Raw genomic sequence first — 57,316 nt, forward strand, 5'->3', positions numbered from 1 at the left:
ACGATGGTGACCTTGAGCCACTTCGCCGCCCGGGCGGTGCCTTGACCGGCTGGCGCCGCCCGTCGGTGCGCAGCTGGCTGACCGCGCTGCCGCGGTCGGTGGTGACGCGTACGGCCGTGGGAGCGGCGCGCAGCCCGTCTCCGGGCAGTGGGGTGAGCGAGAGCGTCGCGGGGACGTCCACGGGCCGGCTGAACGCCACCTTGACCCACTGGCCGACCGGGTTGCCCGCGCTGCCCTCAGCCCAGGCGGTGTCGGGGTCGCCGTCGAAGGCGTTCACCGGGTCGTACTGGGGCAGGTGGAAGAGCCAGCTGCCGCTGGAGGACGCGGTGACCGAACGGGCCCCGCGCAGCACGGCGGTCGTCTGGTGCTCGATGCCCTGGACGGGCAGGATCTGGCGCGGCGGGCGACCGGGGTCCTGCACGCTGTCCGGGCCGTTCCGCTCGCGCGCCGTGTACGTGTAGGACGTGTTGGTGTTGACCAGCCCGAAGCGGGTGTCGGCGCGGCGCAGGCCGTCACCGTTGAGCTGGAGCGCGGGGGTGTCGACACCCGGGTGCGCGTCGCCGGTCAGCACCGTCGGCCGGTCGCGCAGCGTGGGGTCGGCGGCGAACTGCAGCAGTGATTCGGGGCCGCCGCTGAGCCGAGCCGTGTCGGCGGCGGCCCGGGCGGTGACCCTTCCCGGGCGGGCGGTGCCCACCGGCTCGTAGATCTCCACCGCGCGCTGCCTCGGGTACAGGCCCTGCACCTGGACCGGGGTGTCGGCGGCGATCCGGCCCGCGGTGGTCAGCGGCCCGAAGGCCGCCACCTTGCGGTAACCGGACGCCACGAGGGTGCGCCGGACGGTCTGCGGGGGGACGTACCCGATCTGGTCGGGGTCCAGGTCGTTGCGTACCACGACGTTGTACAGCCCGGCCCGGCTCAGGAAGCCGCGCAGCCCGGGCACTTCGGAGCCGGTCATCAGCGCCTGCTCCACGGCGTCCATCGCGCGCCGCGAGCCCTTCGTCCCGAAGGGGACGAAGTCGCGCTGCGCCCAGGGGGACTCGGCGAGCACGTCCAGGGGCTGGTCGATGGGCGAGCCCCAGGTGTACAGGCCGTGCGCGGTGGCCGGGACGACCAGCGCCCGGTTGTCGGGACTGTGGTCCGACAGCCAGTCGGCGGTGCGCTGCCAGTAGGCGGGCAGTTGCCGGAAGGCGCCGGGCTGCAGGACCGTGCCGTTCAGGTAGGGCAGCGCGAGGGCCGGTAACAGCAGGAACGCGACGACCAGCGGGACGTACCGGCCGCCGGGCACCTCACGGCCGGCGCGCGGCCGGGAGGGCAGGCCCGTGACGTGGGCCAGCCCGTAGGCCAGTGCCAGGGCGAGGCCGGGCGCGAACTTGTAGACGTTGCGGAACGGCTGGAGCGGGCCGTCCAGCCACGTCCGCACCACCTCGTGCGCCGGGCCGCCGAGGGCGCCCCCGTACCCGGCCAGCGCGACCGCCGCGACGATCAGCACCGTCAGCAGCAGCCAGCGCCGCTCGGGCAGGTCCCTGCGGGCCAGCCCGGCCAGGCCCAGCGCGGCGGCGAGCGCGGTGCCGACGACCGTGAACACGCCCGCCACCAGAGTCCAGCCGGCCGGCAGCCAGGGCTTGCCGAAGTTCAGGTACGCGACCCAGTTGCCGGCGCCGCGCAGCAGTTCGGTGGCCGACATGGTGCCCGTCGTGGCGTCGGCCTGCTCCACGTACGGCATGAAGTTCTCGCCGTGCACGCCCAGGAGGAGCAGCGGGAGCGACCACCACAGGGTGACCAGCACGACGCCCGGCAGCCACCAAGCGAGCAGCTTCCACCGCCGCCGGCCCGTACGGGTGAGCACGTACAGCAGCGCGGGCACCAGCGCGGCGATCGTGCAGGCCGCGTTGACGCCGCCCATGAAGGGCACCAGCAGCGCCGAACGGGCCGCTGCCAGACGCGCGCTGCGCCGCGGGTCGGCCAGCGGCAGCAGCACCCACGGGAGGACGGCACCGGGCAGTGCTGCGGCGGAGGTGGAGCCGATGACGATGGTGAAGGCGGGCCACAGCGCGTACGTGGCGGCACCCAGCAACCGGGAGGCCGGGCTGCCCGTGCCCAGCCGCTCGGCCAGCCGCAGCGCGCCCCAGAAGGCCGCGGTCACCACGAAGGAGAGCCACAGCCGTTCGGCGATCCAGACGGGCAGGTGCACCAGGTCGGCCAGCGCGTAGTACGGAAGCATCGGGAACGCGTAACCGATGTACTGGTCGGCGAGCCCCCCGAAGCCGGCCCGGTCGTGCCACAGGGACCCGAGGTCGGCGAGGAACTTCCACGGGGCCAGCGCCACGCCGAGCTTGGTCTCGAAGGTCATCCGGCCCGGCGACGGCGCAAGGAAGGCGACGAAGGCCGCGGCCCAGAAGGCCAGCAGCCAGCTGCGCCCCCGTGGCCGCCCCGGTGGCGGGCCCCCGGGGGCGGACGTCGGGGTGTCCCCGGGGACGGGCGAGCCCGGAGAGCGCGAGGTGGCGAGCGTCTGGGTCATGGCAACCGCCGGAGTATGAGAAGGAGGTTCCAGGTGGCGACCTCGCGCACGCCGGGCAGGCGGGCGACGGCACCGGCCAGGAACGGCGCGTAGCGGGAGCGGGCGGCGAGCACCTCCACGTCCCGGCGCGCCCGTACCTGGCGCAGCGTGGGCCCCACGTGGAGCGCGAAGAGGTTCTCGCCGAGGGTGTGCTTGGGGCTGCGTCCGGTGCGCCGCCGGTAGCGGTCGCGGGCCCGGCGCGCCCCCAGGTAGTGCCAGGGCGCCGTCTCATGGCCGCCCCAGGGGGACAGCCAGTTGGTGAAGGCGACGTAGATCAGTCCGCCGGGGCGGGTGACCCGCACCATCTCGCTGAGGAAGGTGTGCGGGTCGGCGACGTGCTCCAGGACGTTGGAGGAGAAGCAGACGTCGGCCGCGCCGTCCGCGAGCGGCAGCAGGTAGCCGTCGGCGACCACCGCGCCCTCGGGCGGCGCGCCGCGCGCGTACAGTTCGGCCGGATCGGGTTCGAGGAGCACCGCGAGCGCGCCGCGGCGGCGGAACTCCTCGGTGAAATGGCCGGCCCCGCCGCCGACGTCGGCCACCACCGCGCCCGCCAGCGGGGCGTAACGTTCCAGCTGGTCGGCCGCGTCCCGGGCGAGCAGGCCGTAACAGCCTTCGGGGTCGGTCTGCTCGTGCAGGAACGCACGGAAGAGGGCGAGGGACCTGCGCACCGAAGGATCGCGCACCGCGTGCCTCACCTCCCCGGTGCCGTGCGCACGGCCTCCGCGGCCACCGCACGGAAGCCGCGGACCGTGCCGCTCCAGCGGAAGCGCGCGGCGCGCAGCTCGGCCGCGCGGCCCATCGTGTGCCGCCGCTGCCCACTGAGGGCGAGCGCGCACCAGTGGGCGGCGAAGGCGCTCTCCCCTCGTGCGAGCAGCCCCGTCACCCCGTCGTGCACCGAGTCGCGCAGCCCCGGGATGTCGAAGCCGACGGCCGGGGTGCGCCGGGCGGCGGCCTCCATGACCACCAGGCCCCACCCTTCGATGAGCGAGGGGTGCAGCAGCAGCCAGGACCGGCACAGCAGCTCGTGCTTCTCCCGCTCGCTCACATGGCCCGTGAAGCGGACGCCGGGCCCCGCCAGGTCCTCCAGGCGGCGCCGCTCGGGCCCGTCCCCGACGATGACCAGCCGGCCGCCGGTGACGGGCCGTACGCGCTCCCACAGCCGCAGGAGCAGGCCGATCCGCTTGTACTCGACGAGTCTGCCCATGGCCAGGAACAGCGGTTCGGGAGATTTCGGCAGCAGCGGGCCCGGTTCCTCGACGCCGTTGTGGACCAGCCGGATGCGGTCCCCGGGTACGCCCAGGTCACGGAGCGCCCCCGCGGTGGAGTCGGAGACGGCAACCATCAGGTTGCCGCGGTGGGTGCCGGCCAGTGCCCACCGCTCCAGGCTGCGGCCCAGGCGCGCAGCGGGGGCCGGGAAGCGCAGCCCCCACAGGTCGGTGTGGACGTGGTTGACCAGGCAGAGGGTCGGGCCGCGGTGCCAGAGGGGCGCCAGGTAGGGCATCCCGTTGCACACCTCCACCAGCAGGTCGCAGTCGCCGACCTGACGGGCGAACTGCCCGCGTGCCCGCAGGAAGTGACTCGCGTCGCCGCCCGCCGAGACGACCCGGTACTCGCGGTGTGCGGCGGGCCCGCCGCACAGCAGCGTGACCTGGTGGCCCAGCGCGGTGAGCCCTTCGGCGAGCCGGTCGACGAGCAGCTCGGAGCCGCCCGCCGCGGGGTTCCCGAGGTCGCGGCGGGCGAGGAAGACGATGCGGCGGGGAGAGGGCTGTGCGGCCGTACGGGACGGTCTGCGGGCGTGCGGGCGCAGTGGCTCGGGCCGGGTGCGTACGGGCTCCGGGGCGGGGGCGTGCGGCAGCGGTGGCAGGTGCTGGGGCATCTGCGCTCCAACTCGTCTCAGGGTGCGGTACCTAGGGTGGGGGACGTACTGCGTACTGAGCCGTGCGGAACGAGCCGACCGGAAACCGCCGGTGGCCCGTGGGGTCGTCAGTGTTCGCCGCGCGCCTCTCCTTGGCCACTCACCGGAGTGACAAATTCCGGCCCCGCGGCGTCCGGTTGTTCGTCCCCGCGCACAGCATCGGGGCGCGGCCGCCGCCCGATCGCCACCAGGACCGCGCCCGCCACGGCCAGGAGGCCGCCCGCGCCGGCCGTCCACGGGGGCGCCGTCTCACCGGCCAGCCGCAGCCTCCCGGCGTCGGCACGCGCCAGCGCCACCTGGGCGCGGCGCGTCGCGGGCGTGAAGCGCAGCCGCCGGCCGTCCAGCAGCGTGACCACGTCCCGCTGCCCGCCGGGCGGCCGCAGCGTCCTGCGCGGCGAGATCACCGCGTCGATGATCCGGCCGGTGCGCCGGTCCACGACGAGCTCGATGCCGGCGTTGGCGTACCACTCCTCGGCCTGGATCTGCGGCTGCTTCGGCCGGCCCACGAGCTTGCCCGGCACCTGCCGGGTGCCCGTCCTGGCCGGCGGGACCGACCCGGCGAACACGTAGCCCTGATATCCCGCGACCCAGCGCGTACCCATGAAGCGCAGCGGCACCGCTGCCTGCAGTGTGTCGTCCCACCAGCGGTAGACCCGCCGCTGCACATCGAAGGGGAACTTCAGGTACGCCTCGCCCTCGTACTGCGTGGGGGACTCCCCGCAGCAGTGCACCGGCGCGTTGGTCCGCCGGTCGGTGACCCAGCGCCCGGTGGTCCAGAGCAGCGCCTTACGGGGGTCCCGCAGCCGCAGCGTCCGGGGGCTGTCGACGGTGGTGGACACGTCCCACACGGCCTGCCCGCTGCGCTCGCTCGCCGCCACGTTGCCGAGCACGTGCCGGGTGATGGTGATCCGGCCCTTTCTGGTCTCCAGGTCCTGCGTCTCGAAGTAGCGGCCGGGGCCGGTCAGGACGGTGGTGACGTCGACGTCCACGGGGGTGCGCGCGGCCCTCGGCGTCACGTACCAGGCCAGCATCGCCGCCAGTACCAGCAGGAACACGCCGCTGCCGAGCAGGAACAGGGACAGGGGCGAAGCAGTCTTCCGCATACGGGCACTCCTGTGGTCGGGCAGGGCGGGGCAGTGCACGTGGAGCGACGCCGGCGGCCCGGAACCCGGGGCCGGCGGGAGGCAGCGCTGTACGGAGACGGGGCACGGGCCCGGGCGGGACACGGTAGCGGCGGTCCCGAGGGGACGCGCGGCGGTGTACGGAGGCGGGCCGAACGCCAGCCGGAAGTGGGCCTAAAGCCTCCCGGGGGCGGTTCCCGGCCATCGGCCCGGGAACCGTAGGGGAGTGCTTGACAGGCCGTCAACTCCCTTTCACAGTAGGCACACCGCGACTGCCGTCCGACCGGTGCGGGCGCCGCGCCCGCCCCACGACGAAGGGTCCGCCGCGCCATGCCGAGACTGCTCGCCGCAGCCCTGACCTGCCTCGCCGCCGCCGCGCTGGCCGTCGGCGCCGGCCTGGGCGCCGTCGCCGCGCTGAACGCCACCCCGGAGCAGCCGAACGTCCCGCTGGTCACCTTCGACCGGACCGGTGAGTAGGCGGCCCGTGACCACCGTGGGGCCGGCCTGGCGGGAGGTGCCGCGCCTCCGTGTCCACCGCTTCACCACCCTGGCCATGGACCGGGTCCCCGCGCTCGCCGAAGAGATCCTGCACGAGATCCGCAGGGAGTTCCCGCAGCTGCCGGTCGTCCTGGACGAACGGGGCGAGCCCAAGGCGCTGGTGGGCATCCGCCGGGCGCTGGAGCACTTCGTCACGCACGTGGCGACCGGCGGCGAGTGCCCGCACGGCCCGCCACAGGACTTCCAGGACTTCGGCCGGGACGAGGGACTGCACGGCCGCAGTCTGGACGCCCTGCAGGCCGTCTACCGGCTCGGCGTACGGCTGGCCTGGCGGCGGCTCGCGGAGATCGGCCAGCAGGCGGAGATACCCGCCCCCGCGATGTACGAACTGGCCGAATCCGGCTTCGCGTACCTGGACGGACTGGTCGCGCAGTCCGTACGCGGCCACGCCGAGGCCGCGGCGCGGCAGGCCGGCGAGCGGCTGCGGCTCCAGCGGCGGCTGCTGGCGGAGATCCTGCGCGGCGGCCCGGCGGTCGCCGAGCACGCCGCACGGATCGGCTGGCCACTGCCCGAACGCGTCGCGGTCGCCGTCCTGGCGCGCCCCGCACGGGAGGCCGTGGCGCCTGCCGTCGGGCCCGGCGTCCTGCTGGACATGGAACGCGAGCGGCCGTGCGCGGTCCTGCCGGACCCGGAAGCGCCGGGCCGCCGGGATCTGCTGGCGCGGGCAGCGGCCGGCTGGTCGGGCGCGGTCGGGCCGCCCGTACCACTGGAGGCGGCCGCCGCCTCCCTGCACTGGGCGGAGGCCGCGCTCGCCCTCGTGGAACGCGGACTGCTGCCTCCGGGGGAGCTGCTGCACTGCACCGAGCACACCGAAGCGCTCGTCCTGCTGCCCCCCGAAGAGCTGATCGCCGACCTCACGCGGCGCAGCCTCGCGCCCCTGGAGAGCTGCGGCCCGGGCCACGCACGGAGGCTCGCGGACACCCTGCTCGCCTGGCTGGAGACGCGCGGCGGCGCCCCCGAGGTGGCCGCCCGGCTCGGCGTCCACCCGCAGACCGTCCGCTACCGGCTGCGGCAGCTGCGCGACCTGTGGGGCGAGGACCTGGACGACCCGGACCGCCGCTTCGCGCTGGAACTGGTGCTGCGGGCACGGCGCTTACGGGAGCGGGCGGCGGAGGCGTCGGCCGGCGGGCGCCGGGCCGGCTGACGCCGTCGGTCAGCTGAAGTCGAGGTCGCCGGTGCGGGTCCGCTTGAGCTCGAAGAACTTGTCGTAACCGGCGAGCAGCCGGGCGCCGTCGAAGACCCGTACCGCCTCCTCGCCGCGCGGGATCGCGGACAGGACCGGGCCGAAGAAGGCCACGCCGTCGATGTGGATCGTGGGCGTGCCCACCTCGTAGCCGACCGGGTCCATGCCCTCGTGGTGGCTCTTCCGCAGCGCCTCGTCGTACGCGGTGCTGTGCGCCGCCTCGGCCAGCTCGGCCGGGAGGCCCGTCTCGGCCAGCGCCTCCGCGATCACCGCGTCCAGCTCCTCGCCGCGGCCTTCGTGGTGAATGCGGGTGCCGAGCGCGGTGTACAGGTCGCGCAGCACCTCCTCGCCGCGCTCCTGGGCGGCGGCGATGCAGACGCGTACCGGGCCCCAGCCCCGCTGCAGCAGCTCTTTGTACTGCTCGGGCAGGTCTTCGCGGCCCTCGTTGAGGACGGCCAGGCTCATGACCCGGAAGCGCAGGTCGAGGTCGCGGTGGCGCTCCACCTCCAGGATCCAGCGGGAGGAGATCCAGGCGAAGGGGCAGAGCGGATCGAAGTAGAAATCGACGGCAGACCGGCTGTTTTCGGTACTCATGGCCTCAGGCTAGAGGCGCGGTGCCTTCTCCGTCGGCAGTGCCGGCGCCGGCCGTGGTGTCCGCGCCGTCCGCGTCACCGGCCTCCTCCGTGTCCAGGCCCAGCATGCGGCGCAGCAGCTCCTTGAGCACCGCTCGCTCGGCGGTCGTCAGGCCGCTCAGGGGCTCGCGGGCGAAGCCCAGCGCGCCGCGCAGTTCGCGGGCCGTGGCCCGGCCCTCCTCGGTCGGAGCCGCGAGCTTCACGCGGCGGTCGGCCGGGTCCGGACGGCGCTCGACGAGCCCCCGGGACTCCAGGCGGTCCACGATCCCCGTGACGTTCGACGGCTCGCATTTCAGGCACTGCGCGATGCGGCGCATGGGCAGCGGCTCCTGCGCGAGCAGGCTCAGCACCCGGGCCTGGGCACCCGTGAGGGCATACGCGGCGGCCGCCTGCTCGTACTCCTCGTGGTACCGGGCCACGACGGTGCCGATCAGGTCCACGACCTCGAGGGTCAACGGGTCGGTGCGAGGCGTCATACCCACGAGGATACCCGGTTGCTTGACAACCTGAAATATTCAGGAGCATGGTTGTTTCAGCACATGAAGCATTTCCCGCATCAGGAGGCTCCGGGCATGTCCGCAACCCCCACGACCAGCCGCGAATGGCACCTCGTCGCCCGCCCGCAGGGCTGGCCGACCCCCGCCGACTTCGCCCTGCGCGAGGCTGAGGTCCCCGAGCCCGGCGAGGGCCAGATCCTCGTCCGCAACCGCTACTTCTCCGTCGACCCGTACATGCGCGGCCGCATGAGCACGGCGAAGTCGTACGTCGAGCCGTTCGAGCTGGACAAGCCGATGCAGGGCGGCGCGGTCGGCGAGGTCCTCGCCTCCAACGCCGAGGGCTTCGCCGTCGGCGACCAGGCGCTGCACTTCGCCGGCTGGCGCGAGTACGCCGTGGTCAACGCCAGGACCGCGGTGAAGGTCGACCCCGACGCCGCGCCGCTGAGCACCTACCTCGGTGTGCTGGGCATGCCGGGTCTGACGGCGTACGCCGGCCTGCTGCGCGTCGCGGACTTCAAGGAGGGCGACGCGGTCTTCGTCTCCGGTGCCGCGGGCGCGGTCGGCGGCCAGGTCGGCCAGATCGCCAAGCTCAAGGGCGCGTCCCGGGTGATCGGCTCGGCCGGCTCGGACGAGAAGGTCAAGGTCCTGCTGGAGGAGTACGGCTTCGACGCGGCCTTCAACTACAAGAACGGCCCGGTGAAGGACCAGCTCAAGGAGGCCGCGCCGGACGGCATCGACGTCTACTTCGACAACGTGGGCGGGGACCACCTGGAGGCGGCCATCGCGTCGATGAACCTCCACGGCCGGATCGCCGTCTGCGGCATGATCTCCCAGTACAACGCCACCGAGCCGACCCCGGCCCCGCGCAACCTCGCCCAGATCATCGCCAAGCGCTTCCGGATGGAGGGCCTGCTCGTCGGCGACCACTACGACCTGCAGCCGAAGTTCGTCGAGGAGGTCTCGGCCTGGGTGCGGTCCGGCGAGCTGAAGTACCGCGAGACGTTCGTGGAGGGCATCGAGAACGGCGTCGAGGCGTTCCTCGGCCTGCTCCGCGGCGAGAACACCGGCAAGATGGTCGTCAGCCTGCCGGCCTGACCTGCGTCGTCGGCCGGGCCGTAACCGGGGCCCGGCCGTACGCGTACGGGGGCCGGTCGTACGGGGCGGCCGAACGGGGCCGGCCGCGTACGGGTGGTCGGCTGCGCCCGAGCTGCTGGTCGCGCCCGGGGCCGTGGTCCGTCGGCCGCACCTAGGGGTGTGGCCCGCTGACCCCACCCGGGGGCGTGGTGCGCCGCCCCAGCCGGGGCGCGGCCCCCTGACCGCACCCGGTGGCCGTGGTGCCCCGACCGTGCCGAGGCGTGGTGCATGGGTCGTACCGAGGGGAGCGTGGTGTGCCGGCCGCACCGGGGGTGTGGCCCGTTGGCCGCGCCCAAGGTCGTGGCCCGCTGACCCCACCCGGGGGCGTGGTGCGCCGCCCCAGCCGGGGCGCGGCCCCCTGACCGCACTCGGTGGTCGTGGTGCCCCGACCGTGCCAGGGGCACGGTGCGTCGGCCGTGCCGAGGGGGCCGTGATGCGCTGGCCGCAGTCGGGGCCGTGGTGCCCCGACCTGCCGGGGCCATGGTGTGCTGGCCGCACCCGGCCGTGGTTCCCGGACTGCCCCAAGGGGCGTGGTGCGCGCGCCGTACCGGGCCCGGTGTGCGAGGTCGGCCGGCTGTTGGGATGCCGGTCAAGGCCCCTTGCCCGTGTGGATCTTGCGGGCGACCGCTAGGCTCGGGGCAAGCCGTCGCGATCGTGGGCGCGAGTCGCGGCGTACGTACGAGAGGAATCCGTATGTCCATCCAGCCCGTCGACGTCGTCTACACCGCGGTCGCCACGGCGGAGAACGGTCGTGACGGCCGTGTCGCCTCCGACGACGGCAAGCTCGACGTCGTCGTCAACCCGCCCAAGGAGCAGGGCGGCAGCGGCGCCGGCACCAACCCGGAGCAGCTGTTCGCCGCCGGGTACAGCGCCTGCTTCCAGGGTGCGCTGAGCGTCGTGGCCCGCCAGGAGAAGGCGGATGTCTCCGGCTCGCGGGTGACCGCCAAGGTCGGCATCGGCAAGACCCCGGCCGGCGGCTTCGGCCTCAAGGTCGAGATCTCGGCCTCGATCCCGAACGTCGACGCGGACACCGCCAAGGCGCTGGTGGAGAAGGCGCACCAGGTCTGCCCGTACTCCAACGCCACCCGCGGCAACATCGAGGTCACCCTGACCGTCGCCTGAGGCGCTGCCGCCCGGCGCATCGCCTGACGCGTCATGCCTGAAGGGCCGTCCCCTGCGAAGGGGGCGGCCCTTCGGCGTGTTCGGAGGGAGAGGGGGTGGGGCGCCGGAGGCGCGTATGGGGGAGGGGGCGAGGGGTGGGCGTGCCGAAGCCCGGAGTCCGAAGCCCGAAGCCCGAAGCCCGGAGTCCGAAGCCCGAAGCCCGAAGCCCGGAGTGTGCCGCCGGTGGCGTGCGAAACCGGGGGTGAGCGCCCCCGCGAGTGTGTCGCGCATGGGGGCGGTGTGACGCAGGCTACTTGTGCGATGTCTTGACGGGAGGCCCGTGTAATCGATTACGTAGGCGCCGCACAGAAGCGCGTAATCGATTTCATCGCGGCGGCCTCGGCGGCCTCGGCGGCCTCGACGGCCTCGACGGCCTCGACGGTCTCGGTGGTCGCGGTGAGTCCCGCCGCCCCGCGCGGTGGCGGCGGACGCAACGGCAGAACGGATGGCAAGGGCGCCATGGCGAACATCAAGGACGTGGCCGAGCGGGCCGGCGTGTCCGTCGCCACCGTCTCGCGCGTACTCAACGGCCACTCGCCGGTCGCGGCCACCCGTGACCGCGTGCTCGCCGCCGTCGCCGAGCTGGGCTACCGGCCCAACAACGTCGCGCGCGCCCTGCGCACCGCCCGTACCGGCGCGCTCGGGCTGATCATCAGCGACCTCACCAACCCGTTCTTCACCGAGCTGGCCGACGCGGTGGAGGACGAGGCCCGCAGCCTCGGCTACAGCCTGGTGATCGGCAACGCCGGCGAGAACCCGCAGCAGCAGGACGACCACATCCGTACGCTCATCGACCGGCGGATCGACGGTCTGATGGTCACCTCGGCCGGCACCGGCTCGCCCGTACTGCGCGAGGTCGCCGCGGCCGGCACCCCGCTGGTGCTGCTGGACCGCGCCGTGGACGGGCTCGACGTGCCGTGCGTACGGGCCGACGGCCGAAGCGCGCTCGCCGACCTCGCCGCCCACTTCGCCGCGCTCGGCCGCCGCCGCCCCGCGATCATCGTCGCGCCGGCCGGCACGCGTACCGGCGAGGACCGGCTGCGGTTCTTCCGGGAGGCGCTGCGCGCGCACGGCCTCGAACTGCCCGACGAGCGCGTCGGCTGCACCCCTGACCTCCAGCACACCGGCGGCCGCCGGGTCATGCGCGGCTTCCTGGACCTGCCGGAGCGGCCGGACGCGGTGCTCGCCACGGACAACCTGATGGCGCTCGGCGCGATGGACGAGATCCGGGCGCGCGGGCTGCGGGTGCCGGACGACGTGGCGCTGGTGGTCTACGACGACGTGCCGTGGTTCGCGCACACCGACCCGCCGCTGACCGCCATCGCGCAGCCCACCCGCGAGCTGGGCCGGGCCGCCGTGCACACGCTGCTGGACCGGATCGAGGGCAGGCCCGCCGAATCGGTCCTGCTCCCCGCCCGCCTCGTACCCCGCCGTTCCTGCGGAGAGCCGGACACGGCAGACCACCCCGCGCCCGGCGGCGGCAGCGACACCCACAGCACCACCCACACCCACAGCACCGCCCACACGAGCAGCACCACCCACATGAACAGCACCACCCACAACGAGAGGGGCAGCGCATGACCGGCGTCAATGACGACGTACCGGGCGGCCGCGAACTGCTGCGCGTGGAGGGGGTGACGAAGTCGTTCCCCGGAGTGCGGGCCCTGGACGGCGTGGACATGAGTCTGCGCGCCGGCGAAGTGCACGTGCTCCTCGGCGAGAACGGCGCGGGCAAGAGCACCCTGATCAAGATGCTCTCCGGCGCGCACCGCCCGGACAGCGGACGCATCCTGGCCGACGCCGGACCGCGCGACCCGCACGCCGGCGGATCGGACGGTACGCGCACAGGCGAGCCCACCCGCACGCCCGACGGCGGCCCCGGCGGCACGCACAACGGCACCCCGCCCGCCCTCCGCGCAGTGCAGATACGTTCCGCACAGGACGCGGAGCGGCTCGGTATCGCCACCATCTACCAGGAGTTCAACCTGGTCCCCGGCCTGACCGTCGCCGAGAACATCTTCCTCGGCCGGCAGCCGCGCACCGCGTTCGGACTGGTCGACAAGAAGGCGATGCGGGCCCGCGCGGCCGAACTGCTGAAGCGGGTACGGCTGGACGTCTCCCCGAACACGCCCGTCGCCGAACTGGGCATCGCCCGGCTCCAGATGGTCGAGATCGCCAAGGCGCTGAGCCTGAAGGCACGCATTCTGATCATGGACGAGCCGACCGCCGTGCTCACCTCGGAAGAGGTGGAGACGCTGTTCGGGCTCGTCCGCGAGCTGCGCGAGTCCGGCGTCGGGATCATCTTCATCACCCACCACCTGGAGGAGATCGGCGCGCTCGGCGACCGGGTCACCGTGCTGCGCGACGGCCGCTCGGTGGCCGAGGTCCCCGCGTCCACCGGCGAGGACGAGCTGATCCGGCTGATGGTGGGCCGGGACATCGCCGAGCAGTACCCGCGCAAGCGCCCCGAGGAGCCGGGCGCGCCGCTGCTCCGGGTCAGCGGGCTGACGCGCAACGGGCCCACCGGCGGGCCGGTGTTCCAGGACATCGGCTTCGAGGTGCGGGCCGGGGAGGTGGTCGGCCTCGCGGGGCTGGTCGGCGCGGGCCGGACGGAGGTCGCCCGGGCGATCTTCGGCGTGGACGCGTACGACGCCGGGACGGTCGAGATCGACGGTACGGAGCTGGCACGCGGCGACGTGCGTGCCGCCATGCGTGCCGGGCTCGGGCTGGTGCCCGAGGACCGCAAGGGCCAGGGGCTGGTCCTGGACGCGTCGCTGCAGGACAACCTCACGCTCGCCCGGCTGGACCGCGACACCCGCGGCGGCCTGGTGGACCGAGGTGCGCAGCGGCGTGAAGCGGCCCGGGTGGCGGGCCAGTTGAAGGTGCGGATGAGCGGGCTGGGCCAGAGCGCCCGCACGCTCTCCGGCGGCAACCAGCAGAAGATCGTCATCGGCAAGTGGCTGCTGACCGACACCCGGCTGCTGATCCTCGACGAGCCGACGCGCGGCATCGACGTCGGCGCGAAGGTCGAGATCTACCAGCTCATCAACGAGCTGACGGCGGCCGGCAAGGCGGTCCTGATGATCTCCAGCGACCTGCCGGAGGTGCTGGGGATGAGCGACCGGGTGCTGGTGATGTCCCAGGGCCGGCTGGCCGGTGAGCTGCCGGCCGCCGAGGCCACCCAGGACGCGGTGATGGAGCTGGCGCTCCAGCCGGCGCCCGGAAGCACGAACAATGACGAGAGCGCGAGCGCGATGGAGGGCTCCGATGTCCGCTGAGGTGAAGACGGGAGCCGCCGCCGAGGCGGTGGGCGGGGCACCGGCCCGGGACGGCTTCGGGCCGTGGTTCTCCCGTGCGGTACTGCGCAACGGGCCGCTGGGCGGCCTGATCGCGCTGGTCGTGGTGATGGCGGTGCTGTCCAGGGACTTCCTGAACGGGCAGAACCTGCTCAATGTCGGTGTCCAGGCGTCCGTCACGGCGATCCTGGCGTTCGGCGTCACGTTCGTGATCGTCTCGGCCGGGATCGACCTGTCCGTCGGCTCGGTCGCCGCCCTGTCGGCGACGGTGGTGGCCTGGGCGGCCACCACCGAGGGGCTGCCGGTGATCGTCGCCGTGCTGCTCGGCCTCGCGGTCGGTGCCGCCGCCGGTCTGCTGTCCGGCGCGCTCGTCGCGTACGGCAAGCTGCCCGCCTTCATCGCGACGCTCGCGATGCTGTCCGTCGGGCGCGGCCTGGCGCTGGTGATATCCGGCGGTTCGCCGATCGCGTTCCCCGCGTCGGTGAGCCGGCTCGGCGACACCCTCGGCGGCTGGCTGCCGGTGCCCGTCCTCGTGATGATCGTGATGGGGCTGATCGCGGCCCTGGTGCTGGCGCGTACGTACACCGGGCGCGCGATGTTCGCCATCGGCGGCAACGAGGAGGCGGCCCGGCTCTCCGGCATCCACGTCAAGCGCCGCAAGCTGGTCATCTACGCGCTGTCCGGGCTGTTCGCCGCGGTGGCCGGCATCGTGCTGGCGGCCCGGCTCACCTCGGCCCAGCCGCAGGCCGCCACCGGTTACGAACTGGACGCCATCGCGGCCGTCGTGATCGGCGGCGCCAGCCTCTCCGGCGGCTCCGGCAAGGCCTCCGGCACGCTCATCGGCGCGCTGATCCTCGCGGTGCTGCGCAACGGGCTGAACCTGCTGAGCGTCTCGGCGTTCTGGCAGCAGGTCGCCACCGGCCTGGTCATCGCCCTCGCGGTGCTGCTGGACACGCTGCGGCGGCGGAGCGCGCGGTGAGGGGGCGGGCCATGAGGGGACGCGTCGTCAACAGGCGTACGGGAGCGCTCGGGGTGGTGGGTGCCGTACTGGCGGCGCTCGCGCTCAGCGGCTGCGACCGTGGCGGGAACACGGACCTCGGCCTCGCGCTGTCCACCATGAACAACCCGTTCTTCGTGGGCATCAAGGAGGGCGCGCAGGCCGAGGCCGAGGCGCGCGGGCTGAAGGTCAACATCACCGACGCGCAGAACGACCCCACCCAGCAGATCAACCAGATGGAGACGTTCACCAGCCAGAACGTCAAGGCCGCGATCATCAACCCGGTCGACTCCGACGCCGCCGTACCGGCCGTCGGCGTCGCCAACCGCGCGGACGTCCCCGTCATCTCGCTCGACCGCGGCGTCAACGGCGGCACGGTCGGCTCGACCATCGCCTCCGACAACGTCGCGGGCGGCCGGCTCGCCGCGAAGACCCTCGCCGAGGCGCTCGGCGGCAAGGGCAAGGTGGCGTTCCTGGAAGGCCAGGCGGGCACCTCGGCGGCGCGCGAGCGCGCCCAGGGCTTCGAGGAAGGCATCAAGAAGTACCCCGGCGTCGAGGTCGTCGCCAAGCAGCCCGCCGACTTCGACCGCACCAAGGGCATGGACGTGATGTCCAACATGCTCCAGGCCCACCGCGACCTCGACGGCGTGTTCGCCGCCAACGACGAGATGGCGCTCGGCGCGGCCAAGGCGCTGGGCGCCAGGTCCGGCTCGGCGGTGAAGGTCGTGGCCTTCGACGGCACGCCGGACGGCATCAAGGCCGTACGCAGTGGGACCCTGACGGCGACGGTCGCGCAGCAGCCGAAGCTGCTCGGCAAGCAGGCCGTCGACTGGGCGCTCAAGGCCGCCCGGCACCAGCCGCTGCCGAAGCAGATCAAGGTGCCGGTGGTGCTGGTGACGAAGGCCAACGCGGCGCGGTACGACCAGTGAGCAAGAACAGCGCGGCGCGGTACGACCGGTGACCGCGGCACGGCAGCAGGACCCGGGCGGCGGCACACCGCGGCCCGGCAGTGAACGAAGAATGGATACGGCGGACGTGGACGCACACAACGACGACCACAGCGAGGGTCACGGCCACAACGACGGCCACGGCTACGACGTACTGGTGGTGGGCTCGGCCAACGCCGACCTGACGGTCCGGGTGGACCGGCGGCCGGACGCGGGCGAGACCGTGCTCGGTACGGACCTGGTCGAGTCGGCGGGCGGCAAGGGCGCCAACCAGGCCGCCGCCGCTGCCCGGCTCGGCGGCCGGGTGGCGCTGCTGGCCCGGATCGGCGGCGACTCCTACGGCGAGCTGCTGATGGACGCCCAGCGCGCGGCCGGTACGGACGTCACGCACGTCATCGTCGACCCGGAGGCCCGCACCGGCACCGCGATGATCATCGTGGGCGCGGACGGCGACAACAGCATCGTCGTCTCGCTCGGTGCCAACGCGGCGCTCGGCCCCGAGGACATCGCCGCGGCCCGCGAGGTGATCGCGGGCGCCGCCGTGGTCTCCCTCCAGCTCGAGATCCCGATGGAGTCCGTGGCGGCCACGTCCGCCGTGGCACGCGAGGCCGGCACCCGCGTCGTCCTCAACCCCTCCCCGGCGCCCGAGCGCCTCGCCCCCGAGCTGCTCGCCGCCGCCGACCCGCTGGTGGTCAACGAGCACGAGGCACGCCGGATCTCCGGCGCGGCGGACGGCGGACCGGCCGACTGGGCCCGCGCGCTGCGCGAACTCGGCGCCCGCTCGGTCGTCGTCACCCTCGGCGGCGACGGCGCGTACGTCCTGGACGCGGACGGGGAAGCGGCCGTACCGGGCGTCAAGGTGACGGCCGTGGACACCACCGGCGCGGGCGACGCCTTCACCGGTGCCCTCGCCACCCGCCTCGCGCGCGGCGAGTCCCTGGCCACGGCAGCGCGCTACGCCGTGCGCGTCGGCGCCGCCGCCGTCACCAAGCCCGGCGCCCAGCCCTCCTACCCGACGCCGGACGAACTCCCGGCAGGCTGAGCCGGTCCGCTCAGGGCCGTACCGCCGCCAGCTCCGCCGCCACCGCGACCTCCGTACCGGCGAGGCCCACCGAGGAGAACAGGGTGATCCGGCCGGCGGCGGCGCGGCCCGGCGCCTCGCCCGCCAGCACGGCGCCCAGCTCGACCGCGGCGGCCGGGTCGATGAGGTGGTCCGGGCCGTACGCCGCCGTCTGCGCCCGCGAGTCCGTGACGACCACGTCCGCGCGGGCGATCAGCTCCGGCGGCAGCTCGGACCCCGTACGCATCTTGGTGCCGAGGGTGGATATCAGGGTGCCGGGCGCGATCCAGTCCGCCTCCAGGACGGGGGAGCGGCTGGAGGTCGCGGTGATCACGACGTCCCGGTCGCGCACCGCGGCCTCGGCGGTCGGGGCCGCCACCGCCGGAATGCCCAGCTCGGCGCTGACCCGCGCCACGAAAGCGCGCACCCGCTCCGGGCGGCGCGCGAACACCGCCACCTCGGCCGGCCGGCGCACGGCCGCCAGCGCCCACAGCTGCGCGTACGCCTGGGTGCCCGCGCCGATCACGCCCAGCCGGGCCGCGTCGGGCCGGGCCAGCGCGTCGACCGCCACCGCGCCGATCGCGCCCGTGCGCCGCGGACCCAGCTCCCGGCCGTGCACCACGGCGAGCAGCGCGCCCGACGCGCTGTCCCAGACGGCGACCAGCTGCTCGCCGCCACGGGTGTCGTAGGCGCGGAAGCCGTGCCGGGCGGCGGACGCCTCGGCGCCCGCGGTGAACACCAGGTCCCGGTCGCCCACCGGGGCCGCCAGCCGGGCCGGTGCCGCCAGCTCCTTGCGGTGGTGGGCGAGGAGCGCACGGCGCACCGCCGCCACCGCCGTCCCCGCGTCCAGCCGCGCCCGCACCTCCTCGTCACCGATCAGCAGCGGCGTGCCGTCCCGTGTCATGCGCTCAGCTCCTTCGGGCCGTACAGGCAGTGGTCCGCACCGGTCATCACTGCCCAGTACCGGTCGCCGTACGACCAGTGCCACCACTCCGTGGGGTAGTTGACCAGGCCCGCACCGGAGAGCGCGGCGCCCAGTATCCGGCGGTGGGCGCGGGCCTCCGGGCTCAGTCCGGGCGCGTGGGTGAAGCAGGCGCCGCGGCTCTCCTCCGGGTCGGCGTTCAGCCGCGTCCCCATGTCCAGCTCCGTGCCGCCGGCCGTGGTCAGCAGCAGGTCCACCGCGCCGCCCGCGCTGTGCGGCGCGATCTCCGGCGGGGAGACGTACCGGCTCGCGGCGTCCCGGAGGCGCGCGGGCGGCCACTCCGGATGCGCGGCCCGCAACTCATCGGCGTACTCCTCGAAGTAGCGGCGCTGCAGGGCCGGCGGGCGGTACCCCTCCGCCACCCGCAGCCGCAGGCCGTCGGGCAGCGCCTCCTGCGCGCGCAGCAGCCGCTCCACCACGCCGGCCCGCAGGTGCGCGAAGGCGCCCGCCGGGTCCTCGCGGACATCGGAGACCAGCAGCTCCGGCGCCGCCGTCCGCACGTCGACCAGCGGCTCACCGCACTCCACGACCGGCACCGCCGCCACCGCCGGGTCCGACATCAGCGTGATCCGCTCCCGCAGGTCGGCGCAGGCGAGGCCGGGCCGGTCGGCCGCGTCCGCGAGCCGGCCGGCGTCCGGGGACCACGCGCCGCTCAGTCCGCAGGCGGGGCCCGGGCTGCCGGGGCCCAGGCCGTTGGCCAGCACCACGTGCATGCCGTACTCCCGGGCGCCCTTGGCGTACCCCAGGGCCACCCGCTCGGGATCGCTGTGGAACGCGCTCGCCAGCAGCACCCCGCAGCCGTCCGCCGCGGCCCGCTCCCACACCTCCGCATGCGCGGTGTCGTAGCACGTGGCCAGTGCGATGCGGAGACCGCCGTGCGTGAACCGGCCGTCCGTGCGGCCCGGCGTGAAGACCGCCTTCTCCGGGCCGTACAGATGGCGCTTGTCGTAGCGGGTCAGCAGCGCGCCGTCCGGGCCGTAGACGTACGACGTCAGGGCCGGGCCGCCGTCCTCGGCGGGCGCCGGGCAGTTGACCACGGCGGCGGTGCCCGTCGCCCGGCAGGCGGCCCTGACCGGCGCGAGAACCGGGTCGCCGGCGGCGTACGCGAACCGCTCCGGCGCCGCGGCGATGCCGTCCAGCTCATACCCCGTCAGGGCCAGCTCGGCGAAGACGACGAGGCCGGCGCCGCGCTCGGCGGCCTCGGTGACCAGGCCGGCCATCCGCGCGGCGTTGGCGGCGGGGTCCAGCGGGACGGGGGTGAACTGCGCTGCTGCGACGATCATTTGCCCATCATGCACCCGCCCACTGACATCCGGCACTCGGCCGCCGTCCGCACCAGCTCCCGCACCTGGCCGACGATGGCCACCCGGTTGCGGACGAAGGCAGGGTCGGTGACCGTGCCGGTCTTCGGGTCGGTGTTGCCGGGGCCGAACTCCAGCACCGGCGTGTGCAGATGGCCGCCCGGCAGGGACGGGGCCACCGCGTCCCGCAGCAGCGTGGCCCGGTAGGCGATCTCGTTGGAGAGGTAGTTGCCGCCGCCGCCCGCGCGCGCCGTGGACCCGGGAGTCGGCCCGTCCGGACGCTTCACGGGCTCGGTGCCGCCCGCCGGGATCTCGGTGACCTCGGTGTGGTCGTACACCGGGTACGGCCCCGTGCCGGCGTGCGTCAGCGCTTCGTAGGGCAGCGTCGTACGCGTCCACTGGGGCTGCGGACGGACCGTCGGCACGCCGCGCGCGATCGGCACCGTCTCCGTGCGCGACTCCCGCGCGTTGTCCGGGTAGCCGCCCCGCCAGGCCCCGTTGGTGCGCTCCACGTCGAAGCGGCCCGGGCTGCCCTGGCTCACCGTGGTGAAGAGATCGACCTGGCGCGGCCCGGGACGGAAGTGCGGCAGCAGCGTGTGCTCCACCGTGCCGGCGGCGAAGTCCGACCAGCGCACCGGGAAGACCGCGGTCTCGATCCGTACGGTCCGCCCCGAGGGCGTGCGCAGCGTCGTCCCGTCCAGCGCGAGCGCCGCGGCCCCCGAGGGGTTGCTGCGCCGCGGGTCCGCGTCCAGCTGGAACGGGTCGAAGCCGGTCACCACGACACGGGTCACGCGGCGGCCCGCCGGCAGGTCGATGGAGTCCTCGCCCCGGGAGGCGCGCTCCAGCGCCCCGGAGAGCGCAGCGCGCCGCTCCTCGGACAGCTCGAAGGACGGCTCCCAGGTACGCAGCGCCCGGGTCAGCTCCAGCCGCGCCCAGTACAGCGGCCGGTCGTCGTCCCTGCTGAGGTCACCGCCCGCCGGGCCGCGCCCCTGCACCCGGTCGACGGCCCGGTCCCACAGCGCACGCCCGGCCCGTTCGACGTACCGTTTCGCCGCCCCGTACGACCGGGTGGCGGCCAGCCCCCGTGCGAACCGAGGCCCGGCGTCGTCGAATCCGCTGCGGCGCAGTATCTCCCGCGGCGCCTCCAGGGCGAGCCGCTGCTCCTCCACGGCGACGGGGGACGGGCCCGTGTCCGGTGCCCGGTCGCGGGCGGCGGCCGGGGCGGTCAGGGCCAGCGGGAGCGCGGTGGCCAGTGCGGTGCCGAGGGCGAGGAGTCCGGTACGTATGTGTCTCATGGGGCGAGTAAAGCGGGCGGGGCCACTGTGCCGGTAGGGGGCAACCGGCCGCCCGTGGCCGCACCGGAGCAGGCCACCCGCCCCCGAGGACTACGCCTCCACCCCGAACCCGTACACCGTCCGCGACCGGAACACCTGCCCCGGGCGCAGCACCGTGCCGGGGAAGTCGGGCCGGTTGGGGGAGTCGGGGAAGTGCTGCGTCTCCAGGGCGATGCCGGCGCCCGCCACGTAGGGGCGCCCGGTGGTGCCCGCATACGTGCCGTCCAGGTGCTCGGCCGTGTAGAGCTGCACGCCCGGCTCCGTCGTGGAGAGCCGGACGGTGCGCCCGGAGGCGGGGTCGGACAGCTCGGCCACCGGGCGCGGCGCGGGCGGCTCCTCGGAGGGCGCGCCGATCGTCCCGGCGCCGTCACCCACCACGAAGGTGTGGTCGTACCCGCGGCCGACGGTGCGCCGTGCGCGGAAGTCGAAGCGGGTGCCGGTGACCGGGGCCGGCGGCCCGGTGGGGACGCCCGTGCCGTCCACCGGGAGGTAGTGGTCGGCGGCCATCCGGAGCCGGTGCGTCCCGGCGCCGCCGCTGCCGTCCCCGCTGAGGTTGAAATACGTGTGGTTGGTGAGGTTGACGACGGTCGGCGCGTCCGAGGTGGCGCGGTAGTCGCAGGTGAGCTCGCCGGCCGCGGAGAGGGTGTACCGGACGCGCACGTCCACGGCCCCGGGGAAGCCCTCCTCGCCGTCCGCCGAGACGCGCCGCAGCTCCACCCCGTCCGGGCACGGCGCGGCGTCCCACACGGCGGTGGAGAAGTTCGCGACGCCGCCGTGCAGGCAGTTCGGCCCGTCGTTGGCGGGCAGCGCGTACCGCTTGCCGTCCAGGGTGAAGGCCGCGCCCCCGATGCGGTTCGCGTACCGCCCGACGAGCGCCCCGAAGTACGACTCGCCGTGCGCCTCGTACCCGGCGAGGTCCGGGAAGCCGAGGACGGTCTCGCCCCGCTCGCCGTGCCGGCCGGGCGTCTCGATGCTCTGCACGATGCCGCCGTACGTCAGGATCCGTACGCGTACTGCGCCTGCTTCGAGTGTCCAGCGGTGGACGATACTGCCGTTTTTCGAGGTGCCGAAGGGTTCTCCGGCGACGTGCGTCGCGCTCATGCGGCGAGCCTAAGCCCGCGCGCGGCCGTCCCCGTGCCGGGTCAGCCGCGGCCCTCGGGGCGCGTCACGGTGCGGTAGGCCATCTCGGCCAGTTCGCGCTGGCCCCGTTTGCTCGGGTGGAACCAGTCCCATTCGCTCAACTCGCGCCCGGTGAAGCGGTAGTCGAAAACGGCCTGGTCGAACCGGCAGCGGCGGTCCTTCTCGCACTCCTCGCGCAGCGCCTTGTTGTACGCCTCCACCTGGTCCCGCACCGCCACCCTGCGCGCGTCGGCGGCGGGCGAGAGGTCGTCGGCGCCGCGCAGCATCGACTGGCAGATCCCGAGCCGCCAGATCTGCTTGCCCACCGGGTTCTCGCGGCCCTGGGACCACAGCCGCATCAGGTCGGGCACCGCCGCGACATAGATCTGCGTCTTGGGCAGGGCCTGCCGCAGCTTCTGCAGGGACGTCCGGAAACCGGCGCGGAATTCGGCCGTCGACGTCATGGCGGAGGCGTTGTTGCGGCAGGCGTCGTTGGCGCCGATGAGGATCGTGACGAGTTCGGGTTTGTGCGGAACCGCGCGGTCGATCTGGCGCGGCAGGTCGGCCATCAGCGCTCCGGTCCGCGCGTAGTTCCAGGCGTGCCCGGAACCCTTCGTGACCAGGCGGCTCGCCAGGCTGCGCACGGCGGGGTCGGTGCCTGTCGCCCATGAGGCGGACGTGCAGTCGGCGAGCAGCCCGCAGGCGTCGAACCCGGCCGTTATCGAGTCACCGAGGGCGGCCACGGAGTCCGGACGGGTGTCCCAAACCCGTGTGGGGGAGGCGTGCGGACGGGCCGGTTCCGTGCGGCCGCGCGCACCTGGGGAGTTGTCGTCACCGGAGCCGGAACCGCAGGCCGTGGCGGTGAGGAGGAGGGCGGCGGCGAGCGCTGCGGGCAGTGTTACCGGCCGCCGGCGGGGGCGTCCGGCGGCCCAGTCGATCTTTGCCATCCCCTGTCCCCCTCCGACGTGCGAGTGATATCTCTTCCGTGAGCGACGGTACGTCACTCCTCGGCGGTCACCGCGCGGTAGCCTCGCCCCGTGGCCGTCGGGCGGCGACCCGAAGGAGTAGCGCACTCCGTACGAACAAATTACAACACGTCATTTCCTGTCCCTTTTGTGGCGAATTGAGCCCCATGGTGTTTACTGTAGGTAACCTTGCGTGCTGGTGCCGAAGTGATCATTGGGGCAGAATGTCAGCAGCTGTCCCGGCCGCGACCGGAACGGGCACGAGGCCGCTGGGGAAGGCGAACCTCGAACCGTACTGGAGGTCCCGGTGACGACACGTGGAGTTCTGTACGTCCACTCCGCTCCGCGCGCGCTGTGCCCGCACGTCGAATGGGCCGTCGCGGGCGTCCTCGGCGTGCGCGTCAATCTCGACTGGATCCGCCAGCCCGCCTCACCCGGCACCTGGCGCGCCGAGTTCTCCTGGCAGGGTGAGTCCGGCACCGCCTCCAAGCTCGCCTCGGCGCTGCGCGGCTGGCACCTCCTGCGCTTCGAAGTGACCGCCGAGCCGTGCGCCGCGGCCGAGGGCGAGCGCTACAGCTCCACCCCCGAGCTGGGCATCTTCCACGCCGTCACGGGCATCCACGGCGACATCCTGATCCCCGAGGACCGGCTGCGGGCCGCGCTGGCCCGCTCGGCGCGCGGCGAGACCGACCTGGAGGCCGAGGTCGCAAGGCTCCTCGGCAAGCCCTGGGACGACGAGTTGGAGCCCTTCCGGTACGCGGGCGAGGGCGCCCCGGTGCGCTGGCTGCACCAGGTCGTCTGACGCCCGGCCGGGCAGCGCGTCGTTTCCTTCGAGCGCGCTCCAGCGCCTACCGTGCGGGCATGGCTGACAACACCTCAGTGGCGGTGCTCGGCACCGGAATCATGGGCGCGGCGATGGCCCGCAACCTCGCCAGGGCGGGCCTGGAGGTCCGGGTGTGGAACCGCACCCGCGCCAAGGCCGAACCGCTCGCCGAGGACGGCGCGCGCGTCACGGACACCCCGGCCGAGGCCGTGGCGGGCGCCGACGTCGTCCTGACGATGCTGCACGACGGCCCGGCGGCCCTGGAGACGCTGCGTGCCGCCGGCAGCGCGCTCGGCCCCGGCACGGTCTGGGCGCAGTGCACCACCGCCGGCATCGAGGCGCTCGGGGAACTCGCCGGCTTCGCCCGGGACCACGGCCTGGTCTTCGTCGACGCGCCCGTCCTGGGCACCAAGCAGCCCGCGGAGGCGGGGCAGCTGGTCGTCCTCGCGGCCGGCCCCGGCGCCGCCAGGGAACTGCTCGCCCCGGTCTTCGAAGCGGTCGGCAGCCGTACGGTCTGGGTCGGCGAGAACGGCGACGAGGGCGCCGCCACCCGCCTGAAGCTGGTCATCAACAGCTGGGTCCTCACCGTCACCCACGGCACCGCCGAAGCGCTGGCGCTCGCCAAGGGGCTCGGCGTCGCCCCGCAGGAGTTCCTGGACGCCGTCGCGGGCGGCCCGCTCGACATGGGCTACCTGCGCGCCAAGACCCAGGCGCTGGTCGACGGCGACCTCGCGCCCAGCTTCCAGACCCGTACCGCGGAGAAGGACGCCCGGCTCATCGTCGAGGCAGGCAAGGCGGCCGGCGTACGCCTGGACGTCGTCGCGGCCGGCGCGGAACGCTTCCGCCGCGCCACGGAACAGGGCCACGGCGACGAGGACATGGCAGCGTCCTACTTCGCGAGCTTCGACGAGAAGTAGGACGCGCGCGGCGCAGCACACGACGAGGCCCGCCCCGGAATCCCGGAGCGGGCCTCGTCACGTACGACGCGTGCGTCAGACCGTACGGAAGGCGAGGACCACGTTGTGGCCGCCGAAGCCGAACGAGTTGTTGATCGCCGCGATCGTGCCCTCGGGCAGCTGCCGCGGCTCGTCGCGCACGATGTCCGCGTCGATCTCCTCGTCGAGATTGTCGACGTTGATCGTCGGCGGGGCCTGACGGTGGTACAGCGAGAGGACCGTCGCGACGGTCTCGATGCCGCCCGCACCGCCCAGCAGGTGGCCGGTCATCGACTTCGTCGCGGAGATCGCGATGTGGTCGACCTCGTCGCCCAGGACCCGGCGCAGCGCCTTGATCTCGGCGACGTCACCCAGCGGCGTGGACGTGGCGTGCGCGTTGAGGTGCGCCAGCTCGGCCGGCTTGAGGTCGGTGTCGTCCAGCAGGTTCTGGACGGCCGCCGCGATGCCGCGGCCGGTCGGCTCCGGCTGCGCGATGTGGTGGCTGTCGGCGGACAGGCCCTGGCCCAGCGCCTCGCAGTACACCCGGGCACCACGCTTGGCGGCGTGCTCGGCCGACTCCAGGATCACCACGCCGGCACCCTCACCGAGGACGAAGCCGTCCCGGGCGGTGTCGTAGGGGCGCGACGCCTTGGTCGGCTCGTCGTTGTTCTTCGACATCGCCATCATGTTGGCGAAGGCGACCAGCGGCAGCGGGTGGATCGCCGCCTCGGTACCGCCCGCGACGACCACGTCGGCACGGCCGGTGCGGATCATCTCGATGGCGTACCCGATGGCCTCGGCACCCGAAGCACAGGCGCTCACCGGGGTGTGCACGCCCGCCTGCGCGCCGACCTCCAGGCCGACGTTGGCGGACGGGCTGTTCGGCATGAGCATCGGCACGGTGTGCGGGGAGACGCGGCGTACGCCCTTCTCCTTCAGCACGTCGTACTGGTCGAGCAGGGTGGTCACGCCGCCGATGCCGGAGGCGATGACGGCGCCCAGGCGCTCGGGCGCGATGACGGCGGAGCCGTCCTCGGCGGTGTCCTCGCCGGCCGGGCCGGTGTACCCGGCGTCGGCCCACGCCTCACGCGCGGCGATCAGCGCGAACTGCGCCGAACGGTCCAGCTTGCGGGCGACGGGACGGGGCAGGACCTGGTCCGGCTCGACGGCCGCGGTGGCGGCCATCCGGACGGGCAGGTCCGCGAAGCGTTCGTCTTCCAGGGGCCGCACGCCGGAGCGGCCCGCCAGCAGACCTTCCCAGGTCGAAGCGGTGTCGCCACCCAGCGGTGTGGTTGCGCCGATACCGGTGACGACCACGGTGCGATTGGTCGCGTTCACGGGAATTCTTGTCTCCACAGGTAGAGGGGTCGAGAATCGACGGCGCCACCGCGGGGTGGCGACACGCGGGCCCGGATCAGGCCTGGTGGTCGAGGATGTACTTGGTGGCGTCGCCGACCGTCTTGAGGTTCTTGACGTCGTCGTCGGGGATCTTGACGTCGAAGCGCTCCTCGGCGGCGACGACGACCTCGACCATGGACAGCGAGTCGACGTCCAGGTCATCGGTGAAGGACTTGTCCAGCTGGACGTCCTCAACGGGGATCCCGGCGATCTCGTTCACGATCTCGGCGAGACCGGCGACGATCTCTTCCTGAGTGGCGGCCATGATGGCGCTCCTTCGGTGTTTTTCGAGTGAAACTGTGCGTTGTGGTGAAGTTCCGTACAGCCGCCGGACCGTCCGGGGACGTCGGCGCTGCGTAGATCTTGCCTAGGGGAGAGTAACGACCGTGGCGGCGTACACGAGACCCGCCCCGAACCCGATCACGAGCGCGGTGTCGCCGCTCTTGGCCTGACCGGTCGCCAGCAGCCGCTCCATCGCGAGCGGAATCGAGGCGGCCGAGGTGTTGCCGGTGGTCTCCACGTCACGGGCGACCGTGACCGACTCGGGCAGCTTGAGCGTCTTCACCATCGAGTCGATGATCCGCATGTTGGCCTGGTGCGGAATGAAGACGTCCAGGTCCTCCGGGGCGACGCCGGCCACGTCCAGGGCCTCCTGGGCGACCTTGGCCATCTCGAAGACCGCCCAGCGGAAGACCGCCTGGCCCTCCTGGGTGATCGCCGGGTAGCGGATCTCCTCCAGGGCCAGCTGGTCGCCGGGGCCGTCGCCGCCGGGCAGCGGCGTACGGCGGTAGACGTCCCAGCCCAGGGTCTGCTTGATGGTCTCGGACTTGTCGCCCTCCGAGCCCCAGACGGTCGGGCCGATCGCCGGCTCCTCCGACGGGCCCACGACCACGGCGCCCGCACCGTCACCGAAGAGGAACGCCGTCGCGCGGTCCTCCAGGTCGGTCAGGTCCGACAGCCGCTCCACGCCGATGACCAGCACGTACTCGGCCGAGCCCTCGGTGACCATGCCCTTGGCGAGGGTCAGGCCGTACCCGAAGCCCGCGCAGCCCGCGGAGATGTCGAACGCGGCCGGCTTGCCGGCACCGATGCGGTGCGCGATCTCCGTGGCCACGGCCGGGGTCTGCTTGAAGTGCGAGACCGTCGAGACGATCACGCCGCCGATCTGCTCCGGCGAGAGACCCGCATCGGCGATCGCCTTGCCCGCGGCCTCCACCGACATCGCCGCGACCGTCTCCTCGGGGCCGGCCCAGTGCCGGGTGGCGATGCCCGAGCGCGACCGGATCCACTCGTCGGACGAGTCGATGTACTTGAGGATCTCCTCGTTCGGCACGACACGGGTCGGGCGGTAGCCGCCGACACCCATGATGCGCGCGTACGGGGCGCCCTGCGCGGGCTTGATCTTCGAGGTCATGCTCTTCGGTCTCCTTATCCGGCCGAGTTCTCGGCAGCGGGAGAAGCGTGCTCGGCGATCAGCTCACGGGCCGCGTCGAGGTCCTCCGGCGTCTTCAGCGCGAGGGTCTTCACACCCGGCAGCGCACGCTTGGCCAGACCCACCAGGGTGCCGCCGGGAGCCGCCTCGATCATGGCGGTGACGCCCAGCTCCTTGAAGGTCTCCATGCACAGGTCCCAGCGCACCGGGTTGGCCACCTGGCCCACCAGGCGCTCCACGACGTCCTGGCCCGAGGCCACGGCCGCGCCGTCCTTGTTCGAGACGTACCGGGTGTGCGGGTCGGCGGCGGACAGCTCCGCCACCGCGGCCTCCAGCGCGGACACCGCGGGGGCCATGTGCACCGTGTGGAACGCGCCGGCCACCTTCAGCGGGACGACCCGCCGGGTGCCCTCCGGCTTGTCCTCGGCCAGCGCGGCCAGCTGCTCGGCGGTGCCGGCGGCCACGATCTGGCCGGCGCCGTTCACGTTCGCCGGGGTCAGGCCCAGCTTCTCCAGATGCGGCAGCACGACGTCCGGCTCGCCGCCCAGCAGGGCCGACATGCCGGTCTCGGTGACGGCAGCGGCCTCGGCCATGGCCAGACCGCGCTTGCGTACGAGACCCATCGCGGCCTCGTCCGGCAGCACGCCGGTCAGCGCGGCGGCGGCCAGCTCACCGACGCTGTGGCCGGCGGCGGCGCCGACGCGGGCCGCGAACTCCTCGGGCGACGCGAACAGCTGCCGCGCGGAGATCAGGGCCGAGGCGACCAGCAGCGGCTGGGCGACGGCGGTGTCGCGGATCTCCTCCGCGTCCGCCTTCGTGCCGTAGTGGACCAGGTCCAGGCCGATGGCGTCGGACCAGGCACGGAGCCGGTCCTCGACACCGGGAAGGTCGAGCCAGGGGGTCAGGAAGCCGGGCGTCTGAGCGCCTTGGCCGGGAGCGACGAGTACGAGCACCCTCACACTCTCTCTTGTGGGAGGTCCCGCCCGCCCGTGGGGACAGGGACGAAGAACCATCGGGGTAATTGTTGGTGTCCGACAAAAGCTTAGGGCTGCGCCTCACCGTCGGCCAGACGCCCCAGGATGAGGGCGATACGCAAGGTGAACGCCGAGCGGACATCGGACGGCGACCATCCGGTGACGTCGGTCACACGTCGCAGCCGGTAGCGCACGGTGTTGGGGTGCACGAAGAGCATCCGCGCCGCCCCCTCCAGGCTGCTCGCCTGCTCGAGATAAACGCTCAGCGTCTCCAGGAGAGCACTGCCCGCTTCCTCCAGTGGTCTGTAGATCTCCTCCACCAGCTGGTCGCGCGCCGCCGGGTCACCGGCCATCGCGCGCTCCGGCAGCAGATCATCGGCCAGCACAGGCCGCGGCGCGTCCGGCCACGCCGCGCACGCCTTCAGACCCGCAGCGGCGGCCTGCGCCGAGCGCGTCGCCGCCAGCAGGTCCGAGACCACCGGGCCCGCCACCACAGGGCCCGCGGCGAACGGCCCGATCAGCGCCTTCGCCGCCTTCAGCGGCTCGTCCGAACCGCCCGCGATCACCACCAGCCGCGACCCGAGCACCCCCGTCAGGACCTGCAGCTTCGCGTGCCGCGCCGCCCGCCGGATCGCCTCCACCGTCAGCTCGCTGTCCCCGTCCGGCGCCGTACCCAGCACCACGGCCACATGCTCCGGGGAGTTCCAGCCCAGCGCCGCCGCCCGGGACACCGCGCCCTCGTCCGCCTCACCGGACAGCACCGCGTTGACCACCAGCGACTCCAGCCGCGCGTCCCACGCACCCCGCGCCTCCGCGGCCTGCGCGTACACCTGCGCCGTCGCGAACGCGATCTCCCGCGCGTACACCAGCAGCGCCTCACGCAGCACCGACTCGTCACCCGGAGCGGCGACGTCGTCGATCGCCGTCTCCATGACCTCGATCGTGGTGCGCACCATCTCCACGGTCTGCCGCAGCGTGATCGCGCGGGTCAGCTCGCGCGGCGCCGTACCGAAGACGTCCGTGGAGATCGCCTGCGGGGTCTCCGGATGCCGGAACCACTCGGTGAAGGCCGCGATGCCCGCCTGCGCCACCAGGCCGATCCACGACCGGTTCTCCGGCGGCATCGCCCGGTACCACGGCAGCGTCTCGTCCATGCGGGCGATGGCATGGGCCGCGAGCTTGCCGGAGGACTTCTCCAGCCGGCGCAGGGTCGCGGAGTGCGGGTGGGCGTCGTGCGATGCGGGTTCAGACACGAGGACAAGCCTGCCTCATCGGGGCGGGGTGATGGCGCGGTGGGGCTACGGTGGCCGAATGCTGTGTTGCCCCGGAGGCGCCGCCGACGTGCGCCGCGCCGCCGCGGGCACGACCGCCGGCCGGGGGCCGGACGGACCGGAGCGAAACGGAACGGGAGGCGGATTTCCGGTGATCGAGGTGCGCAGAGCCGACGAGCGCTACCCGGGCGGCGACCCGGAGACCGGCATCACGACCCGGCACGCCTTCTCCTTCGGCCACCACTACGACCCCGGCAACATCCGGTTCGGCGCGCTCCTCGCCTGCAACGAGGAACGGCTCGCGCCCGGCGCCGGCTTCGACGAACACCCGCACAGCAACACCGAGATCGTCACCTGGGTCGTCGAGGGCGAACTGACCCACCGCGACTCCACCGGCCACGAGACGCTGGTCAGGCCCGGCGACGTACAGCGCCTCAGCTCCGCCGGCGGCGTACGGCACGTCGAGCGCAACGACGGCACCGCACCGCTGTGCTTCGTCCAGATGTGGCTGGCCCCCACCGCCTTCGGCGGCGAACCGGACTACGAAGTGGTACGCGGCATCGCCGACGGCACCCCGTACGCCGTGCCGCGCGCCGACGCCATGCTGCACGTACGGCGGCTCGCGGCCGGCGACCGCACCGCCGTACCGGACGGCCCACGGGTCTACCTGCACGTCGTACGCGGCGCCGTACGCCTCGGCGACGCCCTCACCGACGGCGGCCAGACGCTCCTGGAGGCGGGCGACGCGGCGCGCGTCACCGACGCCGAGGAACTGGAGCTGACCGCCGAGTCGGCAGCGGAATGCCTGATGTGGGAGATGCCGGCGGAGCCGGCGTACGGCTGACCCGGCGACGGGCTCAGGCGGCCCGCAGGTCCGCCAGCACCGCGTCCGTGAAGGGCGGCCACGCCTCGATCGCCCACGGGCCGAACGGCCGGTCCGCCAGCGCCGCACACGCGGCACCCGCGTCCGGATCCACCCACAGGAACGTGCCGGCCTGCCCGAAGTGCCCGAACGTACGCGGCGAGGACCCCTCACCCGTCCAGTGCGGCGCCTTGCCGTCCCGGATCTCGAAGCCCAGCCCCCAGTCGTTCGGCTTCTGGTTGCCGTACCCCGGCAGCACGCCCGACAGCCCCGGGAAGACCACCGACGTCGCCTCCGCCAGCGTCTCCCGCGCCAGCAGCCGCGGCGCCAGCAGCTCGGCGCCGAACCGCGCCAGATCGGCGGCGGTCGACACCGCGTCCTTCGCCGGGGAGCCGCCGGCCGGCAGCTCCGTCGCCGTCATGCCCAGCGGATCGAGCACGGCCTCCCGCAGGTACTCCGGGAACGGAATGTCCGTGGCCTTCGCCAGATGCTCGCCCAGCGCCTCGAAACCGGCGTTGGAGTAGATCCGGCGGGTACCCGGCGCCGCCATCACCCGGTCCTCGTCGAAGGCGAGCCCCGAGGTGTGCGCGAGCAGATGACGCACTGTGGCGCCGTCGGGCCCGGCCGGCTCGTCCAGCTCGACCGCACCCTCCTCGACGGCCAGCAGCACCGCGTAAGCGGCCAGCGGCTTGGTCACGGAGGCCAGCGCGAAACGGTGCTCCTGCGGCCCGTGCGCGCCCGCCACCGTGCCGTCGGCTCGTACGACGACCGCCGCAGCAGTGTCCACCGGCCAGTTCTCGATCATCCGCAGGCTCTCCATGGCCCCGAGCCTAAGTGATGCCCCACGCGCCCCGGCCCGCGTCCCCCGCCGGCTTCCCCCGGCCAAAGATTCCGCCAAGTCTCCGCTTGCTTGGAGTGCACTCCAGCTCTCTAGCGTTGAGGACGTCGTGAGGGAAACGGCGAACGGGAGAAACAGCATGTCGGTGATGGAGAGCGCCCCGGTCACGCCTCGGGCGAGGCCGCGCAACTGCGCCGGCCTGCGGGTCGGCCCGCGCCGCCCGGACGGCCAGGACCGGTACACGATCAGCGAGGTCGTCGACCTCACCGGGCTCAGCGCCCACACCCTGCGCTGGTACGAGCGCATCGGACTGATGCCGCACGTCGACCGGACGCACACCGGCCAGCGCCGCTTCACCAACCGCGACCTGGACTGGCTGGACCTGGTGAGCAAGCTGCGGCTGACCGGCATGCCGGTCGCCGACATGGTCCGCTACGCCGAACTGGTCCGCGAGGGCCCGCAGACCTTCCCCGAGCGGGAGCAGCTGCTGACCGCCCACCGCGAGGACGTCCGGCGGCGGATCGACGAACTCCGCAGCACGCTGGAAGTACTCGACTACAAGATCGACCTGTACGCCGACGCACGCCGGGCGGCGGAACGGGAGCACGAGCGTGGCTGAACGCCCGTGGACGAGCCCGGCGACGAGGGAGCGGACCGCATGACCGAGAAGATCGAATCCGTCGAACTGGGCGCGGGCGGCCCGCGCGTCGGCGTCCAGGGCCTCGGCTGCATGGGCATGAGCTGGGCGTACGGCCCCGGCTCCGACCCCGAGCAGGCCCGCGCGACGCTGGAGCGCGCGCTCGAACTGGGCATCACGCTCTACGACACCGCCGACGTCTACGGCGACGGCGACAACGAGAAGCTCATCGCGCCGTTCATCCGGGCACACCGCGACGAGGTCGTCCTGGCCACCAAGTTCGCCATCGTCCGGGACCCGTCCGACCCGTACAGGCGCGGCATCCGCAACGACCGCCCGTACCTCCGGCAGTCGGTCGAGGCCAGCCTCGCGCGCCTCGGCGTCGACACCATCGATCTGTACTACATGCACCGCCGCGACCCCGGCGTCCCCATCGAGGAGACGGTCGGCGCCATGGCCGAACTGGTCGCCGAGGGCAAGGTCAAGCACCTCGGCCTCAGCGAGGTCACCGGCGACGAACTGCGGGCCGCGCACGCCGTGCACCCGATCGCCGCCGTGCAGTCGGAGTGGTCCCTCTTCAGCCGCGACGTGGAGAAGAGCGCGGTACCGGCCGCCGCGGAGCTGGGCGTCGCCTTCGTCCCGTACTCGCCCCTCGGCCGCGGCTTCCTCACCGGCTCCTTCACCAGCGCCGACAAGGAACTGACCGAGGACGACTTCCGCCGCACGCAGCCCCGCTTCACGGGCGACAACGCGGCAGCCAACGCGGAACTCCTCCGCCCGGTACGCGAGATCGCGCAGGCCCGCGGGGTGACGCCCGGCCAGGTCGCACTGGCCTGGGTCCAGCAGCAGACGGAGATCCACGGCCTCCCCGTGATCCCCATCCCCGGCACCCGCCGCCCCGAACGCGTCACGGAAAACGCCGCGGCAACCACCCTGCGGCTGACCGCCGACGACCTCTCCCGCCTCGACCCGATCGCCGCCCAAGTAGCAGGCGACCGCTACGCGGACATGACCCCGACCTCGGCGGGCCGCGAGTAGGGCCCGCATCTCCAAGGGGGCTCAGCCCCGACGGCCCGTCTTTCCCACCCACCACCGACGGGAGGGGACGGGCCGGAGCGGGTGGGGTACCGGACGTCAAGCGAAGCAGTCCGGTACCCCACCCGCGGAGGCCCGGCCCCGCACCCTCAAGCCCCGCGCAGCGGCAAAGCCCGCCGCAGGCGAACCGACGCCGCACCCGGCACCGTACGGGCGACCCCCGCGGCAGCGAACGGCGCGGCACTCGGCACCGTACGGAGAAGCCCCCCGCGGCAGCGAACGGCGGCCGGAGATCGCCGCGGCCCGACGTTTGAGCCGCGGAAACGCCGCCTACTGGCACAGCGCAGTGGCCCCCCACTCAGCCCATACCCAGGGCGAAGAGGGCGAAGCCGGCGGAGAGGGCCGCGGCGGCGGCGCGGAGGACGCGCCCCACGCCCCACGGCGCCTCGAAGCGCCGCGTGAGCAGCCCGATGCCCACCAGCAGCACCGCGAAGAGCGGCAGCCAGGCCAGCCGGGCCGGCAGCCAGGCCAGGGAGTCGGGCGGCGTGGTCAGACCGGGCAGGGGCCCGAACACCGCGGACGGCACGGCCGCAGCCAGCATCGCGGTCTGGTGCCAGCAGAAGACGGTCATCGCACAGAGGTTGATCACCACCACCGGTGCCCACAGCGCCGGCCGCCGCAGCAGCGCGGCGATACGGTCCCGCAGCAGCACCGCAGCCCCGCACTGGGCCGCCGCCAGCGCCAGGACCAGCAGCGACGGCGGGTGCGAGTTGGTACGCGCGGCTCCGGGGACGCCGACCATGCTCGCGGGATAGTGGAAGACCAGCAGCAGCACCGCGAACAGCGCCGTGCCGCCGGTCAGCAGCAGCCACCCGCCGCGCCGCCCCAGCCGCCGCTCGCCCCAGCACACCCCGAGCTGGTACGCGAAGAGCCAGCCGGGGAGGAGGTTGAGCAGCGCGAGCCAGGACGGTACGGCGGCCGCGTAGGGGCCGTACCGCAGGAAGTCGACCACCGCGACGGACCCGAGCAGCGGCGCGGCCGCCCACGGCCCGAGCCGCCGCGCGGCCCGCACGCAGTACGGCGTGAGCGCGGTGACGCCCGCGTACACGCCCACGAACCACAGCGGCTGCACGACCAGCGTCGCGCCCGTACGCAGCGTTGCCGCGGGCACCCCGGCGGCGGACAGCACTCCGATGAGCAGCGCCCAGACGGCCGTCACGGCGAGCACCGGGCGGCCGAGGCGGGCCAGCCTGCCGCTCAGCCAGCGCGCGGTGGACTCGCCGCGCCCGCTCGCGCGCCGGTAGGACAGCACCGAGGAGTACCCGCCGACCAGGAAGAAGATCCCCAGCAGCTGGAGCACCCAGCTGACCGGCGCGAGGAAGCCGAGGGTGGAGAGCGGGCTGGCGTTGTGCAGCGTCCCGTCGGCGTCCAGGGTGAAGCCGCCCACCAGCCAGTGCCCGGCCGGCACGGCGAGCAGCGCGAGCGCCCGCAGCCCGTCGATCGCCCGGTCCCGGTGGGCGGGGGTCCGGTCCTCGACGGCACGCACCACACGGCGCACGGCTCGCAGGGGCCTCCACGAGGGCCGGCCCGCACCCGGCCGGGACCCGCCCGCCGCCCCGACGAACGGCGCGGCGGCCGGACCACCGGGCAGGGCGACGGCAGGCGCGGCAATCAGTTCGGCGGCCGGGCCGGAAGCCGCGGCAACGGGCCGGTGGGCATCACGAGCGCCACCGGAGCCGCCCGAGCCACCGACGCGGCCGAAACGTCCGGAGCCGCCCGAGCCGCCGACGCGGCCGAAACCGTCAGAGCGGCAGGAGCCGCCGGAGCCGCCCGGATGCAGGAACGCGAGAGTCATGTCGGGTCCTTGGGATGAGGCGCGCGACCGGCGCGCGGCGAGTCGGCGTGCGGGGCGCACGCCCGTGGTGACGAGCCCGGCGGGCGCGCTCAGCGCACGTCGGAGTAGCGGCCGAGGACGATGTCGGCGAAGCCGGCCAGGGAGTCGGTGCCGGGGACGAGGTAGCCGGTGTGGCCCTCGGCGCGGTCCGCGGCGACGCGGCGCGCGCCGAACGCGGGGTCGGTGGGGTCGGTGCCGTGCCCCAGGCCCAGCACCTCGACGTTGGGGATGTCGCCGATCCAGTCGGAGGCGTCCCGGGCCGCCCACACCCGCCCGCCGGCGTGCAGGTCGGCGGCCCGCTCGGTACGGGCGCCCGGCGAGCCGAAGAGGATCACGTCGCCGACCGCGGCCCGCCCGGCCCGCGGCGCGGCCAGGCCGCAGACGACCGAGCCGTAGCTGTGACAGAGCAGCGCGGGCGCCGGGGCGCCGGTCGCGGCCAGCCCCGACAGCAGCCGGGCCAGCCGTCCCGCGCCGGCCTCGGCGAGCCGCCCGGTCGCCGCGTCGGGGCCGAGCCCGACCGGAGTGGTGTAACCGGCCCAGGCGATCACCGCGGTCGGGGTGGCCGGCGCGTCGGCGGCCATGCGGGCCCGCAGCGAGACGGCCATGCCGGTCGGCGTGCCGTACCGGTCCCGCTGCCGGTCGAAGGTGCCGAGGTCGATGTCGGAACCGGGCACCACCACCGCCGTGCGGCGGGCCGCGCCCAGGTCCCCGTACACCTCGGCGACCTGACCTCTGCCCCGCGGGTCGAAGAAGAGGATCTGCCGCCCGGGAGCGAGGAGTTCGGTGCAGCGGGCAGCCCGCGCGCGGGCCCGGGAACGGTCCTCGGCGGTACGGGACGGATCGTGCGCGCGGGCGTCCTGGCGGGCGCGTTCGGCCCGCAGCGCGCGGGCGTTGGCGCGGTAGCGCAGCTCTACGGGCGCGCCGTCCAAGGTGCCGACGGTCAACGGGTGCCGCTCGGCGAGCCGTTGCCGCTGCGCCCCGGTCAGGCCGGCGAAGAAGCGGGCCACGGCGGCGGGCGAGGCGGTCGCCGGATCGGGCAGCGGCCGGCCGAGCGTGTGGTCGGCGCGCCAGGCGGCGGCGCCCGGTGCGGGCCCGGTGACGGCGGTCTGCGCGGAGCCGGCCGCCCAGCCCCCGGTGCCGGCGACGAGCGCGGCGGCCACGGCGAGCGCGGCGAACCCCCGGCGACGGCGCCGCCGTCCGCCCCGCGCCCCGGCCCCCCGAGGGGCACCGGCCCGCCGAAGGGCCCCGGCCCCGCGAAGGGCACGGGCTCCCCGAAGGGCGCCGGCCCGTGCCCCGTCGCGGGCGGCGGCTTCGGTTTCGGCGGTACGCGGCGGAGTGCGCAGCGGCATCGTCGGTTTCCCTCCTCCAGGTGGTGCGGCGGAGGGAAAGGTAGGAAGGAGGTACCGGGTGCGGCGTCACACCGCGGGGTCAAGTAGCGGGTGATACCGGGGTATTGGGTCCTCGTCCGTACGGAGGAGGACGGTGCGGGACCCGGAGGCCCGCGGGGGACATGGCCGCGCCCCGCAGCTCCCCATGGTGTTGCCACCACTGATGGGCGCGGCACATGTCGCGGGGCGGGTCAGCCGGTGGGTGCCGTCCGGATGGCGGCGATGTCGAACTGGAGGCGGACCTTCTCGCTCACCATGGCGCCCCCTTCCGCCAGCTTCGCGCTGTACGTCAGGCCCCACTCGGAGCGGTTGATGGTCGTGGTGCCGTCGAAGCCGGCCCGCTGGTAGCCGAACGGGTCGGTGACGTTGCCGATGTACGTCAGTTCGAGCACGACGGGCCGGGTGATGTCCCGGATCGTGAGGTCGCCGGACATGCGGTACACGTCCTTGCCCGCGAGCTGCACGTCGGTGCTCTTGAAGATCATGCGCGGGAAGTTCGCCGCGTCGAGGAAGTCCCGGCCCATCAGGTGGTCGTCGCGCTGCTCCACGCCGGTGTCGACGCTGGCGGTGGCCAGCGCGATCTGGGCGCGGGAGCGCGTGGGGTCCTCGCCGTCGAAGTACAGACGGCTCTCGTACTCCGTGAAGGCGCCGCGCACCGTGGTCACCATGGCGTGCCGCACGGAAAAACCGATCCTGCTGTGCGCGGGGTCGATCATCCACTCGCCGGTCAGGGCGGCGAGTGAGGGGTCAGGCAGTCCGTCGGTGTCGTGCACCGCCGGAGCGGCGGAAGCCTCCGGAGAGTGAGCCTCCGAGCGGCGGGGGGAGGAGCTGCGGCTGAACAATTTCATGAGAAACGTTGTTACTAAGAAGCCGAGTAATGCCGCAAGCCCTGCTCAGAGGACGGAACAAGCCCTGCTCAAGGGCTACGCAGGTACTTCACCGGACCCTCGCTGAGCTGTCTGTCGGTCCGTCACCGGTCACCAGGAGTGACCAGCCCCGACTCGTACGCGAAGATCACCGCCTGGGCGCGGTCGCGCAGGTCCAGCTTGGCCAGCACCCGCCCGATGTGCGTCTTCACCGTCTGCTCGGCCAGCACCAGCTCCGCCGCGATCTCCTGGTTGGACAGGCCGCGCGCGATCAGCTCCAGTACCTCGGTCTCGCGCGGCGTGAGCCCGTTCAGCCGCAGCGAGGCGCGGTCCTTGCGGGGCGCGGGCCGCTGCCGCGCGAAGTCGGCGATCAGCCGCCGGGTGACCGACGGGGCGAGCAGCGCCTCGCCGGCCGCCACGACCCGGACAGCGGAGATCAGGTCGGCCGGCGGCGCGTCCTTCAGCAGGAAGCCGGACGCGCCGGCGCGCAGCGCCTCGTACACGTAGTCGTCGACGTCGAAGGTGGTGAGCATCAGCACCTTCGGGCGGTGGGTCACGCCCGGGGGCGGGGACAGCAGCTGCCGGGCCGCCTCCAGGCCGTCCATCTCCGGCATCCGGACGTCCATCAGCACCACGTCGGGGTGGGTGCGGCGGCTGAGTTCGACGCCGTGGAGGCCGTCCGCCGCGTCACCGACGACGTCGATGTCGCTCTGCGCGGCGAGCAGCGCGGCGAAGCCCGCCCGCACCATGGCCTGGTCGTCGACGATGATCACGCGGGTGGTCATGCGGATGCCGGGTCCTTCTCGGTCAGGGGCTCCGTCAGCGGGAGCCGGGCGGCGACACGGTAACCCCCGTCGGCCAGCGGGCCGGTGTCCAGGGTGCCGCCCAGCAGCCGGACGCGTTCGCGCATGCCGACCAGACCGTGTCCGGTCCCGGCCGTCTCCAGGGGCTCGGCGGGGCGCGGCGGCGGGCCGTTGACGACCAGTACGGTCAGGCCCGTGCGGTCCGGCGTGACCGAGACCCGGGTGGGCGCGCCGGGCGCGTGCCGGACGACGTTGGCCAGTGCCTCCTGCACGATCCGGTACGCCGACAGGCCCACCGCGGACGGGAGTTCGCCGAGCGCGCGGGAGAGCGTCAGCTCCACCGGGACCCCGGCCCGCACCGTCCCGTCCACCAGCCGCGACAGCTCGTCCAGGCCCGGCTGGGGCGCCTTCTCCGGGCCGCCCTGCCGCTCGCTCTCCTCGCTGCGCAGCACGCCCAGCAGCCGGCGCATCTCGGCCAGCGACTCGCGCGCGGTCGCCGCGATCGTCCCGAACTCCTCGGCCGCTTCCGGCGGGAGACCCTGGAGGCGGTACGGCGCGCTGTCCGCCTGCACCGTGATCACCGACATGTGGTGCGCGACCACGTCGTGCAGCTCCCGGGCGATGCGGGTGCGCTCCTCCAGCAGCGTACGGCGGGCCCGCTCGGCCTCGCTGATCGTGGCCTGCTCGGCCAACTCCCTGCGGGCCTCCCCGCGTTCCCGCAGCGCGCCCGCCACCAGCAGCACCACACCGGACAGCATGGACATCAGCAGCCAGGTGCCGTCGCTGCGGACGGGCCTGACCAGCTCGAAGAGGATGCCGGCCGTGCCGGTGGCCAGCCACACGGCGAGCAGCGTGCGGCGCCGTTCGCGCAGTCCGAGGGCGAGCGAGAGGGCGACGTACCCGACGATGGCGGGCGGCGGCCAGGGCCAGACGGTGCCCTGGCCGGGCGCGGGGGTGCCCGCGAGCGCCACCGCGCCGACCAGGTCGGCCGCGAAGATCACCCACCAGGCCTGCAGCGGGCGGGAGACGGCGAGCAGCAGCGGGACGGTCTGGGCCACGCCGAGGGCGCCCGCGAGCGCGCCGTTCATCCCGTAGTCGTTGCGCAGCACGACGATCGTGGTGGGCAGCAGCGAGACCGTGAAGCCGGCGGCGACGACGTACGGCAGCCACCGCACCCACGGGCGCGCGGCGTTGCCGAGGAGCGGTTCGCCGGGGCGGGTGGGGTCGCCGAGGGCGGCGGTGAGGGTACGCAGCGCGTGCCGCGCGGCGGCGAGGCCGCTGCGCGGGGGCTCGGGGGAGGGGGATGACGTGGACATCGCCGGTTCAGCGTAGGCGGCGCGGGCCCGGCGGGGCGTCATACCGGAGTCGGGAGCGGGGCGTCATACCTGGGTATCAGGCCGGGGGAGCGGGACCGACGCATGCCGGCCGGGCTACAGCTCCGCCAGCAGTTCCGCCTTCTTCGTGCTGAACTCGTCGTCCGTCAGCAGTCCGGCGTCGTGCAGCTCGCCCAGCTGGCGTATGCGGTCCGCGATGTCGGCGGGGCCGCGGTGCGGCTGCTCCAGCGGACGGCACGGAGGCGCGGGGGCGGGGCCGGGCCGGCGGTGCGTACGGCCTGCAGCACGGCGGCGGCGAACGGCAGCGACTCGTGCACCGGGCCGTAACCGAGCCCGAAGATCACCGAGGCGGGGTCCTGGTCGGCACCGTGCCCGGCCTCCTCCTCGGCACCGTGCGGCAGCAGCCGCAGATAGCCGCTGTGCCAGGCACCGGGAACCGCGGGCGCCGAGGAGCCGTTCTCCGGAGAGCGCCACACCACGCCGGACAGCCCGTCGACCGGGAAGGACTGGTCGCCGGACTTCCACTTCGCGGTGGAGGCACCGGTCCAGAACCAGCGGAAGGCCACGGAGCTGCCGTCGAAGGACGCCTTGCCGTCGTACGCCTTGAAGGTCAGCGGCGCCTCGGGGGCCGCCACGAGATACCGCTCGGCCGGGCCCGCCGCCTCCCCGCCGAGGACGCCCTGCAGCTGGTCGCGGTAGTGGCCGGCCTGCCCGGCACGGTCGGCCGGGAGCACCAGGCGGTAGGGGTCGGCATCGTCCTTGAGCTGCCCGTCCGCCGCGTCCATCAGCGGATCGGCGCCCGCCCGCGGCCGGGCATGCAGCACCACCGTCCCGCGCCTGCCTTGCGAGACCTCAACCGACCTCAGCGCTTCGTACGGGATGCGGCGCTCGCCCAGCGCCTGGAACAGCTTCGGCTTGCGGATCCCCCGTTCGAAACGGATGAGTACGGAGTCCGTGTCGAACTCCCAGACGGCATGAAAACCGGCCAGCACATCACCCATGCAGTTCATCGTAAGCGGCGGGCGGCCCGCCCGTCCCCCTTCCGTACAGCACGCGCTACGCGCGTCACGCCCTTCCCGGCCGCGGACGCACGCCCTCCGGCCCGCTGCCCCGTGCGGCGGCCCGTCCGGCCCTTACGCCAGGTCGGCGGCGCAGTCGCCGTCGTCCGAGGCGCAGCTGACGCCCGCCACCGCGCCGACCCCGACGAGGGCGAAGTTGGCCAGACTCCGTGTCCCGGGCGCGAAGTACCCGGCGTGTCCGTCCGCGCCGGACGCGGAGAGCACCCGGGAGCCGAACGCCGGGTCCACCGGGTCCGCGCCGTGGCCCAGCCCGCCGAGCTCCAGGTACGGCACGTCCTGGATCCAGTCGTCGGCGTCCCGCATCGCCCAGACCCGGGCCGTGGTGTGCAGCGCGGCGACGTTCGGGGCGCGCATGCCGGGACTGCCCGCCACCACGATGTCGCCGACCCGGGACGGCAGCTCGCGCGCTGCCACCCCGCACACCACGGAGCCGTAGCTGTGGCAGAACAGCGAGACGTCGGCGGCGGCCGGCAGCGTGCCGACCAGCGACTCCAGGCGCTGCGCGCCCGCCTGCGCCAGCTGCCCGGCCGCCGCGTCCACGCCGATGCCGGCGGGCGCGGTGTAGTCGGCCCAGGCGATCACGGCCGTACGGGCGTCGGGGCGCACCGCGCGCTCCGCGTCGTACAGCGAGGACGCCATGCCCACCGGGGCCCGGACGGCCTGCTTGGTGCGCTCGAAGTTGACCAGGTTGGTGTCGACCCCCGGCACCACCACCGAGACCCGGCGGGCGTGCGTGAGGTCGCCGAAGACCTCGGCGGCGCGGCCGCCGCCGGCCGGGTCGAAGGAGAGGATCTGCCGGCCCGGCCGCATCATCGACGTGAGCCGGTGCATCAGCCGGCCGGCCTCCTGGCGGCCCTCCGGGGTGAGCCGGCCGTCGTGCGAGCGGCGCTCGGCGACCGCCCTGGCCCGGTCCATCGCGCTCCGGTTGGCGTGGTAACGCAGCGTGGCGGGGGCGCCCGCCATGTTGCCGACGGCCAGCGGGTAGCGGTCGGCCAGCCGCAGCCGGTCGCTCTTGCGGAGCTTGGCGAAGAACGCCGCGATGCGGTGCGGGCCCGCCGCCGGGTCGGGCAGCCGGTGGCCGTGGAACGTGCCGTTCGCCCAGGCGGCGCGGGAGCTGCCCAGCGGATCGGTGTCGTTCTTGGTCCCTCTGATCCCCGTCCATCCGGTCACCGCAAGCATCACGAACACCACCACCAGGGCGAGTGCCGCGCGCCAGGCGGAGGACTGCAGAAAACCGGGAGGAGCGCCGAGCTCGGAGAAGGAAGTCACCGCGGGACAGCCTAGGAGACGGCGCGCGACGGTCGTGGATTGGGTGGCGCAACTCACGTTTCGCTGTGGGTCATTAGGGTCACAACGGACACTTGGTGCCCGTTTGTCCCGCTCTGACGTGCAGCGATGCGCTCATCCGGTCAATTCAGCCGGCTGCTTTCCGCCACTCGCCGGCGACCGCCGGAACGATGCCGTCCAGATGCTGCTCGGTGATGGCGCGAATGGACTCCACGCTGCACTCCCCGGCCTCGCCCCACAGCCGCCCCGCCAGCCGCATCACGCCGCTGAACGCCGCGACCACGATCCGTGGCCGCGGATCGGTCAGCGGGTCCAGGCCCTCGCGCCGGGCGATCACGCCCGCGATCAGCTCCTCCAGCTCGGAGCTGCGCCGCAGGTGCGCGGCGACCAGGGCGGGCGTCGACTCGATCATCTGGTACGTCCGCATGTGCAGCTCGACCGGGATGATCGACTCGATGGCCTGGCCGAGGTCGTCCCAGGCCAGCAGTACGGCGTTGCGCAGCGCGTCCAGCGGGGCCTCGGCCGCCGGGCGGGCCTTCAGCGACTCCAGGAAGCGCGCCTCGACCATCTCCTGGACGGCGAAGACCACGTCCTCCTTGGTCGTGAAGTACCGGAAGAAGGTCCGCTGGGAGACGTCGACGGCCTCGGCGATCTCGTCGATCGTGGTGCGGTCGTACCCGTGCTCGGTGCACAGCTCCAGCGCGGCCCGGATCAGGGCGTCGTGGGTCCGCCGCTTCTTCCGCTCACGCAGTCCGCACCGCAGCCCGTCACGCGGCGTCACCTCGGCCCTCATGCGCCGCCCTCCTCGTCGTATCAGTGCTGCTCACGATACCTGTGAGCTAACTGACAGTTACCGACTGATGAAACGCTTTGTCAACTGTCAGTCGCTGACATTATTGTCGGGATCATGAGCTCACAGACCCCGGTAGCCGACCCGATACCGGACATACCCGCACCGGAGCCGCGCAGGGGACTGCGTGGCCACCCCTGGCTGACCCTCTTCTCCGTCGCCATCGGCGTGATGATGGTCGCGCTCGACGGCACGATCGTCGCCATCGCCAACCCGGCCATCCAGAAGGACCTCGGCGCCTCGCTCGCCGACGTCCAGTGGATCACCAACGGATACCTCCTCGCGCTGGCCGTCGCGCTGATCACGGCGGGCAAGCTCGGTGACCGCTTCGGCCACCGGCAGACCTTCCTCATCGGTGTGGTCGGCTTCGCCCTCGCCTCCGGGGCCATCGGCCTGTCCAGCGAGGTCTCGCTCGTCATCGTCTTCCGCGTGCTGCAGGGCCTCTTCGGCGCGCTGCTGATGCCCGCCGCGCTCGGCCTGCTGCGCGCGACCTTCCCGGCCGAGAAGCTCAACATGGCCATCGGCATCTGGGGCATGGTCATCGGCGCCTCCACCGCCGGCGGCCCGATCGTCGGCGGCCTGCTCGTCGAGCACGTCAACTGGCAGTCCGTCTTCTTCATCAACGTCCCCGTCGGCCTCCTCGCCCTCGTCCTGGGCCTGGTGATCCTCAAGGACCACCGTGCGAAGAACGCCCCGCGCTCCTTCGACGTCCCCGGCATCGTGCTGCTGTCCGGCGCGATGTTCTGCCTCATCTGGGCGCTGATCAAGGCCGGCGAGTGGGGCTGGGGCGACGGGAAGACCTGGGGCTTCCTGATCGGCTCGATCGTGCTCTTCGTGGCCTTCGGCGCGCTGGAGACCAAGGTCCGCGAACCGCTGATCCCGCTGCGGATGTTCCGCTCCCTGCCGCTCACCGCCGGCACGGTCCTGATGGTGCTGATGGCCTTCGCCTTCATGGGCGGCCTGTTCTTCGTCACCTTCTACCTGCAGAACGTGCACGGGATGAGCCCGGTCGACAGCGGCCTGCACCTGCTGCCGCTCACCGGCATGATGATCGTCGCCTCGCCGCTCGCGGGCGCCATGATCACCAAGTTCGGCCCGCGCGTCCCGCTGGTCGGCGGCATGGTCGCCACCGCCGTCGCCATGTACGGCATGTCCACGCTGGACGTCGGCACCGGTACCGGCACCATGTCCATCTGGTTCGCCCTGCTGGGCCTCGGCCTCGCGCCCGTCATGGTCGGCGCCACCGAGGTCATCGTCGGCAACGCGCCCATGGAACTCTCCGGCGTCGCCGGCGGCCTCCAGCAGGCCGCGATGCAGGTCGGCGGCAGCCTCGGCACCGCCGTACTGGGCGCCGTCATGGCCTCCCGGGTGAGCGGCGAGCTGCCGGACAACTGGAACGCCGCGCACCTGCCGCCCATCCCGCCGGCCCAGCTCGACAAGGCCGCCGACGCGGTCGCCGTCGGCATGGCGCCGGTGCCGAAGGGCACTCCGGCCCCGTTCGCCGAGAAGATCACCGCGGTCGCCCACGAGACGTTCATCTCGGGCATGGGGCTGGCCTTCTCGGTCGCCTGCGGCGTCGCCGTTGTCGCGGCGGTGGTCGCGTTCGCGACGAAGCGCGGTGCGAACGCGGTCGAAGGCGGCGTCGGCCACATCTGACTTGCGGGTGCGGATCGGGGTGCCGTGCGGGTGCGCCGCGTGCGGCGCCGTCGTGGCCGGTCGCGCAGTTCCCCGCGCCCCTACGGGGCGCGGCAACCTCCGGGCCCCGTCTTCCCCTATCAGGGTGGGCGGGGCCCGGATGTGTTCGCCACGTACCTGCGGTGCCGCCAGCGTTGCCCCGGAACGATCGTCGGACGATCACGATTCGGGGGGACCCTCATGCGTACGACAATCCTCGCCGCCGCGCTCGGTGCGGCCGCGCTGGTCAGCACGCCCTTCGCCGCGGACGCCGCTTCCGGGGGCTGTGCCGCCGGGCAGCTCTGTCTCTGGCCGAAGGCCGGTTATGAAGGCCCGCGCACCACGCACGAGCTCTCCGACACCGACATCGAGAGCTGCGTGGCGCTGCCCGCCGGCCGTCCCGCGCGCTCCTTCGTGAACCGCACCGGGCGGCCCGTCACCACGTACCAGAGCGCCGAGTGCGCCGAGACCGGCGAGTACGACACGTATCCGGGCGGCGGTACGTACGTACCGGACTCGCCGTACGAGGTGCGGGCGGTCAAGATCTGGGAGCGCTGAACCGGGCCGGCCGGAAGCGGAAAGGGCGAGGGCCCGGGCAGCTGCGTGCTGCCCGGGCCCTCGCCGCGATGTACCTCAGCGGAGCGGTTACGCGTCGCCGCCCGCCTCGCCGGCCTCCGCCGCCGTGACGTCCAGCAGCTGGTACCGGTCCAGGGCCTGCTTCAGCGCCGAGCGGTCGACCTTGCCCTCCTTGGCGAGCTCGGTGAGCACGCCGAGGACGATCGACTGCGCGTCGATGTGGAAGAAGCGGCGCGCCGCGCCACGGGTGTCGGCGAAGCCGAAGCCGTCCGCGCCCAGCGACTGGTAGGTGCCGGGCACCCAGCGCGCGATCTGGTCCGGAACCGCACGCATCCAGTCGGAGACGGCCACGAACGGACCCTCGGAGCCGGAGAGCTTCCGCGTCACGTACGGGACGCGCTGCTCCTCCTCCGGGTGCAGCAGGTTGTGCTCCTCCGCCTCGACGGCGTCGCGGCGCAGCTCGTTCCAGGAGGTCGCCGACCAGACGTCCGCCTTGACGTTCCACTCCTCGGCGAGGATCTTCTGCGCCTCCAGCGCCCACGGCACGGCGACACCCGACGCCATGATCTGGGCGGGGATGGAGCCCGCGGTGCCCGGCTGGATCTTGTGGATGCCCTTGAGGATGCCCTCGACGTCCACGTCCGCCGGCTCGGCCGGGTGCACGATCGGCTCGTTGTAGACGGTGAGGTAGTAGAAGACGTCCTCGCCCGGCTTCCCGTCCGCGGTCTCGCCGTACATGCGGCGCAGGCCGTCCTGGACGATGTGCGCGATCTCGTAGCCGTACGCCGGGTCGTACGCGACGCACGCCGGGTTGGTCGAGGCCAGCAGCTGGGAGTGGCCGTCGGCGTGCTGCAGACCCTCACCGGTCAGGGTCGTACGTCCCGCGGTCGCACCCAGGACGAAACCGCGCGCCAGCTGGTCGGCCATCTGCCAGAACTGGTCGCCGGTCCGCTGGAAACCGAACATGGAGTAGAAGACGTAGACCGGGATCAGCGGCTCGCCGTGCGTGGCGTAGGCCGAGCCCGCGGCGATCAGCGAGGCGGTGCAGCCCGCCTCCGTGATGCCGTCGTGCAGCATCTGGCCGGTCGGCGACTCCTTGTACGCCAGCAGCAGCTCGCGGTCGACCGACTCGTAGATCTGGCCCAGCGGGTTGTAGATCTTCGAGGTCGGGAAGAACGCGTCCATGCCGAAGGTGCGGTACTCGTCCGGCGCGATCGGCACGAAGCGCTTGCCGATCTCCTTGTCCCGCATCAGGTCCTTCAGCACCCGCACGAACGCCATGGTCGTGGCGATCTTCTGCTGGCCCGAGCCCTTCTTGGCCGTCGCGTACGCCTTGTCGCCCGGCAGCTGGAGCGGCTTGGCGCGCACGACACGGGTGGGCACGTAGCCGCCGCACTGCTTGCGGCGGTCGTGCATGTACTGGATCTCCTCGGAGTCCCGGCCCGGGTGGTAGTACGGCGGAAGGCCGTCCTCCAGCTCCTTGTCCGGGATCGGCAGGTGCAGCCGGTCGCGGAACATCTTCAGGTCGTCGACCGTCAGCTTCTTCATCTGGTGGGTCGCGTTGCGGCCCTCGAAGTTCGGGCCGAGCGTCCAGCCCTTGACGGTCTGCGCCAGGATCACGGTCGGCTGGCCCTTGTGCGCCTTGGCCGCCGCGTACGCCGCGTAGATCTTCTTGTGGTCGTGACCGCCGCGCCCCAGGTGCAGGATCTGGTCGTCGGTCATGTTCTCGACCATCTTGCGCAGCCGGTGGTCGTCACCGAAGAAGTGCTCGCGGATGTACGCACCGGTCTCGGTGGCGTACGTCTGGAACTGGCCGTCCGGCGTGGTGTTCAGCTTGTTCACCAGCACGCCGTCGCGGTCCTGCGCGAGCAGCGGGTCCCAGGAGCGGTCCCAGACCAGCTTGATCACGTTCCAGCCTGCGCCGCGGAACTGCGACTCCAGCTCCTGCATGATCTTGCCGTTGCCGCGGACCGGGCCGTCCAGGCGCTGCAGGTTGCAGTTGACGACGAAGGTGAGGTTGTCCAGGCCCTCGCGCGCGGCGATGGACAGCTGGCCGAGCGACTCCGGCTCGTCCATCTCGCCGTCGCCGAGGAACGCCCAGACGTGGCTGTCGGAGGTGTCGGCGATGCCGCGCGCCTCCATGTAGCGGTTCATCCGGGCCTGGTAGATCGCGCCGAGCGGGCCGAGGCCCATCGAGACGGTCGGGAACTCCCAGAAGTCCGGCATCAGCCGCGGGTGCGGGTAGCTGGACAGACCGTTCGGGGCCTTGGACTTCTCCTGCCGGAAGCCGTCCAGCTGCTCGGCGGAGAGCCGGTCCAGGAGGTAGGCGCGGGCGTAGATGCCCGGCGAGGCGTGCCCCTGGAAGAAGACCTGGTCGCCGCCCTTGCCGTCGTCCTTGCCCCGGAAGAAGTGGTTGAAGCCCACGTCGTACAGGGAGGCCGAGGAGGCGAACGTGGCGATGTGGCCGCCGACGCCGATGCCGGGGCGCTGGGCGCGCGAGACCATGACGGCCGCGTTCCACCGGGTCGCGTTCAGGACCTTGCGCTCGATCTCCTCGTTGCCGGGGAAGAACGGCTCGTCCTTGGTGGCGATGGTGTTGACGTAGTCCGTGCTGCGCATCTCGGGCACGGCCACGCGACGCTCGCGGGCCCGCTCGATGAGGCGGAGCATGAGGTAGCGGGCACGTTCCCGGCCTCGCTCATCGACGGCTGCGTCGAGCGAGTCGAGCCATTCCTGGGTCTCTTCAGGATCGAAGTCCGGGACCTGGCTGGGAAGGCCGCCAATGATGATCGGGTTGCGATCGGATCCGGAAGCCACGCTGTTCCTTCGCTGTTCTGGTCGTGTCGTGCTCCGCCCACATGTGATGCATCCGTACTGCACACGTATGCCGAGCCCGAGGTCAGATTTCTGTCTCTGCTGGTGTCGCGCCGTCTTCCATCGTGTACCGAGGCACGCGGATACGTCATCTCTACCTGCTGGTAACCGCCCTCCGGGAGCCGTCGCCGCGGGGCGCACTCAAGGGGGAGACCAAATCGCAACCATACGCCCATGTCACACGCCCGCGGCGGCCGACCGTACGGATATCGAACACGGGTTGCCGGTCCCGCCGTCCCCTCCGTCCTCACGGCCACGCGCGCGTACCCCATGAACAGGGGGCGACGCTGTGGCGTGAATCACCGCTCGCCGGGGTAAAAGGGGTCGTAGTTGCGGCGAGACGGCCGTATCCGTCACCGTTTTGGCGGTCTGGACGGCTGGGTACTTGCGCGATTCGCCCCGCCCGTGTGGACTACGCCCAATGCCCCGCGCACGCGCGAGGTGTATGGCATATCCAAGACATGACAGGAGGCAATCCGTGAGCGCGACCGCGGACCACGCGGAGGAGCGGACCAACCCGGCCATCAAGCTGGGGTTCGAGCCCGGACAGGTGGTCCAGGAGATCGGCTACGACGATGACGTCGAGCAGGAGCTCCGTGAAGGCATCGAGGCCGCGATCGGCCAGGAGCTCGTCGACGAGGACTATGACGACGTGGCCGACGCCGTCGTCCTGTGGTTCCGGGAAGACGACGGCGACCTCACGGACGCGCTGGTCGACGCCATCGGTCTGATCGAGGACGGCGGCGCCGTCTGGCTGCTGACGCCGAAGACCGGACGCGACGGGTACGTCGAGCCGAGCGACATCAATGAGGCCGCGCAGACTGCGGGTCTGTCCCAGACGAAGAGCATCAACGCGGGCAAGGACTGGAGCGGCAGCCGGCTGGTCACGCCGAAGGCCGCCAAGTCCGGCAAGCGCTGAGCCGTCACGCCGGCACGTCCCGAGCCCCCTCCTGGTTCCCGCCCCGGCCCTCTGTGGCCGGGACGGACCGCCGGTGAGGGGGCTCGACGCGTACCGGGGCCGCGGTCGCCGCGTAGGGTTGGCGGGTATCTGTTCAGCATCTGCGAAGGGAAACAGCACCCATGGCGATCGAGGTCGGCGCGAAGGCTCCGGAGTTCGAGCTGAAGAACCAGCACGGGGAGACCGTCAAGCTCTCCGACTTCCGCGGCGAGAAGAACGTCGTGCTGCTCTTCTACCCCTTCGCCTTCACCGGCGTGTGCACCGGCGAGCTGTGCGCCCTGCGCGACGAGCTGCCGAAGTTCGTCAACGACGACGTGCAGCTGCTCGCCGTTTCGAATGACTCGCCGTTCTCGCTGCGGGTCTTCGCCGAGCAGGAGGGCCTGGAGTACCCCCTGCTGTCGGACTTCTGGCCGCACGGCGAGGTCTCCCGCGCCTACGACGTCTTCGACGAGGAGAAGGGCTGCGCGGTGCGCGGCACCTTCATCATCGACAAGGAGGGCGTGGTGCGCTGGACGGTCGTCAACGGCCTGCCCGACGCGCGCGACCTGAACGAGTACGCCAAGGCGCTCGAGACGCTCTGAGGCAACACCCGGCACCCCGCCGTGGCAACAGCAGGTAATCGGTGGGAACCGGTCACTAGGATCAAAACGTTGTTCTGATGCCATGCACGACGGGGGCGATTGTGTACCCCTCGAATCTATGGGAGGACTCGTGGGAGTCAGCCTCAGCAAGGGCGGCAACGTCTCGCTGACGAAGGAAGCCCCCAATCTGACCGCCGTGATCGTCGGTCTGGGCTGGGACGCGCGTACCACCACCGGTACCGACTTCGACCTGGACGCCAGCGCTCTGCTGACCAACGACCAGGGCAAGGTGGCGAACGACCAGAACTTCGTGTTCTTCAACAACCTGAAGAGCCCGGACGGGTCGGTCGAGCACACCGGTGACAACCTCACCGGTGAGGGCGAGGGCGACGACGAGCAGATCAAGGTGAACCTGGCCGCGGTGCCGGCCGACGTCGCCAAGATCGTGTTCCCGGTGTCGATCTACGACGCCGAGACCCGCCAGCAGAGCTTCGGCCAGGTGCGCAACGCCTTCATCCGCGTGGTGAACCAGGCCGACGGCAACGAGCTCGCCCGTTACGACCTGAGCGAGGACGCCTCGACGGAGACCGCCATGGTCTTCGGCGAGCTGTACCGCAACGGCGCCGAGTGGAAGTTCCGGGCCATCGGCCAGGGCTACGCCTCGGGCCTGCGCGGCATCGCGCAGGACTTCGGCGTGAACGTCTGACCGAGGACGTACCCCGCCCGGCGCCGTACGCCCCCCGAGGGGAGTGCGGCGCCGGGCGCGCTTGAGAGCAGAGCACGATCCACACCGGGGAGGAAGCGAAGAACATGGGCGTCACACTCGCCAAGGGGGGCAACGTCTCCCTCTCGAAGGCCGCACCCAATCTCACCAAGGTCATGGTCGGCCTGGGCTGGGACGCGCGCTCCACGACCGGGGCGCCGTTCGACCTGGACGCCAGCGCCCTGCTGTGCAGCGGCGGCCGGGTGCTGGGGGACGAGTACTTCGTCTTCTACAACAACCTCAAGAGCCCCGAGGGCTCCGTCGAACACACGGGGGACAACCTCACCGGCGAGGGTGAGGGCGACGACGAATCGATTCTGGTGGATCTCGCCCAGGTCCCGGCCCAGGTCGACAAGATCGTCTTCCCTGTCTCGATCCATGACGCGGACGCGCGCGGCCAGAGCTTCGGCCAGGTCAGCAACGCCTTCATCCGCGTGGTGAACCAGGCGGACGGCAGCGAGCTGGCCCGCTACGACCTCAGCGAGGACGCCTCCACCGAGACGGCGATGATCTTCGGCGAGGTTTACCGGTACAACGGCGAGTGGAAGTTCAGGGCCGTTGGGCAGGGGTACGCGTCGGGCCTGCGCGGCATCGCTCTAGACTTCGGGGTCAACGTTTCGTAAAGCGCCGTCCACCCGTGCGCGGGGGACCCCACACAACGAGGGAATGGGTAGGAAGTGCTCCTCAAAACCTTTGGCTGGTCATTCGCCGTCACGGTGGTGGGCCTGGCCTTGGCCGGTGTCCTCTGGGGGTGGCAGGGGCTCGCGATCGTCGGGATCCTCTCGATCCTGGAGATCTCGCTCTCGTTCGACAACGCGGTCATCAACGCCGGCATCCTGCGGAAGATGAATGCCTTCTGGCAGAAGATCTTCCTGACCGTCGGCATCCTGATCGCCGTCTTCGGCATGCGCCTCGTCTTCCCGGTCGTCATCGTGGCCATCACGGCCAAGATGGGCCCCATCGAGGCCGTCAACCTGGCGATCAACGACAAGCCGCAGTACGAACATCTCGTCACCGGTGCCCACCCGGCCATCGCCGCCTTCGGCGGCATGTTCCTGCTCATGATCTTCCTCGACTTCATCTTCGAGGAGCGGGACTACAAGTGGCTCGCCTGGCTGGAGAAGCCGCTGGCCAAGCTGGGCAAGCTCGACACCCTCTCGGTCATCATCGCGCTGGTCGCGCTGCTCGTCGCGGCCATGACCGTGGCCACCGACGTGGCGCACGGCGGCGGTGACAAGAGCGCCACCGTCCTGCTCTCCGGCGTCGCCGGCCTGATCACGTACCTCATCGTCGGCGGCATCTCCGGCTACTTCGAGGACAAGCTGGAGGACGAGGACGAAGAGGACGGCGAGGAGAGCGCGCCGGCGAAGAAGAACGGCACCGGCTCGGCCGTCGGACTGGCCGGCAAGGCCGCGTTCTTCATGTTCCTCTACCTGGAGGTCATCGACGCGTCCTTCTCCTTCGACGGCGTCATCGGCGCCTTCGCCATCACCAACGACATCTTCGAGATGGCGCTGGGTCTGGGCATCGGCGCCATGTACATCCGGTCGCTCACCGTCTTCCTCGTCCGCAAGGGCACCCTGGACGACTACGTCTACCTGGAGCACGGCGCGCACTACGCGATCGGTGCGCTGGCGGTCATCCTGCTCGTCACGATCAAGTACGAGATCAACGAGGTCATCACCGGCGGGATCGGCGTCCTCCTGATCGCGCTGTCCTTCTTCTCCTCGGTGCGCAGGAACCGCCTGGAGGGCAGGCCGAGTTCGGGATCGGCATCGAAGTCCGAGGTCAGCTCGGGAGTGTGACGCGCAACCGCGTGTGACCGGCGTCCGATTGAGGAACGCTTCTCTGCGGGGCGGCCATGAGAGCCGGGACCCGGGGCACCGCCCCCGGTCCCACCGGCTCCTCGGGCCGCCCCGCGGCAGTGGTATGCGAGGACACGCAAGTGAGGGGTGGGGCGAAGTGTCGTTCTTGGGGAACTGGCGACGCGGCGGAACGCCGCAGTTCGACAACGGCGGCGCGTCGTACGTCGTCAAACTGACCAAACGCGACCCGGTGGTGTCGCTGACCAAGCAGGGCGCGGCCAGCGGCAACCTCCGGGTCAACCTCTCCTGGCAGATGCGCACCACGGACTTCGCGGAGTTCGCGGGCAAGCGCAAGAGCTTGTGGCGGCACCCGGGCCAGATCTTCAAGCCCGAGGTGGTGCAGGCGCAGGGCCCGGCGGTCGTCAAGATCGACCTCGACCTGGCCTGCCTGTACGAGCTCAAGGACGGTACCAAGGGCGTCGTGCAGCCGCTGGGGGACTTCCTCGGCGACCTCAACAGCCCGCCGTACATCCAGCTCAGCGGCGACGACCGGTTCGGCTCGGGGTCCGGCGAGACGCTCTATGTGAACCTCGACCACCAGGACGAGTTCAAGCGTCTGCTGATCTTCGTCTACATCTACGACGGCACCCCCGCCTTCGACCGCACCCACGCCATCGTCACGCTCTACCCCAGCAGCGGGCCGCGCGTGGAGATCGGGCTGGACGAACGGGCCCCGCAGGCCCGGTCCTGCGCGGTCTTCATGCTGGAGAACGTCAAGGGTGAGCTGACCGTGCGCCGCGAGGTGCGGTACGTCTACGGCTTCCAGGCCGAGCTGGACCGGCTGTACGGCTGGGGCCTGCAGTGGGGCCGCGGCTACAAGAGCAAGGTGTGAGAGCCGGGCGCGCCCGTCGTGCGCGCCCGCGCTCGTACGCCGCTCAGCGCCGCTGGAACTGCGGCCCCTGCGGCGGCAGCACCAGCGGCCCGTTCTCCGGCACCGGGCCGGTGGCCTGCCGGTCGGGCGCGGGCTGCGGATAGCCGTAGCCGCCCGCCGCGGTGGCCGGCTGCGGATAGCCGTATGCGGGCCGCGCCGGGCTCTGCTCCTGCTGCGGCCCGGGATAGCCGTACGCGGGCCCCGGAGGCTGCTCGGGCGGCGGTCCCGGATAGCCGTACGCGGGCGGGGCCGGCGGCACCGCGGGCGGCGGCGGTACGTTCTCCGGGTAGCCGTAGCCGCCGGCCGGTGCGCCGGTGGGCTGCGGGGACGGTGCGAAGGCCGCGGCGGCGGCCCCGGTGGGCTCCGCGGCGCCGGCGGCCGGCTCCGGGAAGGGCACCGGATCGGGCACGGCCCGGGTGACGTCCTCGGACCCCGCCGCCGGTCCGGGCACCGCGCGGGTCGCCTCCTCGTCGTCCGGCACGGCACCGGCCGCGGCCGTCGCCCCGCCGGCGGGCCGCGGCGCGCCGGCCGGCTCCCCGGCCTCAGCGGCGTCCTCGCCGTCGTCCACCGAGATCCCGAACTCCGTCGCCAGCCCCACCAGTCCGCTGTCGTAGCCCTGGCCCAGCGCCCGGAACTTCCAGGCGTCGGCGCGCCGGTACAGCTCGCCGCAGATCAGCGCGGTCTCCTCGCCGGTCTCCGGCTCCACCTCGAACACCGCCAGCGGTCCGCCGTCCCCTTGTCCCGCGTCGTACAGCTCCACCCGCAGATCCGGTACCCGTCCGAAGGGGCCGCCGTCCGAGGACGCGGCCAGCACCACCCGGTCCACCGACGCGTCCAGCGCGGACAGGTCCGCCTCGACGGTGTCGGTCAGCGCGTCGGCCAGCCGCTTCTTCGGCAGATGACGCACCAGACCGCTGGGGTGCCGGGGCTGGTTGTAGAACACGAAGTCCGCGTCCGACCGCACCCGCCCCTCGGGGCCCAGCAGCAGCGCCGAGGCGTCCACGTCGGGCACTCCCGTCCCCGGCGTCCAGCGCAGGACGGCCCGTACGGCAGTGGCGTCGAGGGGCACGTTCGACCCCTTCTGCATGGCGTGCGTCATGGCGTCATCCTGCCTGCTCGACGGCGTGCCGGACAACGCGGGGCGCACCGGCGCCGGCGAACGGCGGCCGCGTGCATCCGCCTGCCGGGCACATGACACGTGATTTTCACCCGCTCGGGAACTTTCCGCAGGGGCCCACACGTACGATTACCGGCCGGATCCGGACACCGGACGCCGAGGAAAGAAGCACAGGGGTGGCCGAATCCCGCCCGCACCCGGGGAGTTGTATGCGTCATTTCGGACACCTGCCGCCCGGCGTACGCGCGACGCTGTTCCACCAGGAACCGGCGGAGTTCACCGCCGACTCCCCGCAGCCGCTGCTCGCCGTCGCGCTCGGCGCCACCCTCTACTCGCCCGCGACCAGGCCGCGGCTGGCCGCCGACGTGGTCAAGCAGGCCGGGCGCGGCGTCGTCTCGATGGTGCTGTGCCTGGAGGACTCCATCGGCGACGGCGACGTGGCGGCCGGCGAGGACAACCTCGTACGGCAGTTCAGCGAGCTGGCCGAGGTCCGGGACCGCAGCCCGGACACCCCGCTGCCCCTGCTCTTCATCCGGGTCCGCACCCCGGACCAGATCCCGGACCTGGTCCGGCGGCTCGGCCCGGCCGTCCGGCTGCTCTCCGGATTCGTGCTGCCCAAGTTCACCGCCCTGCGCGGCGTGCCCTTCCTGGAGGCCCTGGCCGCCGCCGAAGCCGCCTGCGGCCGGCGGCTGTTCGCGATGCCCGTCCTGGAGTCCCCCGAGCTGCTCCACCTGGAGAGCCGCACGGAGACCCTGCAGGGCATCGCCCGCACCGTGGACGCCTACCGGGACCGGGTCCTCGCGCTGCGCCTCGGCGTCACCGACTTCTGCTCCGCGTACGGACTGCGCCGCGCGCCGGACATGACCGCGTACGACGTCCGGATCGTCGCCTCCGTGATCGCCGACGTCGTCAACGTCCTCGGCCGCGCCGACGGTACCGGCTTCACCGTCACCGGGCCGGTCTGGGAGTACTTCCGGCTGCACGAGCGGATGTTCAAGCCCCAGCTGCGGCAGAGCCCGTTCCTCGGGCACGCCGAGGAGCTGCGCACCTCCCTCATCGAGCACGCCATGGACGGCCTGCTCCGCGAGATCGAGCTGGACCGGGCCAACGGCCTCCAGGGCAAGACCTGCATCCACCCCTCGCACGTCGCGCCCGTGCACGCCCTCTCCGTCGTCAGCCACGAGGAGTTCAGCGACGCGGCCGACATCCTGCGCCCCGAGCGCACCGGCGGCGGCGTCCTGCGCTCCGCCTACACGAACAAGATGAACGAGGTGAAGCCGCACCGCGCCTGGGCGGAGCGCACGCTGCTGCGCGCCGAGGTCTTCGGCGTCGCGCGCGAGGGCGTCAGCTTCGTGGAACTGCTGGCCGCTGGGCTGTCAGGGGCGGACGAATGACCGAGAAGACGGTGAAGGGGAAGAACACGGTGGTGTGGACCGGCGAGTGGGTCGCGGAGCGGCTCGGGGTCGAACTGAACGGTGCGGCCGAGCTGCCCGGCCTGGTGGGGCTCGCGCTGCGGCGCAACCCCAAGCGGGCCCACCTGCTGGTCTCGCAGGTGCTCGGCAAGCACGTCCCGCAGCGCCCGGCGGTGGTGTACGACGCCGGGCACGGCCTGGGCCGCCGGGTGCGCGCGCTGCTCGGCGACGAGGCGGCGGCCCGCGCCGTGGTCCTCGGATACGCCGAGACCGCCACGGGGCTCGGGCACAGCGTCGCCGACGGCCTGGCGCTCGCCCCGTACCTGCACTCCACCCGGCGTCCCGTGCCCGGCGTCGAGCGGGCCGGCGGCTTCGAGGAGGAGCACAGCCACGCCACCTCCCACCTGCTGCTGCCCGAGGACCGCGGGCTGCTCACCGGCGACGGCCCGCTGGTGCTGGTGGACGACGAGTTCTCCACCGGGCGGACGGTGCTCAACACCATCGCCGCGCTGCACGCCCGTTACCCCCGCGACCGGTACGTGATCGTGGCGCTGACCGACATGCGGTCGGCCGCCGACCGCGCCCGCCTGGAGAAGTTCGCCGCCGACCTGGGGGCGCGGGTCGACCTCGTGGCCCTGACGGCGGGCACCGTACGGCTCCCGGACGGCGTACTGGAGCGCGGGCAGGAGCTCGTGGCGCGGTACGAGCCGGACGGCAGCACCGAACCGGCCGCCCCGGCCCCGGCCGACTTCTCGCGTGTCGAGCTGGGCTGGCCCGCCGGCCTCCCCGACGGCGGACGGCACGGCTTCACCCCCGCCCACCGCGCCCGCCTGGACGCGGCTCTCCCCGGCATGGCCGCGCGCCTCGCCGAGGCCCTGGGCGGCACCGGCCGCAGGGCGGAAGCCCGCGTCCTCGTCCTCGGCAGCGAGGAGCTGATGTACGCACCACTGCGGCTGGCCGCGGCGCTGGACGAGGCCCTCCCCGCCGAGGTCCGCTTCTCCACCACCACCCGCTCCCCGGTGCTCGCCGTGGACGACCCCGGCTACGCCATCCGCACCCGCCTCGCCTTCCCGGCCCACGACCGCCCGGCGGACGGCCCCGGCGAGCGGTACGCCTACAACGTCGCGCCCGGCGCCGACCCGGCCCGCCGCTTCGACGCCGTCGTCGCCCTCGTCGACTCGGCCGGCGACACCCCCGAACTGCACGCCCCCGGCGGCCTCCTGGCCGCCCTCGCCCCGCACACCGGCCAGGTGCTGCTCGGCGTCATCCCCGCGTACGCACCGGCGCAGCCCGCAGCGCCGGACGTGCCCCGCCCCCGCCCGGAGGTCCGTACCGGCATGCAGGAGCCCCTGCGCGGCCCCGCCTTCTCCTCCTACGCGCCCGAGGACGTCGGCTGGCTCCTCCAGGACTTCTCCGGCGTCACCCTCGAAGCACCCACCGAGGAGCGCGAGGAGGCCATCCAGCGCGGCGGCGCGCACTACGCCGAGTCGCTGCCCGTGGAGTACCAGCCCAGCGAGGAGTACCAGGCGCTCTTCCGCACCGCGCTGGAGACCTCCGCCGCCCGCATCGCGCGTGCCGTCGGCGCCGTCACCGAGACCGTCCTCGCCGAGCGCTCACCCCGCCCGGTCCTGGTCTCCCTCGCCCGCGCCGGCACCCCCGTCGGCGTCCTGATGCGCCGCTGGGCACAGTACGCACACGGCCTGGACCTGCCGCACTACGCGATATCGATCGTCCGGGGCCGCGGCATCGACACCACCGCGCTGCGCTGGCTCGCCGCCCACCACGACCCCGCCGACGTGGTCTTCGTCGACGGCTGGACCGGCAAGGGCGCGATCACCCGCGAACTGGCGCAGGCGCTCCGCGACGCCGGAGCGGGCTTCGACCCGCGGATCGCGGTCCTCGCCGACCCCGGCGGCTGCGTGGACACCTACGGCACCCGCGACGACTTCCTGATCCCCTCCGCCTGCCTGAACTCCACCGTCTCCGGGCTCGTCTCCCGTACGGTGCTCCGCGCCGACCTGGTCGGACCGGACGACTTCCACGGCGCCAAGTTCTACCGCGAGCTGGCGGCAGCGGACGTCTCCCGGCACTTCGTCGACACCGTCGCGGCCCGCTTCGCCGAGGTCGCCGGGGACGCCCGAGCCGACGCCGCCGCGCTGC

Annotated in this window: 47 protein-coding genes and 3 pseudogenes (1 of these 50 cut by a window edge); 23 read left to right on the forward strand and 27 right to left on the reverse strand. The window is 73.0% G+C overall.

The features are described 5' to 3' along the window. The 4 genes and pseudogenes from C3486_RS20420 to C3486_RS20435 form a co-directional block, all read right to left on the reverse strand. Positions 1-2,518, reverse strand: a pseudogene (locus tag C3486_RS20420) (alpha-(1->3)-arabinofuranosyltransferase family protein); the annotation flags it as partial. Next, a complete protein-coding gene (locus C3486_RS20425) occupies positions 2,515-3,240 on the reverse strand; it encodes a class I SAM-dependent methyltransferase (RefSeq protein WP_103834181.1) in 726 nt (241 codons plus the stop codon). The pseudogene C3486_RS20420 and the gene C3486_RS20425, both read right to left, overlap by 4 nt. Positions 3,241-3,248: 8 nt before the next feature. Further along, the gene (locus C3486_RS20430) at positions 3,249-4,433 is read right to left on the reverse strand and encodes a glycosyltransferase family 4 protein (RefSeq protein ID WP_103834182.1); all 1,185 of its coding nucleotides are present in this window, start codon (positions 4,431-4,433) and stop codon (positions 3,249-3,251) included. A 107-nt stretch (positions 4,434-4,540) separates the two neighbouring features. Then, positions 4,541-5,575 (reverse strand): DUF3068 domain-containing protein, encoded by a 1,035-nt coding sequence (locus C3486_RS20435; RefSeq protein WP_103834183.1) that lies wholly within the window; start codon positions 5,573-5,575, stop codon positions 4,541-4,543. A 348-nt stretch (positions 5,576-5,923) separates the two neighbouring features. On the opposite strand from C3486_RS20435, the gene C3486_RS37355 reads away from it, so the two are divergent. Both C3486_RS37355 and C3486_RS20440 read left to right on the forward strand, forming a co-directional pair. Next, positions 5,924-6,070 carry a hypothetical protein gene (locus tag C3486_RS37355; protein ID WP_181138621.1) on the forward strand — a complete coding sequence of 49 codons (147 nt, stop codon included), beginning with the start codon at positions 5,924-5,926 and terminating at the stop codon, positions 6,068-6,070. Positions 6,071-6,077: 7 nt separating this feature from the next. Next, positions 6,078-7,295, forward strand: a complete 1,218-nt coding sequence (locus tag C3486_RS20440; protein ID WP_258052892.1) for a CdaR family transcriptional regulator — start codon at positions 6,078-6,080, stop codon at positions 7,293-7,295. Between the two features lie 9 nt (positions 7,296-7,304). Here C3486_RS20440 and C3486_RS20445 read toward each other — a convergent pair whose 3' ends face one another. Beyond that, positions 7,305-7,928, reverse strand: a complete 624-nt coding sequence (locus C3486_RS20445) for a disulfide bond formation protein DsbA (RefSeq protein WP_103834184.1) — start codon at positions 7,926-7,928, stop codon at positions 7,305-7,307. 4 nt (positions 7,929-7,932) lie between these two features. Continuing rightward, complete coding sequence (locus C3486_RS20450; RefSeq protein WP_103834185.1) at positions 7,933-8,442, reverse strand: MarR family winged helix-turn-helix transcriptional regulator; 510 nt, start codon at positions 8,440-8,442, stop codon at positions 7,933-7,935. A 96-nt stretch (positions 8,443-8,538) separates the two neighbouring features. Between C3486_RS20450 and C3486_RS20455 the strand changes: the two genes are divergently transcribed. The 6 genes and pseudogenes from C3486_RS20455 (at position 8,539) to C3486_RS20485 (ending at position 17,040) form a co-directional block, all read left to right on the forward strand. After that, positions 8,539-9,558 carry an NADP-dependent oxidoreductase gene (locus C3486_RS20455; RefSeq protein ID WP_103834186.1) on the forward strand — a complete coding sequence of 340 codons (1,020 nt, stop codon included), beginning with the start codon at positions 8,539-8,541 and terminating at the stop codon, positions 9,556-9,558. A gap of 732 nt (positions 9,559-10,290) precedes the next feature. After that, the gene (locus tag C3486_RS20460) at positions 10,291-10,719 is read left to right on the forward strand and encodes an organic hydroperoxide resistance protein (RefSeq protein ID WP_103834187.1); all 429 of its coding nucleotides are present in this window, start codon (positions 10,291-10,293) and stop codon (positions 10,717-10,719) included. 498 nt (positions 10,720-11,217) lie between these two features. Next, a complete protein-coding gene (locus C3486_RS20465; RefSeq protein WP_146075022.1) occupies positions 11,218-12,339 on the forward strand; it encodes a LacI family DNA-binding transcriptional regulator in 1,122 nt (373 codons plus the stop codon). Then, positions 12,336-14,036: a sugar ABC transporter ATP-binding protein gene (locus tag C3486_RS20470; protein ID WP_103834188.1), complete on the forward strand. Its 1,701-nt coding sequence runs from the start codon at positions 12,336-12,338 to the stop codon at positions 14,034-14,036. Before C3486_RS20465 ends, C3486_RS20470 begins: the two co-directional genes overlap by 4 nt. Next, positions 14,026-15,980 (forward strand): annotated as a pseudogene (locus C3486_RS38580) (substrate-binding domain-containing protein). The gene C3486_RS20470 and the pseudogene C3486_RS38580 overlap by 11 nt, the downstream one beginning before the upstream one ends. Before the next feature lie 106 nt (positions 15,981-16,086). Beyond that, complete coding sequence (locus C3486_RS20485; RefSeq protein WP_258052893.1) at positions 16,087-17,040, forward strand: ribokinase; 954 nt, start codon at positions 16,087-16,089, stop codon at positions 17,038-17,040. A gap of 10 nt (positions 17,041-17,050) precedes the next feature. On the opposite strand, the gene C3486_RS20490 is transcribed toward C3486_RS20485, so the two are convergent. The 5 genes from C3486_RS20490 to C3486_RS20510 form a co-directional block, all read right to left on the reverse strand. Continuing rightward, on the reverse strand, positions 17,051-17,962 hold the full coding sequence (locus C3486_RS20490) for an ornithine cyclodeaminase family protein (RefSeq protein WP_103834192.1): 912 nt from the start codon (positions 17,960-17,962) through the stop codon (positions 17,051-17,053). Next, positions 17,959-19,323, reverse strand: a complete 1,365-nt coding sequence (locus tag C3486_RS20495) for a nitrilase-related carbon-nitrogen hydrolase (RefSeq protein WP_103834193.1) — start codon at positions 19,321-19,323, stop codon at positions 17,959-17,961. The genes C3486_RS20490 and C3486_RS20495 overlap by 4 nt, the downstream gene beginning before the upstream one ends. After that, positions 19,320-20,636, reverse strand: coding sequence for a pyroglutamyl peptidase (locus C3486_RS20500; RefSeq protein WP_103834194.1), 1,317 nt, complete (start codon positions 20,634-20,636; stop codon positions 19,320-19,322). Before C3486_RS20500 ends, C3486_RS20495 begins: the two co-directional genes overlap by 4 nt. Positions 20,637-20,726: 90 nt before the next feature. Next, positions 20,727-21,776 (reverse strand): aldose epimerase family protein, encoded by a 1,050-nt coding sequence (locus tag C3486_RS20505; RefSeq protein ID WP_103834195.1) that lies wholly within the window; start codon positions 21,774-21,776, stop codon positions 20,727-20,729. A 41-nt stretch (positions 21,777-21,817) separates the two neighbouring features. Beyond that, on the reverse strand, positions 21,818-22,741 hold the full coding sequence (locus C3486_RS20510; RefSeq protein ID WP_103834196.1) for an SGNH/GDSL hydrolase family protein: 924 nt from the start codon (positions 22,739-22,741) through the stop codon (positions 21,818-21,820). A 325-nt stretch (positions 22,742-23,066) separates the two neighbouring features. Between C3486_RS20510 and C3486_RS20515 the strand changes: the two genes are divergently transcribed. Next, on the forward strand, positions 23,067-23,561 hold the full coding sequence (locus C3486_RS20515) for a DUF3145 domain-containing protein (protein ID WP_103834197.1): 495 nt from the start codon (positions 23,067-23,069) through the stop codon (positions 23,559-23,561). Next, positions 23,558-24,499 carry an NAD(P)-dependent oxidoreductase gene (locus C3486_RS20520; protein WP_258052897.1) on the forward strand — a complete coding sequence of 314 codons (942 nt, stop codon included), beginning with the start codon at positions 23,558-23,560 and terminating at the stop codon, positions 24,497-24,499. Before C3486_RS20515 ends, C3486_RS20520 begins: the two co-directional genes overlap by 4 nt. Positions 24,500-24,574: 75 nt before the next feature. Here C3486_RS20520 and C3486_RS20525 read toward each other — a convergent pair whose 3' ends face one another. From C3486_RS20525 to C3486_RS20545, 5 genes are all read right to left on the reverse strand, one after another. Further along, positions 24,575-25,855, reverse strand: coding sequence for a beta-ketoacyl synthase (locus C3486_RS20525; protein WP_103834199.1), 1,281 nt, complete (start codon positions 25,853-25,855; stop codon positions 24,575-24,577). A 76-nt stretch (positions 25,856-25,931) separates the two neighbouring features. Next, positions 25,932-26,180, reverse strand: coding sequence for an acyl carrier protein (locus C3486_RS20530; protein ID WP_103834200.1), 249 nt, complete (start codon positions 26,178-26,180; stop codon positions 25,932-25,934). A gap of 102 nt (positions 26,181-26,282) precedes the next feature. After that, positions 26,283-27,329, reverse strand: a complete 1,047-nt coding sequence (locus C3486_RS20535) for a ketoacyl-ACP synthase III (RefSeq protein ID WP_103834201.1) — start codon at positions 27,327-27,329, stop codon at positions 26,283-26,285. Positions 27,330-27,343: 14 nt separating this feature from the next. Further along, a complete protein-coding gene (locus C3486_RS20540; protein ID WP_103834202.1) occupies positions 27,344-28,300 on the reverse strand; it encodes an ACP S-malonyltransferase in 957 nt (318 codons plus the stop codon). 89 nt (positions 28,301-28,389) lie between these two features. Next, positions 28,390-29,574, reverse strand: a complete 1,185-nt coding sequence (locus C3486_RS20545; protein ID WP_103834203.1) for a CdaR family transcriptional regulator — start codon at positions 29,572-29,574, stop codon at positions 28,390-28,392. A gap of 169 nt (positions 29,575-29,743) precedes the next feature. Here C3486_RS20545 and C3486_RS20550 point away from each other — a divergent pair, with 169 nt between their 5' ends. Continuing rightward, positions 29,744-30,436 (forward strand): pirin family protein, encoded by a 693-nt coding sequence (locus C3486_RS20550; protein ID WP_258052894.1) that lies wholly within the window; start codon positions 29,744-29,746, stop codon positions 30,434-30,436. Between the two features lie 13 nt (positions 30,437-30,449). On the opposite strand, the gene C3486_RS20555 is transcribed toward C3486_RS20550, so the two are convergent. Then, positions 30,450-31,274, reverse strand: a complete 825-nt coding sequence (locus C3486_RS20555; RefSeq protein WP_103834204.1) for a serine hydrolase — start codon at positions 31,272-31,274, stop codon at positions 30,450-30,452. Between the two features lie 157 nt (positions 31,275-31,431). On the opposite strand from C3486_RS20555, the gene C3486_RS20560 reads away from it, so the two are divergent. Further along, positions 31,432-31,911 (forward strand): MerR family transcriptional regulator, encoded by a 480-nt coding sequence (locus C3486_RS20560; protein ID WP_103834205.1) that lies wholly within the window; start codon positions 31,432-31,434, stop codon positions 31,909-31,911. 39 nt (positions 31,912-31,950) lie between these two features. Continuing rightward, complete coding sequence (locus C3486_RS20565) at positions 31,951-32,967, forward strand: aldo/keto reductase (RefSeq protein WP_103834226.1); 1,017 nt, start codon at positions 31,951-31,953, stop codon at positions 32,965-32,967. A gap of 355 nt (positions 32,968-33,322) precedes the next feature. On the opposite strand, the gene C3486_RS20570 is transcribed toward C3486_RS20565, so the two are convergent. From C3486_RS20570 to C3486_RS20605, 8 genes and pseudogenes are all read right to left on the reverse strand, one after another. Next, positions 33,323-34,522 (reverse strand): acyltransferase, encoded by a 1,200-nt coding sequence (locus C3486_RS20570; protein WP_181138623.1) that lies wholly within the window; start codon positions 34,520-34,522, stop codon positions 33,323-33,325. Between the two features lie 386 nt (positions 34,523-34,908). Then, positions 34,909-36,018, reverse strand: a complete 1,110-nt coding sequence (locus tag C3486_RS20575; protein ID WP_258052895.1) for an alpha/beta hydrolase family protein — start codon at positions 36,016-36,018, stop codon at positions 34,909-34,911. A 419-nt stretch (positions 36,019-36,437) separates the two neighbouring features. Continuing rightward, a complete protein-coding gene (locus tag C3486_RS20580) occupies positions 36,438-37,094 on the reverse strand; it encodes a YceI family protein (RefSeq protein WP_103834207.1) in 657 nt (218 codons plus the stop codon). Between the two features lie 122 nt (positions 37,095-37,216). Next, positions 37,217-37,897, reverse strand: a complete 681-nt coding sequence (locus tag C3486_RS20585; RefSeq protein WP_103834208.1) for a response regulator transcription factor — start codon at positions 37,895-37,897, stop codon at positions 37,217-37,219. Then, a complete protein-coding gene (locus C3486_RS20590; protein ID WP_374936902.1) occupies positions 37,894-39,273 on the reverse strand; it encodes a sensor histidine kinase in 1,380 nt (459 codons plus the stop codon). Before C3486_RS20590 ends, C3486_RS20585 begins: the two co-directional genes overlap by 4 nt. Positions 39,274-39,345: 72 nt before the next feature. Further along, positions 39,346-40,250 (reverse strand): annotated as a pseudogene (locus C3486_RS20595) (DUF4429 domain-containing protein). 132 nt (positions 40,251-40,382) lie between these two features. Then, positions 40,383-41,597, reverse strand: coding sequence for an alpha/beta hydrolase family protein (locus tag C3486_RS20600; protein WP_258052896.1), 1,215 nt, complete (start codon positions 41,595-41,597; stop codon positions 40,383-40,385). Positions 41,598-41,742: 145 nt separating this feature from the next. Next, positions 41,743-42,408: a TetR family transcriptional regulator gene (locus C3486_RS20605; protein ID WP_103834210.1), complete on the reverse strand. Its 666-nt coding sequence runs from the start codon at positions 42,406-42,408 to the stop codon at positions 41,743-41,745. 114 nt (positions 42,409-42,522) lie between these two features. Here C3486_RS20605 and C3486_RS20610 point away from each other — a divergent pair, with 114 nt between their 5' ends. Further along, positions 42,523-44,121 (forward strand): MFS transporter, encoded by a 1,599-nt coding sequence (locus C3486_RS20610; RefSeq protein ID WP_103834211.1) that lies wholly within the window; start codon positions 42,523-42,525, stop codon positions 44,119-44,121. Positions 44,122-44,340: 219 nt separating this feature from the next. Then, positions 44,341-44,697, forward strand: a complete 357-nt coding sequence (locus C3486_RS20615; protein WP_103834212.1) for a peptidase inhibitor family I36 protein — start codon at positions 44,341-44,343, stop codon at positions 44,695-44,697. Positions 44,698-44,784: 87 nt separating this feature from the next. Here the strand turns inward: C3486_RS20615 and aceE are convergent, their stop codons facing one another. Beyond that, positions 44,785-47,532, reverse strand: coding sequence for a pyruvate dehydrogenase (acetyl-transferring), homodimeric type (gene aceE / locus C3486_RS20620; protein WP_103834213.1), 2,748 nt, complete (start codon positions 47,530-47,532; stop codon positions 44,785-44,787). A 535-nt stretch (positions 47,533-48,067) separates the two neighbouring features. Here aceE and C3486_RS20625 point away from each other — a divergent pair. The 6 genes from C3486_RS20625 (at position 48,068) to C3486_RS20650 (ending at position 52,588) form a co-directional block, all read left to right on the forward strand. Beyond that, positions 48,068-48,508, forward strand: coding sequence for a DUF3052 domain-containing protein (locus C3486_RS20625; protein WP_103834214.1), 441 nt, complete (start codon positions 48,068-48,070; stop codon positions 48,506-48,508). A 161-nt stretch (positions 48,509-48,669) separates the two neighbouring features. Next, on the forward strand, positions 48,670-49,128 hold the full coding sequence (locus C3486_RS20630) for a peroxiredoxin (protein ID WP_103834215.1): 459 nt from the start codon (positions 48,670-48,672) through the stop codon (positions 49,126-49,128). A 130-nt stretch (positions 49,129-49,258) separates the two neighbouring features. After that, the gene (locus C3486_RS20635) at positions 49,259-49,834 is read left to right on the forward strand and encodes a TerD family protein (protein ID WP_103834216.1); all 576 of its coding nucleotides are present in this window, start codon (positions 49,259-49,261) and stop codon (positions 49,832-49,834) included. Between the two features lie 104 nt (positions 49,835-49,938). After that, positions 49,939-50,514 (forward strand): TerD family protein, encoded by a 576-nt coding sequence (locus C3486_RS20640; protein ID WP_103834217.1) that lies wholly within the window; start codon positions 49,939-49,941, stop codon positions 50,512-50,514. A 54-nt stretch (positions 50,515-50,568) separates the two neighbouring features. Further along, the gene (locus C3486_RS20645) at positions 50,569-51,696 is read left to right on the forward strand and encodes a DUF475 domain-containing protein (RefSeq protein ID WP_103834218.1); all 1,128 of its coding nucleotides are present in this window, start codon (positions 50,569-50,571) and stop codon (positions 51,694-51,696) included. 157 nt (positions 51,697-51,853) lie between these two features. Next, positions 51,854-52,588: a Tellurium resistance gene (locus C3486_RS20650; protein ID WP_103834219.1), complete on the forward strand. Its 735-nt coding sequence runs from the start codon at positions 51,854-51,856 to the stop codon at positions 52,586-52,588. Between the two features lie 43 nt (positions 52,589-52,631). Here the strand turns inward: C3486_RS20650 and C3486_RS20655 are convergent, their stop codons facing one another. Then, entirely contained in the window at positions 52,632-53,726 is a 1,095-nt protein-coding gene (locus C3486_RS20655; RefSeq protein ID WP_103834220.1) for a TerD family protein, read from the reverse strand. A 227-nt stretch (positions 53,727-53,953) separates the two neighbouring features. On the opposite strand from C3486_RS20655, the gene C3486_RS20660 reads away from it, so the two are divergent. Then, the gene (locus tag C3486_RS20660) at positions 53,954-55,138 is read left to right on the forward strand and encodes an HpcH/HpaI aldolase/citrate lyase family protein (protein WP_103834221.1); all 1,185 of its coding nucleotides are present in this window, start codon (positions 53,954-53,956) and stop codon (positions 55,136-55,138) included. Continuing rightward, positions 55,135-57,316, forward strand: partial view of a phosphoribosyltransferase gene (locus C3486_RS20665; RefSeq protein WP_103834222.1) — the 5' portion only. The gene runs 320 nt beyond the window's last position; only the first 2,182 of its 2,502 coding nucleotides appear in the window; the start codon lies at positions 55,135-55,137; the stop codon falls past the right edge of the window. Before C3486_RS20660 ends, C3486_RS20665 begins: the two co-directional genes overlap by 4 nt.

Origin of the sequence: Streptomyces sp. Ru73, from assembly GCF_002920575.1 — a bacterium.
GTDB lineage: Bacteria > Actinomycetota > Actinomycetes > Streptomycetales > Streptomycetaceae > Streptomyces.

Excerpts from the sequence above, each read along its gene's own strand:
- C3486_RS20430 (WP_103834182.1), bottom strand. The coding sequence starts at position 4,433 with ATGCCCCAGCACCTGCCACCGCTGCCGCACGCCCCCGCCCCGGAGCCC.
- C3486_RS20435 (WP_103834183.1), bottom strand. The coding sequence starts at position 5,575 with ATGCGGAAGACTGCTTCGCCCCTGTCCCTGTTCCTGCTCGGCAGCGGC.
- C3486_RS37355 (WP_181138621.1), top strand. The coding sequence starts at position 5,924 with ATGCCGAGACTGCTCGCCGCAGCCCTGACCTGCCTCGCCGCCGCCGCG.
- C3486_RS20445 (WP_103834184.1), bottom strand. The coding sequence starts at position 7,928 with ATGAGTACCGAAAACAGCCGGTCTGCCGTCGATTTCTACTTCGATCCG.
- C3486_RS20450 (WP_103834185.1), bottom strand. The coding sequence starts at position 8,442 with ATGACGCCTCGCACCGACCCGTTGACCCTCGAGGTCGTGGACCTGATC.
- C3486_RS20455 (WP_103834186.1), top strand. The coding sequence starts at position 8,539 with ATGTCCGCAACCCCCACGACCAGCCGCGAATGGCACCTCGTCGCCCGC.
- C3486_RS20460 (WP_103834187.1), top strand. The coding sequence starts at position 10,291 with ATGTCCATCCAGCCCGTCGACGTCGTCTACACCGCGGTCGCCACGGCG.
- C3486_RS20465 (WP_146075022.1), top strand. The coding sequence starts at position 11,218 with ATGGCGAACATCAAGGACGTGGCCGAGCGGGCCGGCGTGTCCGTCGCC.
- C3486_RS20470 (WP_103834188.1), top strand. The coding sequence starts at position 12,336 with ATGACCGGCGTCAATGACGACGTACCGGGCGGCCGCGAACTGCTGCGC.
- C3486_RS20490 (WP_103834192.1), bottom strand. The coding sequence starts at position 17,962 with ATGACACGGGACGGCACGCCGCTGCTGATCGGTGACGAGGAGGTGCGG.
- C3486_RS20495 (WP_103834193.1), bottom strand. The coding sequence starts at position 19,323 with ATGATCGTCGCAGCAGCGCAGTTCACCCCCGTCCCGCTGGACCCCGCC.
- C3486_RS20500 (WP_103834194.1), bottom strand. The coding sequence starts at position 20,636 with ATGAGACACATACGTACCGGACTCCTCGCCCTCGGCACCGCACTGGCC.
- C3486_RS20505 (WP_103834195.1), bottom strand. The coding sequence starts at position 21,776 with ATGAGCGCGACGCACGTCGCCGGAGAACCCTTCGGCACCTCGAAAAAC.
- C3486_RS20510 (WP_103834196.1), bottom strand. The coding sequence starts at position 22,741 with ATGGCAAAGATCGACTGGGCCGCCGGACGCCCCCGCCGGCGGCCGGTA.
- C3486_RS20530 (WP_103834200.1), bottom strand. The coding sequence starts at position 26,180 with ATGGCCGCCACTCAGGAAGAGATCGTCGCCGGTCTCGCCGAGATCGTG.
- C3486_RS20535 (WP_103834201.1), bottom strand. The coding sequence starts at position 27,329 with ATGACCTCGAAGATCAAGCCCGCGCAGGGCGCCCCGTACGCGCGCATC.
- C3486_RS20555 (WP_103834204.1), bottom strand. The coding sequence starts at position 31,274 with ATGGAGAGCCTGCGGATGATCGAGAACTGGCCGGTGGACACTGCTGCG.
- C3486_RS20560 (WP_103834205.1), top strand. The coding sequence starts at position 31,432 with ATGTCGGTGATGGAGAGCGCCCCGGTCACGCCTCGGGCGAGGCCGCGC.
- C3486_RS20565 (WP_103834226.1), top strand. The coding sequence starts at position 31,951 with ATGACCGAGAAGATCGAATCCGTCGAACTGGGCGCGGGCGGCCCGCGC.
- C3486_RS20580 (WP_103834207.1), bottom strand. The coding sequence starts at position 37,094 with ATGAAATTGTTCAGCCGCAGCTCCTCCCCCCGCCGCTCGGAGGCTCAC.
- C3486_RS20585 (WP_103834208.1), bottom strand. The coding sequence starts at position 37,897 with ATGACCACCCGCGTGATCATCGTCGACGACCAGGCCATGGTGCGGGCG.
- C3486_RS20590 (WP_374936902.1), bottom strand. The coding sequence starts at position 39,273 with ATGACGCCCCGCCGGGCCCGCGCCGCCTACGCTGAACCGGCGATGTCC.
- C3486_RS20605 (WP_103834210.1), bottom strand. The coding sequence starts at position 42,408 with ATGAGGGCCGAGGTGACGCCGCGTGACGGGCTGCGGTGCGGACTGCGT.
- C3486_RS20610 (WP_103834211.1), top strand. The coding sequence starts at position 42,523 with ATGAGCTCACAGACCCCGGTAGCCGACCCGATACCGGACATACCCGCA.
- C3486_RS20615 (WP_103834212.1), top strand. The coding sequence starts at position 44,341 with ATGCGTACGACAATCCTCGCCGCCGCGCTCGGTGCGGCCGCGCTGGTC.
- C3486_RS20630 (WP_103834215.1), top strand. The coding sequence starts at position 48,670 with ATGGCGATCGAGGTCGGCGCGAAGGCTCCGGAGTTCGAGCTGAAGAAC.
- C3486_RS20640 (WP_103834217.1), top strand. The coding sequence starts at position 49,939 with ATGGGCGTCACACTCGCCAAGGGGGGCAACGTCTCCCTCTCGAAGGCC.
- C3486_RS20655 (WP_103834220.1), bottom strand. The coding sequence starts at position 53,726 with ATGACGCACGCCATGCAGAAGGGGTCGAACGTGCCCCTCGACGCCACT.
- C3486_RS20660 (WP_103834221.1), top strand. The coding sequence starts at position 53,954 with ATGCGTCATTTCGGACACCTGCCGCCCGGCGTACGCGCGACGCTGTTC.